The sequence below is a fragment of the Advenella sp. FME57 genome, assembly GCF_014897675.1.
Lineage (GTDB): Bacteria > Pseudomonadota > Gammaproteobacteria > Burkholderiales > Burkholderiaceae_B > Advenella.
The window spans coordinates 57,672-113,463 of record NZ_JABUXU010000016.1 but is presented as its reverse complement, the minus strand read 5'-3'; the positions used below and the strand labels follow the sequence as shown (position 1 = coordinate 113,463).

The 55,792-nt window shown below is 54.7% G+C and carries 57 protein-coding genes and 4 pseudogenes (1 of these 61 running past the window's edge); 26 read left to right on the top strand and 35 right to left on the bottom strand.

Annotation, left to right across the window (positions count from 1 at the left end; translation table 11 throughout):
* Window positions 1-28 precede the first annotated feature (28 nt).
* Window positions 29-1,009, bottom strand: coding sequence for an NAD-dependent epimerase/dehydratase family protein (locus INT32_RS17365; RefSeq protein WP_193089969.1), 981 nt, complete (start codon window positions 1,007-1,009; stop codon window positions 29-31).
* 455 nt (window positions 1,010-1,464) lie between these two features.
* On the opposite strand from INT32_RS17365, the gene INT32_RS17360 reads away from it, so the two are divergent.
* Window positions 1,465-4,137 carry a cation:proton antiporter gene (locus INT32_RS17360; RefSeq protein WP_193089968.1) on the top strand — a complete coding sequence of 891 codons (2,673 nt, stop codon included), beginning with the start codon at window positions 1,465-1,467 and terminating at the stop codon, window positions 4,135-4,137.
* Window positions 4,138-4,276: 139 nt separating this feature from the next.
* Here INT32_RS17360 and INT32_RS17355 read toward each other — a convergent pair whose 3' ends face one another.
* The 5 genes from INT32_RS17355 to INT32_RS17335 all read right to left on the bottom strand — a co-directional run bounded on the left by INT32_RS17355 (window position 4,277) and on the right by INT32_RS17335 (window position 8,426).
* A complete protein-coding gene (locus INT32_RS17355) occupies window positions 4,277-4,924 on the bottom strand; it encodes an SCO family protein (RefSeq protein ID WP_193089967.1) in 648 nt (215 codons plus the stop codon).
* Between the two features lie 133 nt (window positions 4,925-5,057).
* Complete coding sequence (cyoE, locus tag INT32_RS17350) at window positions 5,058-5,963, bottom strand: heme o synthase (protein WP_193089966.1); 906 nt, start codon at window positions 5,961-5,963, stop codon at window positions 5,058-5,060.
* Window positions 5,960-6,991 (bottom strand): heme A synthase, encoded by a 1,032-nt coding sequence (locus INT32_RS17345; protein ID WP_193089965.1) that lies wholly within the window; start codon window positions 6,989-6,991, stop codon window positions 5,960-5,962. Before INT32_RS17345 ends, cyoE begins: the two co-directional genes overlap by 4 nt.
* The gene (locus INT32_RS17340) at window positions 6,991-7,653 is read right to left on the bottom strand and encodes a hypothetical protein (RefSeq protein WP_193089964.1); all 663 of its coding nucleotides are present in this window, start codon (window positions 7,651-7,653) and stop codon (window positions 6,991-6,993) included. The genes INT32_RS17345 and INT32_RS17340 overlap by 1 nt, the downstream gene beginning before the upstream one ends.
* Entirely contained in the window at window positions 7,650-8,426 is a 777-nt protein-coding gene (locus INT32_RS17335) for an SURF1 family protein (protein WP_304519111.1), read from the bottom strand. The genes INT32_RS17340 and INT32_RS17335 overlap by 4 nt, the downstream gene beginning before the upstream one ends.
* A gap of 35 nt (window positions 8,427-8,461) precedes the next feature.
* Between INT32_RS17335 and INT32_RS17330 the strand changes: the two genes are divergently transcribed.
* The gene (locus tag INT32_RS17330; RefSeq protein ID WP_128393863.1) at window positions 8,462-8,674 is read left to right on the top strand and encodes a twin transmembrane helix small protein; all 213 of its coding nucleotides are present in this window, start codon (window positions 8,462-8,464) and stop codon (window positions 8,672-8,674) included.
* Window positions 8,675-8,916: 242 nt separating this feature from the next.
* Here the strand turns inward: INT32_RS17330 and INT32_RS17325 are convergent, their stop codons facing one another.
* From INT32_RS17325 to coxB, 5 genes and pseudogenes are all read right to left on the bottom strand, one after another.
* The gene (locus INT32_RS17325) at window positions 8,917-9,792 is read right to left on the bottom strand and encodes a cytochrome c oxidase subunit 3 (RefSeq protein ID WP_193089963.1); all 876 of its coding nucleotides are present in this window, start codon (window positions 9,790-9,792) and stop codon (window positions 8,917-8,919) included.
* Window positions 9,793-9,823: 31 nt separating this feature from the next.
* Entirely contained in the window at window positions 9,824-10,048 is a 225-nt protein-coding gene (locus tag INT32_RS17320) for a DUF2970 domain-containing protein (protein ID WP_193089962.1), read from the bottom strand.
* Between the two features lie 29 nt (window positions 10,049-10,077).
* The gene (locus INT32_RS22205; RefSeq protein ID WP_226817222.1) at window positions 10,078-10,188 is read right to left on the bottom strand and encodes a cytochrome oxidase small assembly protein; all 111 of its coding nucleotides are present in this window, start codon (window positions 10,186-10,188) and stop codon (window positions 10,078-10,080) included.
* 9 nt (window positions 10,189-10,197) lie between these two features.
* Entirely contained in the window at window positions 10,198-11,799 is a 1,602-nt protein-coding gene (gene ctaD, locus INT32_RS17315) for a cytochrome c oxidase subunit I (protein ID WP_128393861.1), read from the bottom strand.
* Between the two features lie 88 nt (window positions 11,800-11,887).
* Window positions 11,888-12,700: pseudogene (gene coxB, locus INT32_RS17310) on the bottom strand (cytochrome c oxidase subunit II); the annotation flags it as partial.
* A gap of 249 nt (window positions 12,701-12,949) precedes the next feature.
* On the opposite strand from coxB, the gene INT32_RS17305 reads away from it, so the two are divergent.
* From INT32_RS17305 to INT32_RS17280, 6 genes are all read left to right on the top strand, one after another.
* Window positions 12,950-13,813, top strand: a complete 864-nt coding sequence (locus INT32_RS17305) for an NUDIX hydrolase family protein (RefSeq protein ID WP_193089960.1) — start codon at window positions 12,950-12,952, stop codon at window positions 13,811-13,813.
* Window positions 13,791-14,489: a PhaM family polyhydroxyalkanoate granule multifunctional regulatory protein gene (locus INT32_RS17300; protein ID WP_193089959.1), complete on the top strand. Its 699-nt coding sequence runs from the start codon at window positions 13,791-13,793 to the stop codon at window positions 14,487-14,489. The genes INT32_RS17305 and INT32_RS17300 overlap by 23 nt, the downstream gene beginning before the upstream one ends.
* 94 nt (window positions 14,490-14,583) lie before the next feature.
* A complete protein-coding gene (glmU, locus tag INT32_RS17295) occupies window positions 14,584-15,960 on the top strand; it encodes a bifunctional UDP-N-acetylglucosamine diphosphorylase/glucosamine-1-phosphate N-acetyltransferase GlmU (RefSeq protein ID WP_193089958.1) in 1,377 nt (458 codons plus the stop codon).
* 4 nt (window positions 15,961-15,964) lie between these two features.
* Window positions 15,965-17,377, top strand: coding sequence for an MFS transporter (locus INT32_RS17290; protein ID WP_193089957.1), 1,413 nt, complete (start codon window positions 15,965-15,967; stop codon window positions 17,375-17,377).
* Window positions 17,367-18,170: a glycosyltransferase family 2 protein gene (locus INT32_RS17285; protein WP_193089956.1), complete on the top strand. Its 804-nt coding sequence runs from the start codon at window positions 17,367-17,369 to the stop codon at window positions 18,168-18,170. Before INT32_RS17290 ends, INT32_RS17285 begins: the two co-directional genes overlap by 11 nt.
* A gap of 21 nt (window positions 18,171-18,191) precedes the next feature.
* Complete coding sequence (locus tag INT32_RS17280; protein ID WP_193089955.1) at window positions 18,192-19,259, top strand: glycosyltransferase; 1,068 nt, start codon at window positions 18,192-18,194, stop codon at window positions 19,257-19,259.
* 205 nt (window positions 19,260-19,464) lie between these two features.
* Here INT32_RS17280 and INT32_RS17275 read toward each other — a convergent pair whose 3' ends face one another.
* Window positions 19,465-19,926: an Lrp/AsnC family transcriptional regulator gene (locus INT32_RS17275; protein WP_193089954.1), complete on the bottom strand. Its 462-nt coding sequence runs from the start codon at window positions 19,924-19,926 to the stop codon at window positions 19,465-19,467.
* 248 nt (window positions 19,927-20,174) lie between these two features.
* Between INT32_RS17275 and glmS the strand changes: the two genes are divergently transcribed.
* Entirely contained in the window at window positions 20,175-22,007 is a 1,833-nt protein-coding gene (glmS, locus tag INT32_RS17270) for a glutamine--fructose-6-phosphate transaminase (isomerizing) (protein ID WP_193089953.1), read from the top strand.
* 630 nt (window positions 22,008-22,637) lie between these two features.
* Here glmS and INT32_RS17265 read toward each other — a convergent pair.
* Window positions 22,638-23,465 (bottom strand): alpha/beta fold hydrolase, encoded by an 828-nt coding sequence (locus INT32_RS17265; RefSeq protein WP_193089952.1) that lies wholly within the window; start codon window positions 23,463-23,465, stop codon window positions 22,638-22,640.
* A gap of 262 nt (window positions 23,466-23,727) precedes the next feature.
* On the bottom strand, window positions 23,728-24,420 hold the full coding sequence (locus INT32_RS17260) for a type 1 glutamine amidotransferase domain-containing protein (protein ID WP_193089951.1): 693 nt from the start codon (window positions 24,418-24,420) through the stop codon (window positions 23,728-23,730).
* Window positions 24,421-24,581: 161 nt separating this feature from the next.
* Here INT32_RS17260 and INT32_RS17255 point away from each other — a divergent pair, with 161 nt between their 5' ends.
* Window positions 24,582-25,478 carry a LysR family transcriptional regulator gene (locus INT32_RS17255; protein WP_193089950.1) on the top strand — a complete coding sequence of 299 codons (897 nt, stop codon included), beginning with the start codon at window positions 24,582-24,584 and terminating at the stop codon, window positions 25,476-25,478.
* A gap of 513 nt (window positions 25,479-25,991) precedes the next feature.
* On the opposite strand, the pseudogene INT32_RS17250 reads toward INT32_RS17255, so the two are convergent.
* The 4 genes and pseudogenes from INT32_RS17250 to INT32_RS17235 form a co-directional block, all read right to left on the bottom strand.
* Window positions 25,992-26,180: pseudogene (locus INT32_RS17250) on the bottom strand (thioredoxin-disulfide reductase); the annotation flags it as partial.
* 21 nt (window positions 26,181-26,201) lie between these two features.
* Window positions 26,202-27,188, bottom strand: coding sequence for an MDR family oxidoreductase (locus INT32_RS17245; protein ID WP_193089949.1), 987 nt, complete (start codon window positions 27,186-27,188; stop codon window positions 26,202-26,204).
* 89 nt (window positions 27,189-27,277) lie between these two features.
* Window positions 27,278-28,231: a tripartite tricarboxylate transporter substrate binding protein gene (locus INT32_RS17240; protein ID WP_193089948.1), complete on the bottom strand. Its 954-nt coding sequence runs from the start codon at window positions 28,229-28,231 to the stop codon at window positions 27,278-27,280.
* A gap of 49 nt (window positions 28,232-28,280) precedes the next feature.
* Window positions 28,281-29,489 (bottom strand): CaiB/BaiF CoA-transferase family protein, encoded by a 1,209-nt coding sequence (locus INT32_RS17235; RefSeq protein ID WP_193089947.1) that lies wholly within the window; start codon window positions 29,487-29,489, stop codon window positions 28,281-28,283.
* A gap of 87 nt (window positions 29,490-29,576) precedes the next feature.
* Here INT32_RS17235 and INT32_RS17230 point away from each other — a divergent pair, with 87 nt between their 5' ends.
* From INT32_RS17230 to INT32_RS17220, 3 genes are all read left to right on the top strand, one after another.
* Complete coding sequence (locus INT32_RS17230; RefSeq protein WP_193089946.1) at window positions 29,577-30,551, top strand: LysR family transcriptional regulator; 975 nt, start codon at window positions 29,577-29,579, stop codon at window positions 30,549-30,551.
* Between the two features lie 394 nt (window positions 30,552-30,945).
* Window positions 30,946-31,674, top strand: a complete 729-nt coding sequence (locus INT32_RS17225) for an SDR family oxidoreductase (RefSeq protein ID WP_193089945.1) — start codon at window positions 30,946-30,948, stop codon at window positions 31,672-31,674.
* Between the two features lie 67 nt (window positions 31,675-31,741).
* Window positions 31,742-32,365: a 2-hydroxychromene-2-carboxylate isomerase gene (locus INT32_RS17220; protein WP_193089944.1), complete on the top strand. Its 624-nt coding sequence runs from the start codon at window positions 31,742-31,744 to the stop codon at window positions 32,363-32,365.
* 87 nt (window positions 32,366-32,452) lie between these two features.
* Here INT32_RS17220 and INT32_RS17215 read toward each other — a convergent pair whose 3' ends face one another.
* Window positions 32,453-33,103: a molybdopterin dinucleotide binding domain-containing protein gene (locus INT32_RS17215; protein WP_370540254.1), complete on the bottom strand. Its 651-nt coding sequence runs from the start codon at window positions 33,101-33,103 to the stop codon at window positions 32,453-32,455.
* Between the two features lie 251 nt (window positions 33,104-33,354).
* Here INT32_RS17215 and INT32_RS17210 point away from each other — a divergent pair, with 251 nt between their 5' ends.
* A complete protein-coding gene (locus INT32_RS17210; RefSeq protein WP_193089943.1) occupies window positions 33,355-33,591 on the top strand; it encodes a type II toxin-antitoxin system Phd/YefM family antitoxin in 237 nt (78 codons plus the stop codon).
* 3 nt (window positions 33,592-33,594) lie between these two features.
* On the top strand, window positions 33,595-34,002 hold the full coding sequence (locus INT32_RS17205) for a PIN domain-containing protein (protein ID WP_193089942.1): 408 nt from the start codon (window positions 33,595-33,597) through the stop codon (window positions 34,000-34,002).
* A 57-nt stretch (window positions 34,003-34,059) separates the two neighbouring features.
* Here the strand turns inward: INT32_RS17205 and INT32_RS17200 are convergent, their stop codons facing one another.
* Window positions 34,060-35,034, bottom strand: a complete 975-nt coding sequence (locus INT32_RS17200) for a GlxA family transcriptional regulator (RefSeq protein WP_193089941.1) — start codon at window positions 35,032-35,034, stop codon at window positions 34,060-34,062.
* Window positions 35,035-35,220: 186 nt separating this feature from the next.
* Here INT32_RS17200 and INT32_RS17195 point away from each other — a divergent pair, with 186 nt between their 5' ends.
* Window positions 35,221-36,111 carry an MBL fold metallo-hydrolase gene (locus INT32_RS17195; protein WP_193089940.1) on the top strand — a complete coding sequence of 297 codons (891 nt, stop codon included), beginning with the start codon at window positions 35,221-35,223 and terminating at the stop codon, window positions 36,109-36,111.
* A 247-nt stretch (window positions 36,112-36,358) separates the two neighbouring features.
* Window positions 36,359-36,634, top strand: coding sequence for an antibiotic biosynthesis monooxygenase (locus INT32_RS17190; protein ID WP_193089939.1), 276 nt, complete (start codon window positions 36,359-36,361; stop codon window positions 36,632-36,634).
* A 36-nt stretch (window positions 36,635-36,670) separates the two neighbouring features.
* Here the strand turns inward: INT32_RS17190 and INT32_RS17185 are convergent, their stop codons facing one another.
* Window positions 36,671-37,417 carry an anti-sigma factor gene (locus tag INT32_RS17185; RefSeq protein WP_193089938.1) on the bottom strand — a complete coding sequence of 249 codons (747 nt, stop codon included), beginning with the start codon at window positions 37,415-37,417 and terminating at the stop codon, window positions 36,671-36,673.
* Window positions 37,414-37,947: a sigma-70 family RNA polymerase sigma factor gene (locus tag INT32_RS17180; RefSeq protein ID WP_226817220.1), complete on the bottom strand. Its 534-nt coding sequence runs from the start codon at window positions 37,945-37,947 to the stop codon at window positions 37,414-37,416. The genes INT32_RS17185 and INT32_RS17180 overlap by 4 nt, the downstream gene beginning before the upstream one ends.
* 207 nt (window positions 37,948-38,154) lie before the next feature.
* Between INT32_RS17180 and INT32_RS17175 the strand changes: the two genes are divergently transcribed.
* The 4 genes from INT32_RS17175 (at window position 38,155) to INT32_RS17160 (ending at window position 40,858) form a co-directional block, all read left to right on the top strand.
* Window positions 38,155-39,258 (top strand): catalase family peroxidase, encoded by a 1,104-nt coding sequence (locus INT32_RS17175; protein WP_193089937.1) that lies wholly within the window; start codon window positions 38,155-38,157, stop codon window positions 39,256-39,258.
* The gene (locus INT32_RS17170) at window positions 39,255-39,809 is read left to right on the top strand and encodes a cytochrome b (RefSeq protein ID WP_193089936.1); all 555 of its coding nucleotides are present in this window, start codon (window positions 39,255-39,257) and stop codon (window positions 39,807-39,809) included. Before INT32_RS17175 ends, INT32_RS17170 begins: the two co-directional genes overlap by 4 nt.
* 123 nt (window positions 39,810-39,932) lie before the next feature.
* Window positions 39,933-40,391 carry an antitoxin Xre/MbcA/ParS toxin-binding domain-containing protein gene (locus tag INT32_RS17165; protein WP_226817218.1) on the top strand — a complete coding sequence of 153 codons (459 nt, stop codon included), beginning with the start codon at window positions 39,933-39,935 and terminating at the stop codon, window positions 40,389-40,391.
* Window positions 40,391-40,858, top strand: coding sequence for an RES family NAD+ phosphorylase (locus INT32_RS17160; protein WP_193089935.1), 468 nt, complete (start codon window positions 40,391-40,393; stop codon window positions 40,856-40,858). The genes INT32_RS17165 and INT32_RS17160 overlap by 1 nt, the downstream gene beginning before the upstream one ends.
* A 13-nt stretch (window positions 40,859-40,871) precedes the next feature.
* On the opposite strand, the gene INT32_RS17155 is transcribed toward INT32_RS17160, so the two are convergent.
* From INT32_RS17155 to INT32_RS17120, 8 genes are read right to left on the bottom strand one after another with little or no spacing between them, the layout of a single operon-like run.
* A complete protein-coding gene (locus INT32_RS17155; RefSeq protein ID WP_193089934.1) occupies window positions 40,872-41,714 on the bottom strand; it encodes an amidohydrolase family protein in 843 nt (280 codons plus the stop codon).
* Window positions 41,715-41,725: 11 nt separating this feature from the next.
* The gene (locus INT32_RS17150) at window positions 41,726-42,433 is read right to left on the bottom strand and encodes a fumarate hydratase C-terminal domain-containing protein (protein ID WP_193089933.1); all 708 of its coding nucleotides are present in this window, start codon (window positions 42,431-42,433) and stop codon (window positions 41,726-41,728) included.
* Entirely contained in the window at window positions 42,421-43,362 is a 942-nt protein-coding gene (locus INT32_RS17145; RefSeq protein ID WP_193089932.1) for a fumarate hydratase, read from the bottom strand. Before INT32_RS17145 ends, INT32_RS17150 begins: the two co-directional genes overlap by 13 nt.
* Before the next feature lie 27 nt (window positions 43,363-43,389).
* A complete protein-coding gene (locus INT32_RS17140; RefSeq protein WP_193089931.1) occupies window positions 43,390-45,126 on the bottom strand; it encodes an L-aspartate oxidase in 1,737 nt (578 codons plus the stop codon).
* Window positions 45,123-45,479 (bottom strand): succinate dehydrogenase, encoded by a 357-nt coding sequence (locus tag INT32_RS17135; protein WP_193089930.1) that lies wholly within the window; start codon window positions 45,477-45,479, stop codon window positions 45,123-45,125. The genes INT32_RS17140 and INT32_RS17135 overlap by 4 nt, the downstream gene beginning before the upstream one ends.
* Window positions 45,473-45,808: a succinate dehydrogenase gene (locus INT32_RS17130; RefSeq protein WP_193089929.1), complete on the bottom strand. Its 336-nt coding sequence runs from the start codon at window positions 45,806-45,808 to the stop codon at window positions 45,473-45,475. The genes INT32_RS17135 and INT32_RS17130 overlap by 7 nt, the downstream gene beginning before the upstream one ends.
* A 2-nt stretch (window positions 45,809-45,810) precedes the next feature.
* The gene (locus INT32_RS17125) at window positions 45,811-46,524 is read right to left on the bottom strand and encodes a succinate dehydrogenase/fumarate reductase iron-sulfur subunit (RefSeq protein ID WP_193089928.1); all 714 of its coding nucleotides are present in this window, start codon (window positions 46,522-46,524) and stop codon (window positions 45,811-45,813) included.
* A 44-nt stretch (window positions 46,525-46,568) separates the two neighbouring features.
* The gene (locus tag INT32_RS17120; RefSeq protein ID WP_193089927.1) at window positions 46,569-47,561 is read right to left on the bottom strand and encodes a tripartite tricarboxylate transporter substrate binding protein; all 993 of its coding nucleotides are present in this window, start codon (window positions 47,559-47,561) and stop codon (window positions 46,569-46,571) included.
* Window positions 47,562-47,744: 183 nt separating this feature from the next.
* Between INT32_RS17120 and INT32_RS17115 the strand changes: the two genes are divergently transcribed.
* The gene (locus INT32_RS17115) at window positions 47,745-48,674 is read left to right on the top strand and encodes a LysR family transcriptional regulator (RefSeq protein ID WP_193089926.1); all 930 of its coding nucleotides are present in this window, start codon (window positions 47,745-47,747) and stop codon (window positions 48,672-48,674) included.
* A gap of 79 nt (window positions 48,675-48,753) precedes the next feature.
* On the opposite strand, the gene INT32_RS17110 is transcribed toward INT32_RS17115, so the two are convergent.
* From INT32_RS17110 to INT32_RS17100, 3 genes and pseudogenes are all read right to left on the bottom strand, one after another.
* Window positions 48,754-49,944, bottom strand: coding sequence for a CaiB/BaiF CoA-transferase family protein (locus tag INT32_RS17110; protein ID WP_193089925.1), 1,191 nt, complete (start codon window positions 49,942-49,944; stop codon window positions 48,754-48,756).
* Between the two features lie 84 nt (window positions 49,945-50,028).
* Complete coding sequence (locus INT32_RS17105) at window positions 50,029-50,490, bottom strand: MaoC family dehydratase (protein WP_193089924.1); 462 nt, start codon at window positions 50,488-50,490, stop codon at window positions 50,029-50,031.
* A gap of 33 nt (window positions 50,491-50,523) precedes the next feature.
* A pseudogene (locus INT32_RS17100) lies at window positions 50,524-51,486 on the bottom strand (Bug family tripartite tricarboxylate transporter substrate binding protein).
* Between the two features lie 133 nt (window positions 51,487-51,619).
* Here INT32_RS17100 and INT32_RS17095 point away from each other — a divergent pair.
* On the top strand, window positions 51,620-52,501 hold the full coding sequence (locus tag INT32_RS17095) for a LysR family transcriptional regulator (RefSeq protein WP_193089923.1): 882 nt from the start codon (window positions 51,620-51,622) through the stop codon (window positions 52,499-52,501).
* 53 nt (window positions 52,502-52,554) lie between these two features.
* On the opposite strand, the pseudogene INT32_RS17090 reads toward INT32_RS17095, so the two are convergent.
* Window positions 52,555-52,842: pseudogene (locus INT32_RS17090) on the bottom strand (AAA family ATPase); the annotation flags it as partial.
* On the opposite strand from INT32_RS17090, the gene INT32_RS17085 reads away from it, so the two are divergent.
* Window positions 52,785-53,198: a LysR substrate-binding domain-containing protein gene (locus INT32_RS17085; protein ID WP_370540253.1), complete on the top strand. Its 414-nt coding sequence runs from the start codon at window positions 52,785-52,787 to the stop codon at window positions 53,196-53,198. The pseudogene INT32_RS17090 and the gene INT32_RS17085 overlap by 58 nt on opposite strands.
* A gap of 45 nt (window positions 53,199-53,243) precedes the next feature.
* Here the strand turns inward: INT32_RS17085 and INT32_RS17080 are convergent, their stop codons facing one another.
* The gene (locus INT32_RS17080; protein ID WP_193089921.1) at window positions 53,244-54,002 is read right to left on the bottom strand and encodes an IclR family transcriptional regulator; all 759 of its coding nucleotides are present in this window, start codon (window positions 54,000-54,002) and stop codon (window positions 53,244-53,246) included.
* Between the two features lie 206 nt (window positions 54,003-54,208).
* On the opposite strand from INT32_RS17080, the gene INT32_RS17075 reads away from it, so the two are divergent.
* Both INT32_RS17075 and INT32_RS17070 read left to right on the top strand, forming a co-directional pair.
* Window positions 54,209-55,639 carry an aldehyde dehydrogenase family protein gene (locus INT32_RS17075; RefSeq protein WP_193089920.1) on the top strand — a complete coding sequence of 477 codons (1,431 nt, stop codon included), beginning with the start codon at window positions 54,209-54,211 and terminating at the stop codon, window positions 55,637-55,639.
* Window positions 55,632-55,792, top strand: partial view of an AMP-binding protein gene (locus INT32_RS17070; protein ID WP_193089919.1) — the beginning only. 1,366 nt of this gene lie beyond the right edge of the window; the window shows 161 of its 1,527 coding nt (coding positions 1-161); the start codon lies at window positions 55,632-55,634; its stop codon lies beyond the right edge, outside the window. Before INT32_RS17075 ends, INT32_RS17070 begins: the two co-directional genes overlap by 8 nt.

Here is a 55,792-nt window from a genome sequence, read left to right as displayed (position 1 = left end):
GTTTACTGCAATCGTGATCGAGCGCATTTCAGTGAATGTTTGTAAGATAGTTTTTGATGATGTCATCAAACGATCCATCACTGCAAATTCCCAAGTTTGAGGCGACCGTTGACACAAATACGGTGGGCCAGCCATCGATAATTTGTTGCAGATTATTGTCGACTTCGTATCGAATTGTGCCAAGAGTACGTTTGCCGGCCAGTCGAATCGTCGCTACCTCCATTTCAGCCACACTGACCGTCAGTGAAGGAAGATTCATGACTCGCGATTGAGGCAATTGGCTTTCTGGCACATTCTGCAACTGAATCAATGCCCTGGCGACCGCTTGTGCCGAAGCAACAGGTATCCGGGTATCTGCGGTAATACCACAGACAACGTCCCGTCCGGAAAGTGGTTCGCGCACGATGGCCGCAATACGATCCGAGATGGTCGGCGAGCTAGCACCCGGTCTGATCAGGACGATTGGCAAACGTAGCGACCGTGCGTCGATAAACCCTTTTCTGGACGCGTCTGCCAATTTCAGCTCTACGATGGCCTTGTGTGTGCCGTAGGTCGTTTGCGGCATTGCTCGTACTTCATCGGTTACGACGTCTGGGATGTCGCCGCCAAATACGGCGATGGAGCTTGCAAAAATAAAACGAGTTGAGCGAGACGCCTTTGCTATCATTCGGCCGATTGCCTCGACATTCACGAGGTACGCCTGTTCTTCGTGATCTTCCGCGTCGAGTGTCAGCGAGGCAGCGAGATGAAAGATGCACTGCACGTCACCTTCATCCATCAATTCGTCGATAAAGGCTGAATCTGCCAGATCTCCGGTCTTGGTGATGATTGTTATGCCAGCGCACGATTTTAGTCCCAGACCGCTATCTACGGGGACCCTATCAACAAGCACCAATTCGGTAATCGCTTGAGGCTGGTTGTTTTGGTTAGCCAATTGGCCGGCATCCAGCAAGGCCGAGGCCAGCGCATGACCAATGAACCCGGCTGCGCCTGTAATTACGACACGCATGCTATCTCCTGTGCTCTAAGCAGGTGCCAGGCGCGCCTATTGCATGCCGTTGACCCTTGACGCTGACGTAACCGGTTTGAACAGGAATACGTCAATTTGCAAACATACTACTCGGTAGGTTTATTAAAGGCAAGTATTAATTTTTAATTTTCCGGTGCCTTTTTCTTTTTCAGCAGACAAATTCCGAATACGTAACCGTCTGAAATATTCGGGATGAAACTGCCGGAACTTCCCCATGAACTGTTTGACTAATTACTATGATTCGCGCATCCCTGTCCTTGACACATGTTCGGATCCGTCCGTTTCTGCTTCTCCTCTTTCCCCTCCCCTTTGAAACGGATGTTAAGGGTGCTTCTTGATGAGGCACCTTTTTTTTGCCCGCGCCAAAAATATCGGTCTGCACAAAAACATATCCGGGTATAGTTAATTTCCGTCGCACCTGAATATGTTCTCGCATGGAAATCCAATACGTCGTATTTGCACTGGCCGGGCTGCTGACGATCGCCTGTTTTATGCCCTCGCTGGCAAGCCGGCTGGGTTTGCCGCACACCGTCATGCTCGCGATTCTGGGCGGTGCGTTGGGACTGCTCGTTCAGGCCAATGGCATTCACCTGCCCTTTATCGGCGATTTCCTGCATGCCCTGCACGGGTTCTCCATTTCCTCCCAGACTTTTCTGATTGTCTTCCTTCCCATCCTGCTGTTTGAAACATCCATGGCGATGAATGTGCGTCGCATTATGGTCGACATCAGCCCGATACTGACCATGGCCATTGTGGCCGTTCTGGTCTGCACCGTCAGCGTCGGCATGATCATGGCCGAGTTCTCAGGCTATAGCCTGGCGGTGTGCCTGCTGCTTGGCGCCATTGTGGCCACCACCGACCCGGTGGCCGTGGTCGGCATATTCCGCGAAGTGGGCGCGCCCAAGCGCTTGACCACGCTGGTTGAAGGCGAATCCCTACTCAATGACGCTGCGGCCATTGCCCTGTACACCGTTTTCATATCGGTGATTACCCGTGACGCGACGCTCAGTATTGAAACTATCGCCAGTCACTTCCTCTACAGCTTCCTGATCGGCGGCTTCATCGGCTTCATATTCGGCCACATTACCTGCCGGCTTTTTCATTACATGCGCGGCTGGCCCACTGCCGAGATCAGCCTGACCATCTGCACGGCCTATTTGACCTTTTTCATTTCCGAACATTATTTCCATGTTTCCGGCGTCGTGGCTACCGTGGTGGCCGGACTGGTCGTGGGTTCGGCCGGCCGCACACGAATGTCGCCTTCCACCTTCGAGCAACTTGGACACGCATGGGAACAGTTCGGGTTCTGGGCCAATTCGCTGATTTTCATTCTGGCAGCCATGCTTATCCCGCGCCTGGTCGTTGACCTGGATTTCAAGCAGGTGCTGTTGCTCATCCTTTTGTTCATCACCACGCTTGCGGCACGTGCTGCTGTTGTCTTCGGCGTGATTCCCCTGTTGACGATGTTCAAAATGTCCACCTATGTGAGTCGCCCATTTCGCGCGGTCATGTGCTGGGGCGGTTTAAGAGGCGCCATCTCGCTGGCGCTGGCCCTGGCGGTGACGGAGCAAACGGCAATTGCCGCCGACGTACGCCATTTTGTCGCAGCGGCAACCACCTGCTACGTGCTGGCAACATTGCTGATCAACGGCCTTACCCTGCGGCTGCTTATTTCCAAACTGGGACTGGATCAGCTCAGCCCGGTGGAACAGGGGCTGCGCAACCAGGCATTGGTCATTGCCCTGGATGACGTCAAGGAACAGACCGACGAACTGGCCGGCCTGCTGAAAGTGGAGGCCAGCGCCAAACAACAGGTGGATGCCGTATTCGCCAAGGGGATGGCCGATATCCAAAAGGACGAAACCGATTACCTGAGCAAGGGCGATCGGCTCTCGGTCGCGCTGGCCATTATTTCCAACCGGGAAGAAGAGCTGTTTTTTGACTCTTTGAAGAAACAGCTGATTCCCTGGCAGGCGGCACAGACGCTGTTGTCCAACGCCGAGAACCTGGGCGATGCTGCCCGCGCCGGTGGGGCGCGGGCGTACACTCGCGCCCTGCGCCATGACATCCGTTATACCAGTGCGTTCAAGATTGCCCTGCGCATGCAGACCAACTTCAATTTCAGCCCCTGGCTGGCTCACGAACTGTCCCAGCGCATTATCAAACTGATCAGCAAGCACTCGGTGGTCAGCCAGCTGGTACGCTTTTGTCGCGACGACCTGACGCCCTTGCTGGGGCAGGAAATTGCCGGCAAGGCAGAACGTATCCTGGTCGCCAGGCTACACACTATCGATACCGCCTTGAGCGCCCTGAACCTGACCTATCCAGTTTATGCGCACTGGACCCAGGAAGATTATCTGGCGCGGATCGCCCGCTCGCTGGAAGTCACGCGCTACAACGAAATGCTTGAACAGTCGCTGATTACCAAGGAAGTCTATAACAACCTGATTGCCCAGGTTAATTTGCGTTGGGAGCCGCTGTTTCGCCATCCCAGCCTGGACGTGTCGCTCAGCGCCAAGGAACTGGTCAAGCGCGTGCCGCTATTTGAAGAAATGGACGATACCGCCCTGACGCAGTTGAGCAGGCTGCTGCGGCCCCGCCTGATGCTGCCCAATCAAACGGTCCCGCAAATTGACCGATACGGCCATAAATTGATGTTTTTTGTCGCCTCCGGGGCAGTCCTGATCACGCTGCCGGACTCCTCCCGCGTGGAACTGGGCTCAGGTGAAATGCTGGGTGAACTGAGCATGCTCACCGACAAGACTCTGACGCAAAGCGTGCGCTCCATGGGCTACTCCAAGCTGCTGTTCCTGCAGGCACGGGATTTTCATGCCTTGATGAAAAAATTTCCCGATATCAAGGAGAAAATTGACCAGGTGGTCAAACAACGGCTGCGGGCGCTGGAAGTTTGGGAGCAATATGCTACCAAATCGGCAAATGCAACCGACCGCATGGACGAATCGGAAACGGCGGCAGCACCAGGTGGCATCTCGACTCGCTCGGAAGAAGAACTGCAGGACTCGGCCGAGGAAAGCGGGGCTGTACAACCCGACACCAGTGGGTCTGGGCAACCCGACAGTGATAACCGCGTTATTAAACAAAACTGATCCGGCACCGGTCAGGCAATCCGGGGGCGCCAGGGCTGTCTGCCGGCACGACCCCAACGGTAGTCAAGGGAAGACAACACCGGGGCCGGCGCGGTTATAATGCTACCGCTGATGTAATACCGCAGCCGCTTCTGAAATGCTACAGCAGCTTCTGAATATCCGCTGCAATCGCTTCGGGGGCGGTATTGGGTTTGATCAGCAGCCTGGACTCCCCTTCTGTGTCCAGCACATACAAGCCGGAACTGTGCTCCATGGTGTAGCTTTGACCGCTATCGACCTTTTTGTAGTACGCCTTGAAAGACGATGCCACCTTGGCAATTTGTTCATCCGATCCGGTCAGACCCACAAATGAAGGATCAAAAGCGCTCACGTACTGCTTCATGACGGCTGGCGTATCGCGTTGCGGGTCGACGCTGATCATGATGACCTGCACCTGCTCGCGCTGTTCGGGCTCGAGTTTTTCCCTTACCTGTGCCAGTTCTGCCATGGTAGTAGGGCACACGTCAGGACATTGCGTAAAGCCAAAGAAGATCACCATGACCTTGCCGCGATAGGCCTGCTGTAACTGAATGGCGGTGCCATTCTGGTCGACCAGTTCAATATCCTTGCCGAACCCGGTTCCCGTGATGTCACTGCCGGTAAAGCTGCCAGCAGAAGCCGTTGCATTCGCTGAAACCGCATTGCCGGCACTATCGGATGCATTGTTATCACACGCAGCCAGCGCAGTAGCCATAGCCATTGCAAGGACAGTTCGGGTTGCAAATCGCAGGGACAGAAACGACTTCATGATTTACTCCAGGAGACAACAAAAAACCCGTTCATTACAGGCAGGGGCCAAGCGCGAGAAGCCGCTCGCGATGCCTGGCTGACAGCGAGCACAATCATCGTCGCCACGCCGCCGGGCACTGATCGGCTGCCAACTAACCAGCCACGACGCCCGACATCAAAATCCAATGATCGATCAGCAGCGCCATAAACAGCAGGGATAGATAAAGGATCGAATAGCGGAACGTCTTGCGGGCCAGTTCGTCACTGTATGCCTTGTAGAGCCTGTATGCATAACCGATGAAAATGGCGCCCAGTATCAGCGCGCTGGACAGATACATGTAGCCGCTCATGCGAATCACAAATGGCAATATGGTGATGACCAGCAGCATGAAGGTGTACAGCAGGATATGCAGGCGCGTAAAGTCTTTGCCATGCGTGACCGGCAGCATGGGCAGGCCCGCATTGCGATAATCGTGCTCGCGATACAGCGCCAGCGCCCAGAAATGCGGCGGGGTCCAGACAAAAATGATCAGCACCAGCAGCCACGCTTCTGCGGGCACGGCATTGGCCACCGCCGCCCAGCCCAACGCCGGCGGCATGGCGCCGGACAGGCCGCCGATCACGATATTCTGCGATGTACGCGGCTTGAGGATGATGGTATAGATCAGCGCATAACCGATAAAGGTGGCAAAGGTAAGCCACATTGTCAGCGGGTTCACCAGGTGATACAGAACCAGCATGCCGGCTCCGCCGACCACGCCCGATAGCGTGATCACCTGCAAGGGGGTAATCGTCCCCTTGGCCGTCGGCCTGCGAGCCGTACGCAACATGCGCGCATCAATCTCGAACTCGATCAGGCAATTGATGGCAAACGCAGCGGCAGCAAGCAGCCAGATTCCAATTGTCGCAGCAATCAGGATCTGCACCGGAGGCAGGCCTGGCGAGGCCAGGAACATACCGATGACCGCGCAAAACACGGCCAACTGGGTTACGCGCGGCTTGGTCAGGACAAGGTACTGTCGCAACAGCCCGGCATCAGGATGAATAGCAGTTGTCATAGTGGCAGAAACGACCCTTTACCGCCGCGGGACATACGCACCATCAGGGTCACGCAGGCTATGGTAAGCCCGGCAGCACCCCCTGTGTGCAGTACCGCGATAAGCAACGGCCATTGGAAGAAAATGGTTGTCAGGCCGGTCAGTACCTGAACAATAAGCAGCCCGATCAGCAAATGGGCTGGCCCTTTCAGACCGGCTTCCCGACGCGCCACAAAGGCCAGCGCAAACAGGAAAACAAAAACAAAAAAAGCAAAATTGCGATGCGTCCAGTGTATCGCGGTCAGCGCTTCCTGAGAAATAATTTCACCTGTCGGCAACTCGCCCAGCGCCCGTACCAGGGAAAAACCACCCTGATAGTCCATCTCGGGCACCCAGGCCCCATGACAGGTGGGAAAATCCATACAGGCAAGCGCCGCGTAATTGGTGCTGACCCAGCCCCCCAGAAACAACTGCACAACCAGCACAATGAACCCCAAAGCCATCCACGGCCGCCAGGCGCGCGCGCGCGCAGCAATGCCTACATGGGGTTTTTCGCGAGCGGCCAGCCAGGTCATCATGGCCAGCAGCAGCATGCCCAGCACCAGGTGCGTGGTCACGACTAGCGGCATCAGCTTGTGCGTCACGGTCCAGGCTCCGAAGGCGCCCTGCAGACAAACAGCGACCAGGGTGGCGGTGGCCAGCACCGGCGATCTGCCAAGCTCACGGCGATAGCGCCATGCCATGTACACAATCGCAATAATCATCATCCCCAGCAACGTCCCCCAGTAGCGGTGAATCATTTCGATCCAGGCCTTTGACATGGATACCGGGCCAAAAGGCTGCTGCTGCAGCGCATTTGCAATATGTTCAGAAGCGCCCAAAGGGCTTGCCTTGCCGTAACAGCCTGGCCAGTCGGGGCACCCCAGCCCTGAATCGGTCAGGCGCACAAATGCGCCGAACATAATCAGATCCAGCGTAAAAAACCAGGTCAGAAACACCAGCCTGCGATAGCGGCTGCGAATGCGTTCAGTTGCCGTGTTCATATACATCAGCCGATGGTCGAGGCATGCAGCAATTTGGCCAGATCACCGCGAAAACGCACGGGGTCAGACTCATTGCCCGGGTAATGCATAATCAGGTTGCCATTGGGATCAACAATCCACAGGTAAGAATCCATTTTCTTTTCGACCGCAACCGCATCCCCTGTACGATCGGCTTCGTCCAGCAGAAAATCGCTGAGCGCCTTGGGATCGGCCCGCAACATGATCGTGCCTTTGTAGGCTTCCAGCACTTTTTCTGGAATAGGCTGATCATCAGTCACAAACCAGACCCGCTGAATGCGGTTGACATTCTTGCCCTGGCTGGCGTGCCCGTTACGGGTAAAATGCAGTTTCTTTGCGCACGAATCCGGGCAGGCGCCACCATCGGACGTGACCAGCACCCATTTTCCTTTGAGGGTATTCAGATCGAAAGGCTTGCCGTCCAGCGTAGTCAGGCTGAGCGTATCAGACGAAGGCATGGGCCGTTGTGGCTGAACAAAATTGCCGTAATTGGTTGAGCCATCTGGTCTCAGCGAAGGCACGTAGTACAGCAGCGCAGCTGCAATCATGGGCACGATACAGCTCAGAATAATCAGGTACAGGGGCATGTTGGAGCGCTTTGCGCCCGACTGCGTGGGAGTCCCGGATGACGATGGACGGTTGGTATTCATGACGACGACATTTCCTTTGTACTTTTCAGACGCAGCCGGATCAGGCTGATCAACAAGGCCAGGGCGGCAATGGCGGCAAAACAGAACCATTGCAATGCATAGCCGATATTCTTATCCGCATCAATAGAAGGATGCGGCCAATCTCGCACCAGCCCCTGCTCGGAGGAACCGGTTTGCAGCACCACCAGTGGCAGCATATGCAAGCCACTGGCCTTGCCAAATTCGGCCAAATCCAAATTCTGCACCTGAGGCAGCGGTCCGCTGCTTTGGGGAATCTGTTCAGGCAACTGCGCCACGGCCTTGCCCAAACTCCATAGTTCGAACAGGCGCGGCACCCGCAGAGCGATCTCGCCGCTTACCGTCTGCCTGCCTTCAGGCAAGGCAAATTCAGGCATGGCGGACGGCGTCAGCACTTGAGGGAACCAGCCGCGCAATACCAATACCGCATCACGCGAATCATTGTCCAGCAACAGGGGGGTGGCAAGCCAATAGCCCGGGCGACCGTTCTGGTTGCGATTGACCAATACACTGAAGGCGCCTAGCCAATGGCCGGCGACTGTTGCAGGACGCCATGCCACAATATCGGAAGACGGAATATGCTTGTCAATGGTCAGTGGCGGCAGAGCCTGCCCGCTTTCAATCTGCTGCGCAGTCGCGCGGCGCTCGTCGGCGCGATGCAACTGCCATCGACCCAGAGAAACGAAAATCACAGTCAGCAATGCCAGCAGAATCAGCATCGTTACTGTTTTCCAGTTTATTAATTTCCGTTTCATTACTACAATATTCTATTCCAGTCAGGAGTTAACCCATGCGTATCTTTATCGGACTCGCCTTTCTTGCGATCATAGGCAGTCTGGCATCGGCCTTTTTCTACCTTATGCGCGACAAAGGCACAACCAATCGCACAGTCAACGCACTTACCCTGCGTATTGCACTGTCCATTGCGCTGTTTCTGTTCGTCCTGTTTGCCCATTACATGGGATGGATCGACAGCACGGGCATTGACCAGCCTACTCGTTAAAACCGCGTTCCGGAACACGGCCCGGTTACACGCTCAGGGGCTGGTCAGCGCGTTTTTACCCGCGTCAAACCAGCCTGAGCCAGCTTCAATGCAAGCCTGTTGTGGGCACCGCTATGCTATCAACACCACGTTAAACATCATACCGCCAATGACTGCGCTTTGCTGTAACAGCACCCGGTTGCGCTGAAACAGCAAAGGGTCGGTTTTCCGACCCTTTGCCTTTTATCGAACCGCTGGGTAAATCAGAACCAGTAAACGAACAGGTACAGACCCAGCCAGACCACGTCCACAAAGTGCCAGTACCAGGCAGCACCCTCAAAACCGAAGTGATGATCGGCAGTGAAGTGACCACGGATCAGGCGGATCAGAATGACAGTGAGCATGGTTGCACCGAGCAGCACGTGAAAGCCGTGAAAGCCGGTGAGCATATAGAACAGCGAACCGTAAATACCGGAATCAAAACGCAGATTCAGTTCGGAATAGGCGTGAATGTATTCTTCGGCCTGGAAAAACACGAAGGTGAAACCCAGAACAATGGTGACGAACAGCCACAAAATAGCGCTTTTGCGGTGATCGGCACGTAATGCATGGTGAGACAGGGTCAGTGTCAGGCCTGAAGACAACAGCAACAGCGTGTTGATCGTCGGCAGCCAGAAGGGACCTACTGTTTCAAAATGGGCGACGATGCCTGCAGGACCCAGATTGGGCCACTGGCCGGTAAAGCCGGGCCACAGCAGCAACTGATGATCCATGTCGCTCAACCAGGGCGTGGTCACTTCACGCGCATACCAGAGCGAGCCGAAGAACGCGGCAAAAAACATCACTTCAGAGAAGATGAACCAGCCCATACCCCAGCGGTAAGACAAGTCAATGCGCTTGCTGTTCATGCCCGCCTCTGACTCACGGATGGCATCGCCAAACCATTGATAGAGTACGAAAAACAGGGCAAGCAGCCCAAACAGTACGAGATACTGCCCGTAAGGCACTTTGTTAATCCAGGTCACCGCGCCGATCAAAATGATCAGCATTATGGCACTTGTCTTAACTGGATGGGCCGAATCGGCCGGCACGTAATAATACGGTGCTTCTTTTACCTGAACCGAGTGGCTCGCACTCATAATGTTCTCCCTCATGGAACGCTTTGACCAACTAGGTGAGGCTGGTTATCGCCCAGCGCGCCACCATCACCAATAAAATAATAAACAGGACTGTCGCTATGATGCCACCCAGGATCAGATGTACCGGATTCAACCGGGAAATGTCATCCTGATAGCCCGAGCCGCGGCGCACGCCGAACAGCCCCCACAGCACTGCTTTCATGGTCTGAAAGAAGCTGAGCTTTCTTTTGGACAAATCCCGTAAATCTTCACTCATTGCTACATCCTTCCCAAGTGTCAGCGGTGTTACGCCGCTGACAGTACATGACCGAAAATCGCCCACAGGAAGATTGCAACTACCAATCCGGCCAGGATCAAACCAACAATCCTGTTCCTACGTTTTTGCTCTGGTGTCATAACGCGATGTTACTTGACAACAGGCGGCGTTTCAAAGGTATGGAACGGCAGCGGAGATGGCAGTGTCCACTCCAGCCCTTCTGCACCTTCCCATACCTGGGCAGTCGCAGTCTCGCCAGCGCCACGATATGTTTTCAAAATGATGTACAAAAACAGCAATTGCGAGAATCCGAACCAGAAGGCACCGATAGTGGCGATCTGGTGGAAGTCCGTAAACTGCGGTGCGTAATCGACATAACGACGCGGCATGCCGGCCAGTCCCAGGAAGTGCATCGGGAAGAACGTCAAGTTGAAAGACAGCATGGTAGACCAGAAGTGGATTTTGCCCAGTTTCTCGTTATACATACGGCCTGTCCATTTTGGCAGCCAGTAATAGGTACCGGCAAAAAGGGCAAACAGCGATCCGGCTACCAGCACGTAGTGAAAGTGAGCCACAACATAATAGGTATCGTGTACGGCGATATCAATGGGCGCAACGGCCAGAATCAGACCGGTAAAGCCACCAAGGGTGAACACGAAAATAAAACCAACGGAGAACAGCATGGGCGTTTCGAAGGTAAGCGAACCGCGCCACATGGTGGCGACCCAGTTGAACACTTTCACGCCCGTAGGAATGGAAATGAGCATGGTTGCATACATGAAGTACAACTGCCCGGTGACCGGCATACCCGTTGCAAACATATGGTGGGCCCAGACGATGAACGACAGCACGGCAATCGCGGCAGTCGCATACACCATGGACGCATAACCAAACAGGCGCTTGCGTGAGAAGGTAGGAATGATGGCCGACACAATACCGAAGGCCGGCAGAATCATAATATACACTTCAGGGTGGCCGAAGAACCAGAATATGTGCTGATACAGAACCGGATCACCACCGGCAGCGGCGTTGAAAAAGCCTGTGCCAAAGTGACGGTCGGTCAGCAACATGGTGACGGCAGCAGCCAGAACCGGCATCACAGCGATTAGCAGGAATGCAGTGATCAACCATGTCCAGCAGAACAGCGGCATTTTCATCAATGTCATGCCAGGCGCGCGCATATTCAGGATGGTCACGATAATATTGATCGCACCCATAATGGACGAGGCACCCAGGATGTGCACGGCGAAAATGGCCATGTCCATGCCAGGACCCATTTGCAGCGACAACGGTGCGTAAAGTGTCCAGCCGGCAGCAGTGGCGCCGCCAGGAACAAAGAACGAGCCGGTCAGCAAAATGGCGCCGACAGGCAGCAGCCAGAAGCTAAAGTTATTCATCCGCGCAAAAGCCATATCGGACGCGCCGATCTGCAACGGAATCATATAGTTGGCAAATCCAACCAGCGCAGGCATGATCGCACCGAAAATCATAATCAGGCCGTGCATGGTGGTGAACTGGTTGAACAGATCAGGCTGGAAGAACTGTATCCCCGGTTCAAACAGCTCGGTACGAATCAGCAACGCCAGCGCGCCGCCCTCAAGCAGCATGATGAACGAGAATAACAGGTACATCGTACCGATATCCTTGTGATTGGTGGCGAACAGCCAGCGGCGCCAGCCCGTTGGGGCTGCGTGGTGATGGTCATCGTGTCCGTGATGATCAGGAGCGTGACCCACTACTGTACTACTCATTTTTGACTCCTTGCCTGCTGCGTGCCTGGCTTGCAGATATCACAGGCGCAATATTGCGAATATAAAGTTCCGAATGTCATTTTCATTGTGCTGCTACTTTCTGCTGCTCTGCAATCCACTTGTCATAATCCTCTGGAGAAACGACGCGGACTACGATTGGCATGAATGCATGGTTCTGGCCACACAGCTCGGCACACTGGCCGCGATACGTACCCACCTTGTCGGTGCGAAACCAGGCATCACGCAGGAAGCCGGGGATGGCATCCTGTTTCACACCCAGCTCTGGTACAAAAAATGAATGAATGACGTCGTCGGCAGTGATCACGACGCGGACTTTCTTACCTGCGGGAACAACCAACTCGTTATCCACTTCCATCAAGTAAGTATTGGATTTCTCGGCTTTGCCTTCGATCTGGTCGTAAGGCGTGGTCATATTGGAGACGAAATTGATACCCTTGGCCTTGCCATCCAGGTACTCATAACCCCATTTCCACTGATAGCCAGTTGCCTTGACGGTGATGTCAGCGCTGCTGGTATCTTTCATTGCCACCACGGTTTTCGTTGCAGGCAGGGCCATCGCAATCACGATAATGAACGGGACCACTGTCCAGGCCACTTCCACGCCCATGTGCTCATGGAATACGGAAGCCTTGAAACCCTTGGATTTGCGGTGCGCCCAGATTGAGTAGAACATGACGCCGAAGACGGCAATAAAAATGACAGTACAGATTATCAGCATCATGATGTGCAGACTGTACATGCTCTCGGCTATTTCGGTGACACCCTTATGCAGATTGACTTGCAATACCTTAGGACCACCTGGCATATCCTGGACCTGAGCCCACGCCGTACAGGCTGGCAGGAGCGCTCCAAGACCAAGTAAACCTTGCAACTTCTTCATGTTGACCTCATTTTTGTGCGCTTTTCCGTTTTTCGTATGAAACTGATCGGATCGCGCCTGATTATCGTAGCTGACGGCAACCGCATAAAAGCGTACCAATCATAACCCTTTGCGGTACAGGATTATACCCAAGACGCCTTAACCTGTGTCAAAGATAGTTCATTTAACCATATAAAACCTGCAGCGAACCTGCCTGCGAACTTTTTGCGAATACAATCGTTGCATGTTTGACACGACATCGATGCAACCTTGAACCGAATCCCCGCCCTTTACGCCGCCCTGTTGCAATCCATACAGGAAGTGCCGCCTGAATACTCGCTGCCGCTGACCATTGCCGGCAAACTGGCCGGCTTTATTACGCCGCAGGCGCTCAAGGCTATTGGTCATCTGCCGCAAGTGCGCACCACCGAGACCGCAGTACACTTTGCCGATCCTGGCACGCCCCGCTTCGAACTGGAGCCGCTACTGGCTGATATCGCCATTATTTTGCGCGACGCGGGCCTGCTCAAAACCTGGCGGGATGAGCTGCTCACAGTATATGCCGAAGGGGACGATCTTGCAAAAATGGAGCGCGCTGCCATGCGCCCATTGGGCCTGCTGACCCACGCCGTTCATTTGAACGCCTGGACCCCGGACCTGCAACTGTATATAGCAAAGCGCGCCATGACCAAAGCGAGCGATCCGGGCATGTGGGATACGCTGGCCGGCGGCCTGGCCAACGGTTCGGAAGACCTGGAACACGCGCTGTTGCGCGAAACCTTCGAAGAGGCCGGGCTGCAGGAAAACATCCTGACCTGCCGCACGCCACTGCGCACGCTATTGCGCATGCACCGTCGCCTGCCTGAAGGCTACCAGGTCGAGGACATTCTGGTCAGCGACTGCATCCTCCCGCCCCACGCCACACCCCGGAACATGGACGGCGAGGTATCGGAGATTCGCATCGTCAGCCAGCAGCAGGCCGTGCAAATGATTGCCGACAGACAGATCACGCTGGAAGCTGCACTTGTTATACTGGAAGGCATGCTGAGCCGTACATCCGAAACATTGCTCGCGCGGTTTCGCGCGCAGCCGCAAAATCAGGGAGAACCTCATGACAAGCAGCAACCCGTTTGATCGGCCCGGCCTGGGGCCTGACAGCGCCAGCAATCCCATCATGCAAAGCCTGGACATGATGAGCAAGGCCTGGCAGCAGTTTGCACAAGTCCAGCAGGCAAGCAATCCGGCCTTTGCCATGCCCCCTGCCCTGAACCCGGAAGATCTGGACAAGCGCATCCAGGAACTCAAAAGCATAGAAAGCTGGCTGACCATGAACCTGTCCATGCTCTCGGGCACCATTCAAGGACTGGAAATCCAACGTGCCAGCATGCACACCCTGAAAACATTTGTTGACACCCTGCAGACGCAGAACCAGGATCGCTCGCTGGACGACCTGTTCGGCTTGAAAAAATCGGCGCAGCCCGATGCCGCAACGTCCTCCCGCACAACCACCGCTGATCGCAAAGAAAACACTGCAGCTAACGGCAACACCGATTTTGCCAAAGACTCGGTCAACCAGGCATCGCAGGCCTGGTGGGACATGCTGCAGGGGCAGTTTGCTCAATTGGCCCAGGTAGCGACCCAGGCCACCCAGGCAATGCACAAAGAGCCCTCCCCCGTCAAGACGCCGCCCGGTCCCGAACCCGATGAACCGGTAGAGCCGCAGGAGCCGGTCAAGCCGGCGAGCCGAAAACGCGCGGCAGCCAGCCGGCCTGCAGCAAAACGCAGCACTGCAGGACGCCGCAGTTCCTGATACTTACAATAACGAATAACGGGGAAGGCATGATCACTTCCCCATTTTCTATCGTTCCCCTTAACCAGTTTCAAACTTTACGACACCTCTATCTATGTTAAATATTGTCATTCTCGCAGCAGGTATGGGTAAACGCATGCAGTCGGATCTGCCCAAAGTGTTGCATACACTGGCAGGCAAGCCCATGCTGGCCCTGGTCATTGATAGCGCCCGACAATTGTCCCCTGATCGCATTATCGTCGTGGTCGGACATGGCGCCGACGCAGTCAAGAAAGCCTTTGCCGATCAGACCGACATCGAATATGCCCTGCAACTACCCCAGTACGGCACTGGCCACGCAGTCCAGCAAGCCCTGCCGCTGCTGGTTGGTGGCGAACAGGACGCCGATACCACCATCGTACTGTATGGCGACGTGCCCCTGGTGCAACCGGCCACATTAAAGCGCCTGCTGCAAGCGCGCGCCGATGGCATGGCCGTGCTGACCGAAACGCTGCAGGACCCGACCGGGTACGGACGCATCGTGCGCAACGAGAGTGGCCAGGTGCAGCGGATTGTCGAGCATAAGGACGCAACCGAGCAGGAGCATAAAATCCGTGAGGTCAACACCGGCATTCTGGCGGCCCCCACCGCCAAGCTGAAAGACTGGCTGGGTCGCATCAACAACAATAATGCGCAGGGCGAATATTATCTGACTGATACCATTGCGCTGTCGGTCCAGGACAATGTTCCCGTGAGTGCCGCCCAGCCCGATGCCAACTGGGAAACGCTGGGTGTCAACAGCCGCGTGCAGCAGGCACAATTGGAGCGAGCCTGGCAGGCTGAGCAGGCGCAACGCCTGCTGATCCAAGGAGTAACATTGGCCGACCCGGCCCGCTTTGATCTGCGCGGCACGCTCGAATGCGGACGCGATGTGTTTATTGATGTTGGCTGCGTCTTTGAAGGCAAAGTCACCCTGGCCGACGGTGTGCGCGTGGGACCGCACTGCGTTCTGCGCAATGTGACGCTGGGCGCCGGCACGCAGGTAGAGGCATTTAGCCATCTGGAACAGGCCAATGCTGCCGAGAACGTCAAGATTGGTCCTTATGCACGACTGCGCCCGGGCACAGAGCTGGCAGCAGAGTCTCACGTAGGCAATTTTGTCGAACTCAAAAAGACCACACTTGGCAAGGGCAGCAAAGCCAACCACCTGAGTTACCTGGGCGATGCCGATATCGGCGCCCAGGTCAATATTGGCGCGGGTACCATTACCTGCAATTATGACGGCGTAAACAAATTCAAAACCATTATTGAAGATGGCGCGTTCATTGGCTCGGATACGCAACTGGTCGCACCGGTCACCGTCGGCAAAGGAGCAACACTGGGCGCCGGCACCACGCTGACCAAGGACGCGCCTGCCGACAAACTCACGCTATCGCGCACTCGCCAGACAACCGTGGAGAACTGGACACGCCCGGCAAAGAAACAAGATTGATGGCATGAACCAAGCCCCCTCCCGCAATCCCGACAAGCCAGCCCCGGGGCCGGCCCCCAGGAACACCACCGGCCTGCCGGCCCCGGCTCGCCAATGGGCCGCGGGGGCGCTACTGTGCTGCATTGGCGTCACGGTACTGGACGCCAATATCGCCAACATCGCCCTGCCGACGATTTCACGGGAACTGAATGTCGCTGAGGCCGATTCCATCTGGATCGTCAACGCCTATACGATTTCAGTGATGGCCACCTTGCTGCCATTGTCGGCGGTGGCCGAGCGCGTCGGTTTCAAGCTCATGTTCCGACTGGGGCTTGCGCTTTTTACGATTGCCTCCCTGCTATGCGCGTTTTCCGGCAACCTGCATAGCCTGGTGGCCGCCCGCATGCTGCAAGGACTGGGGGCCTCATCCATGATGTGCCTGTTTGGCGGCCTGGTGCGCCACATTTATCCGGCTCACAAGCTGGCGGCGGGCATCAGCATCAACGCCATGACGGTTGGCGTCATGTCCGTGGTTGGCCCCTCGGTTGGCGCTGCCATTTTGTCTGTCGCCTCGTGGCAATGGATCTTCGGCTTTACCGTGCCTATCTGCCTGTTTGCCATGTATGCCGCCGGCTATCTGCCAGAGGCGGCCTCACGCAGCAAAGGTCGCTTCGATTACCTGAGCGCCGTACTGAATATTTTCACCTTTGCGCTGCTGCTGATCGGCCTGGATGCCATCGGCCGCAATCCCGGGCGGGGCCTGTTCATGCTTGGCTTGGCTGTGGTCAGCGGCTATGTGCTGATTCGACGCTCATTGCCGCAGGCAACGCCATTGGTGCCGGTTGATCTGTTCCGCTACCCGATATTCAAATACGCCGTGATCGTCTCTGCGCTCACCTTTACCGCGCAGATGATATCCATGCTGGCGCTGCCGTTTTATTATCAACACAATCTGGGCATGCCGCTGCAACAGGTCGGCCTGCTGTTCGGGGCCTGGCCGGTAGGCAGTGTCGTTATTGCTTCGCTGTCGGCAAAGCTCTGCCGCTATTTCAAGGCATCATTGCTGGCTGGTATTGGCGCCGCCCTGATGGCCATCGGCATCATTGCCCTGATGGCGCTGCCTGCCGATATTTCCCTGTGGTATTACGTTGCGCCCATGTTTGTGGCCGGCATGGGTTTTGGCTTTTTCCAAACGCCCAATAACCGCGCCATGCTGCTGTCCACGCCCTTGAAGCGCAGCGGCGCCACCGGTGGCGTACAGGCAACCACACGTCTGTTCGGCCAGGGTATTGGCGCAGCTTGCGTGGCCATCAGTTTTCACGTCGATCCGGTACGTGGACCCATGTATGTGATGGGCTTTGCCAGCTCGCTGGTTATAATCGCCGTTATCATCAACCTGTTCCGCTATGTAAAAGGTCTCGACACCGATGCCTGCTGAAGCAGCCCATCCCACTCGACGCGTCACACTGGCCGTTGCGCTGATCGTAAAGAACGAAGCGCAAAACCTGGCCGCGTGCCTGGATTCGGTCGCCGGCTGGGTCGATGAAATCGTGATCCTGGACTCGGGCAGCACCGATGCCACCGAACAGATTGCCCGCCGTTACACGCAGGCTTTCTACACCAGCACCGACTGGCCGGGATTCGGTCCGCAACGACAGCGCGCGCAAACGCATGTTACCGCCGACTGGATCTTGTGGCTGGATGCTGACGAACGCGTCACGCCGCAGTTGCGTGCCAGCATTGAAGCCGTGCTGCAGAACCCGGCGCCCAATACCATTTATCAGGTGGCGCGATTGTCCTGGGCGTTTGGCCAATTTATCCGTCATTGCGGCTGGTACCCAGGCCACGTTGAACGACTGCACCCTCGGACCCTGACGCAATACGACAATGCTCTGGTGCATGAGTCGCTCGTACTGCCCCCTGGGGCGCAACTTGCAACGCTGCAGGGTGACCTGTTGCACTTTACCTATGCCACCGTCGATGCGCATTTGCGCAAATCGGCAGGCTACGCCATCGCCTGGGCAGAACAGCGGGCCTGCGCCGGTAAAAAGGGATCGCTGGCAACCGCCACCCTGCATGCCGTCGCGCGTTTTTGCAGAACCTATTTCCTGCGCCTGGGCATACTGGATGGCAGGGCCGGCTTTTTGCTGTCAGTCATGGCTGCCCAATCGGTCTTCAATAAATATGCCTGCCTGTGGTCCCGCACCCGGCAGGCCAAGCCGCCGCGCTGATTGTTCACAAACATAGTCATCATGAAAATCCTGCAAGTAAATTTCGAAAAAGGCTGGCGTGGCGGTGAACGCCAGACGCTCTACTGCATGCGAGCGTTCCGGGATGCTGGCCACCAAGTGAGCCTGCTGGCCCGCGACGGCCAGCCACTGGCGCAGACGGCACAACAGGAACACTTTACGGTTGTGACACGCCAGCGGCCGTTTGAACAGGCATGGTATCTGCTGCGGCATGCCCGTGATTTCGACATTGTCCATGTGCAAACCGCCGGTTCGCTTACCTGGGCCGCCATCACGCGCCGTTTTTTCGGCAAGGCGCGCTTGGTATTTACCCGCCGCACCTCCCTGCCCGTCAACCCACAACGACAATGGCGCACCCTAAGCAAGTGGCGCAAGGCGGATCTGTTTGTGGCCATCAGCCAAATGGCTGCGGCCGAGCCACGCCGGCTGGGGATCAATCCCATCCTGATTTCCAGCGCGATCGAGCCCAGACAGATCAACACAGCGCATGCGCAGCAGGTGCGTGACGAATTTGCCATTGGCAACAAAAAAGTGCTGGCTACCAGCGCCGCGCTGGTTTCCGTCAAGGACCCGCTCACCCTAATTCGCGCCATCGCCCGCCTGCACGCGCTGCGCCAAGACTTTATTTTTCTGCACTTTGGCGCCGAGGGCGATTGCTCTGAGCAGGCCCGGGCGCTGATCCAGGAACACGGCCTGCAACAGGTCTATCACCTGGCGGGCTTTCGCCAGAATATAGAAGACTTATATAGCCTGTTCGATGTTTTTGTCATGGCCAGCCGCGAAGAAGCGCTGGGCAGCAGCGTACTGGACGCTTTCGCATTGCGCATACCCGTGGTATCGACCAACGCCGGCGGGCTGGCCGAACTGCTGGACGATGAACGCGGCTACCTATGCGAGACCGGCAATGATGAGCAAATGGCCGCAGCCCTGCAACAGGCGCTGGCACACCCCATAGAGGCCAGATCACGCGCTGACAAGGCATGGCAATACGTGCAGGACCATCATGATACTGGCCGCATGAGCGCGCGCTATCTGGCGCAGTTCGAGCAACTGACCGGCCAGGCCCGATAGCGTCCCACGGATCGTGCATGGCGGTGTACCCATCGCCTCATTGGGTGCTGAAAATAGGTGCTAATCTCCCTGCCCTTATGGCCGACACAGCCTGCATCATTCAGGCTGCAGCAGCGCCATTGGTCTCCATCGCCATGGAGTCAGATTACGCTTCATTGACGCATAACCATCATTGCTGCACGACGCTCTTGCTGTATATCGCACCTCAATCAATGGCAATCTGCGTTTCAAACTTGCTGCGATGAACCGAGAAGAAACTGCGCACGTTCCGCACATTTTTCTGCGCAGTAAAAAAGCGATGAACCAAGGCATGATAGGCCGGCATATCGCGGACCTGCACAATCAATACGAAATCGGGACCGCTGGATACCCGGTAGGCCTGAAGAATGCTCTGCTCCTGGGTCACGCGCTCTTCAAAATCGCTATAGGCTTCTGCCGTCTGCACATCCAGCGTAATTTCAACAATCGCCGTCAGCGTGGTAGCCACAAGGGCAGGATCTACGATCGCCACTGTTTTCTGGATAATGCCATGCGCGTGCAATTGGCGTACGCGTCGCAAGCAAGTAGGCGCCGAAGCGTGCACCCGCTCGGACAGCGCCTGGTTGGTCAGGCCACTATCCTTCTGCAGTTGCTGCAAAATGCGTTTGTCCAGTTCATCAAGTTCCATTTCTTTCCTTGAAAACACACTTTCGAAGTGCCGACTACCTTATTCAATGTGAGCGGGCAACAACACATTTGTGTCTTATTACAGCTTTGTAATGAAATATAATTTCATACAGCAGTCAAAATGAAATATAACATCGTTTCTATTGATTAATGAATGAATATTTCATATGAACTACAAATTAGAACATTAATTTCTTCACTTGAGGTGCACAATACGCTTTTCCTATTCAGAATAAATGGAGTAAACGCATGTGCGGAATTGTCGGCGCTGTGGCGCAACGTAATATCACACCAGTTCTTGTCGAAGGCCTCAAACGGCTTGAATATCGCGGTTACGATTCTTGTGGTGTTGCGGTGCATATGGACGGCGAACTGCGCCGCACCCGCAGCACTCAACGCGTATCGGAACTCGAAACCCAGATCAGCGAAGATCATATCGCCGGCTTTACCGGCATTGCGCATACCCGCTGGGCCACGCACGGCGTGCCTGCCACGCGCAATGCTCACCCGCATTTTTCTGGTCCTGCCAACGGCAAACCGCGTATCGCACTGGTTCACAACGGCATCATTGAAAATCATGACGAACTGCGTGATGAACTCAAGGGCCACGGCTACGTTTTCGAAAGCCAGACCGATACTGAAGTGATTGCCCACCTGATTGACCATCTGTATAACGGCGACCTGTTCGAAACCGTACAGCAAACCGTTCGCCGCCTGACTGGCGCCTACGCCATTGCCGTATTCTGTCACGATGAACCGCATCGCGTAGTCGGTGCACGCCACGGCTCGCCGTTGATTGTTGGTCGCGGAGAAAACGAAAATTTCCTGGCTTCCGATGCCCTTGCGCTGGCCGGCACCACCGACAAAATCGTCTATTTGGAAGATGGCGACGTGGTTGACCTGCAGTTGCAGAAGGTCTGGATTGTAGACATCAACGGCAAAGCCGTGGAACGCAAGATCAATGTCGTGCACGCTCACACCGCCGCCGCTGAACTGGGCCCCTATCGCCACTATATGCAAAAGGAAATCTTCGAACAGCCTCGCGCCGTGGGCGATACCATTGACGGTATCGAATCCATCGAGCCGGAACTGTTCGGCGATGATGCTGCAAAAATCTTCAAGGAAATAGACAGCATTCTGATCCTGGCTTGCGGCACCAGCTATTACGCCGGCCTGACCGCCAAGTACTGGATCGAGTCCATTGCCAAAATCGCAGTGAACGTAGAAATCGCCAGCGAATATCGCTACCGTGATAGCGTACCCAACCCCAAGTCGTTGGTCATTACCATTTCCCAGTCTGGCGAAACGGCCGATACACTGGCCGCGCTCAAGCATGCGCGCACACTGGGCATGGAAAACACGCTGACCATCTGCAACGTGCAGACCAGCGCCATGGTGCGTGAATGCAAACTCAATTTCCTTACCCGAGCCGGCGTGGAAATTGGTGTTGCCTCGACCAAAGCCTTTACCACCCAGCTGGTTGGCCTGTTCCTGCTGGCGCTGACCATCGCCAAAGTCAAAGGCCGGTTGAACGATGTACAAGAGAACCAGTACATCAAACAACTGCGTCACCTGCCTACCGCGATTGGCGCCGTCCTTGCGCTGGAGCCACAGATCATGGCCTGGGCCGACCGTTTTGCCAGCAAGGAAAACGCCCTGTTCCTGGGACGCGGCATGCATTATCCAATTGCCATGGAAGGCGCGCTCAAGCTCAAGGAAATCAGCTACATCCACGCTGAAGCCTATCCTGCAGGCGAACTGAAACACGGCCCGCTGGCACTGGTGACAGAACAAATGCCGGTGGTCACCATCGCACCGAACGACGAGCTGCTAGAAAAACTCAAATCCAATATACAAGAAGTGAGCGCGCGCGGTGGCGAGCTGTATGTGTTTGCCGACAGCGATTCAAAAATCAAGGCCAGCGAAGGCATGCACCTGATTCACATGCCAGAACACTACGGAAAACTGTCTCCGATTCTGCATACCATCCCGCTGCAACTGCTGTCGTATCACACTGCGGTGGTGCGTGGAACGGATGTGGACAAACCAAGGAATCTGGCCAAGAGTGTGACGGTGGAGTAAGGCGAATTTCACTATTCCGATGTTGAAGTAAAGAATAAAGTCAGTCGATTTTTATTTTCCCTTAAGTTCTTCTAATTTTGAGAAAAAGCCACCTAAATTGCCACAATTTAGATGGCTTTTCGTTTCAACATTCTCAATATTCAGACAGCCTTTCACAACAAAACCGAATGCGCTTCGGACACCAAACCGGAACAAGTCGGCTATTCGCACCTATAAGAGAGAGATGGCTATGGCCTTGCGCTTTCGGAGATCCTAAATTTTTTATTCCAGGATTGGCATGGAACGGGGCGTTAATGTTTATATTCTTATTTGCCGTACTCTGCTTATTCATTCAGCCTTATGGCTGGATTGTTACTCTCTCGTTACTGGTCTTGACCATCATTTATTACGCCACCAAGTCCGACATCATCCCCAGTCAAATAGAAATTAAATTACGTATTCAGATCGACACCGACGAAGCATCAAATGGGGCCAGTGTGCGCTCAACCGGCCATCAGAAATGACCATGTTCCACATGCCGAGCCGTTTATCTTTACGCTGTGCATGTGTTTCTGGGAGATAGCGGCCTGGGCATCAGCGTATGGCCCACCGCAGGGTACTGTGCAGCACACTGTACCCTGCCAGTTGTCCTCAAGCGGTGATGAAGGCGTGAACATCAGCGTTGAAGCGTTCGGCTTCCACCTGTGTTAGCCCGTGACTGCCTCCTTCGTAAATCTTCAGCACTGAGTGCTTAACGATCTTGGCTGCTTTGAGAGCAGAAGCAGCGATTGGCACGATTTGATCGTCGGAACCGTGAACAATGAGTGTCGGCTTATCGATCGCTCTTAAGTCCGCTGTGTAGTCAACCTCGGAAAATTCGTGGATACAATCGTACTGGCCCTTGATGCCGCCGGCGAGACCCTGCAGACGAAAACTTTCCCGGAAGCCATCGTTGATTTGGGATCCTTCACGATTAAAGCCGTAAAAAGGTAGAGTCAGATCGTAGTAGAACTGTGACCGGTTGCTTGCCACGCCCGAGCGGATGCCATCGAAGGCCTCGAGCTGCGTTCCTTCTGAATTGTCATCAGTTTGCAACATCAGTGGAGGAACCGCGCCGACCAGCACCACCTTCGCTACACGCCTGGTGCCATGGCGCCCGATGTAATGAGCAATTTCACCGCCGCCTGTTGAATGGCCAATCAGCACAGCGTTCTTCAAGTCCAGTTTTTCAATCAATTCGGCCAGATCATCCGCATACTGGTCCATATTATTGCCGTCCCAGGGCTGGTCGGACCGCCCATGACCACGGCGGTCATGGGCGATGACCCGAAACCCCAACTTGCCAAAATAGAGAAGTTGAGCGTCCCAGGCATCCGATGACAGAGGCCAACCATGAGCGAAAACAATGGTCTGGCCATCGCGCGGCCCCCAGTCCTTAAAAAAAATGTTGGTGCCATCCTTGGTCGTGATCGTGCTCATGGTGATATCTCCTTTTTTGCAATGATTGCGGAGTAAGCCGCGTTGAATTGGTCAGAGGTGAAGGTTATCTTGAAGGTAGGGTCTAACGAAACACACCTTGGTCGCGCGCTGACGAACTAAGAACAATAGGTACCCAGACGAGCCGATGACTGTAATCGAGCAAGGCTCGTTTAGGCACATGCAGTGGATGGTTCGATACCAGCTCAGCACTCGAAAACACTAATTTAAACATCAGCGAGCGGTGTGAAGAGCCTCAGTTTGATCATTCGTCTTTATTTTTAGCCAGGACGGCGATCAAAGTCTGCGCCGCTTCGACCGATGATCCTGGATTTTGGCCGGTGAGAAGCTGACCGTCGAGCACTGTGTGAGCGCCCCAATCCTTGACCCTGGAAAAGATTGCTCCGAGATTAACGAGCTCATCCTCAACAAGGAATGGCACAACCTGTGCTAGACCAACAGATTCTTCCTCTCGGTTGGTGAAGCCGGTGAGATGCCGGCCTTGAACGAATGGCGATCCGTCAGCGTTTTTAACACGATGCAAGGAGCCCGGCGCATGGCAAACCAAACAAATGGTCTTGCCCGCAGCAATAAAGGATTCGATCAATTTGATCGAATGTGAGTCTTCAGCGAGATCCCACATTGGCCCATGACCGCCTGCATAGAAGACTGTGTCGAAGTCCTTCTGGTCGACGGTTTCCAGTCGGACGGTTTGAGCCAGCTGCGCCTTGGCAGCTTCGTCAGCGCTGAAACGCCGCGTCGACTCAGTCTGAAACGCCGGCTCGTCACTCTTTGGGTCAAGAGGCGGCTGGCCGCCCTTGGGAGACGCAAGGGTGATATCAGCACCAGCCTCTTTGAATACGTAGTAAGGTGCGGCCAGTTCTTCGAGCCAGAAGCCCGTTTTCTTGCCGGTATCGCCGAGAGTGTCGTGTGAGGTGAGTACTAGGAGAACTTTCATCGTTTTGATCCTTATGAGATATATTTGGATAAGCCGTTACTTTCGGAATATATTTTTCATTAAAGCCGTTGTGTTGCTCGACGAGTGAATGATGACACCTCTGCACATATTTCAGAAATTTATTTCTTTTATTTTAGATATTGATTTGTGATAATAACTGCATGAAATACGATTTGAACTTGTTGCCCGTATTCATGGCACTAATGGAAGAGCGAAGCGTAACGAGAGCTGCCGTGCGATTGGGTATTACTCAGCCGGCACTTTCCAATTCTCTAAATCGCCTGCGTGATATGCTTCGAGACCCGCTATTCATTCGAGAACGGTACGGCATAAGGCCTACGCCGCTTGCCGAAGAGATCGCCCCGCAGATGGAAGCGGCGCTCGCTCAATTGGATAATCTGATTGTCAATCAGCAACAATTTCGGCCCGCAGACGCCGACCGGCAATTCACCCTAGCACCTAATAGCTATGCGGAGCTCACGCTGATGCCGGCACTTGTCGCGAAGCTCCGCGATCTAGCGCCTGGTATCAAACTACGCTTTACGAACTTCGGCAACGATCTGTCTGAAACCGGAGCCATCTCCGGCAACACCGCTATGGTTCTCGGACGAATTGTCGATCCACCAGACAATCTCATTGTCCAGCATCTCATGGATGAAAGTCTTTCCTGCGTTGTTCGCGCAGATCATCCAAGCATTGGAACCAGTATTTCTCGGCAGCAATACGAAAGTCTCAAACACGTAAACGTGTTGCCTTCTGGCCGCCTACGAGTGGGCCTTTTTCAGGCTCTGGAGAGGCATAATTTGAAGCGTGAGGTTGCCATTTCAGTTACTCATTTTCTCACCGTACCAGAGATGATTGCGGTCACTGATTACTGCGCAACATTGCCCAGTCTGATTTGTCGCAAGCTAGAGCGAGATCAGAGATTAAAAGTCATCCCCGCCCCGGTTGATCTTGGGACCTTTCCACTAGAAATGGCGTGGCATGTCCGCTATCGCAATGACCCTGCACATCGGTGGCTAAGATCGCTCGTCGCCGAAGTAGCTACATTGCTTTAATAAAGTCGATCGATCTTCGCTCTTCTGAAACAGGGACATCACAAACATACCGAGGCACCTATGCTCTCGATTTCAGTCCACCGTGGCAGCTCAGACCACCAAGCGGTTCTCTTCTTTTTGGACGGGAACTTCCGTCCGTAGGGGGGGATACCATGCTTGCTAATATGTATTCAATCTTTTTTCGCAATGAGCCTTTCAAAAGACTTGGATATGCTGTAAACAAGCCAAAAGCCCCAAGCTTTCTGGGTAATAAGTCTTAACGTCTATACTAACCAAGCACGAAGTACTAATGGGACGCAGACATCTGCCCTATGTGTGAATAAAATTTTCAGATAACGGCAAAAATATGAATAAAATATTGTAACCGTGAACATTTTCCGAGAATTCACTACGACCAATTTGTAGGCAGACATGCCAGCGATCTAAACTTGCTGGCCCCCCGCACCGTCATATAAAAAGTATGCGCATTTGTCAAGACATCGCGACCGCTTCTACTACAGGCTTGACGATCTGTTACTGGCTCTCTAACCAACGCTGCGCATCCAGCGCCACCATGCAGCCGGTCCCTGCACTGGTGATTGCCTGCCGGTACACACTGTCCTGAACATCGCCGGCAGAAAAGACATCCGGTATGGAAGGTTGCGTAACAAAGCCCTGCTGGCCCCCAATCCGGATAAACCCGTTATTCATCGCGAGCTGCCCGTCGACGCCACGCCAGACCATTCAGCGATTCACATCCACCACCACGCGGCCCCGTACTTTTCCAGCTAATAATTCACTGGCCAATGCAACTGTCTGCTCCAGCGATATGATTTTCTGGCCGATCACCGCAAGTTTGGCAGGATCGAGATCGCGAGCAATTGAATCCCAGGCAAACTGGCGATGTTTGCGAGGACAATACACACTGTCAATGCCTGCCAGGGTAATGCCACGCAAAATGAACGGTGCTACAGTGGCCGGAAAATCCATGCCTTGCGCCAAGCCGCAAGCAGCCACGATGCCGCCATATCGCGTGCCCGCGCAGACGTTGACAAGCGTATGACTGCCCACACTATCGACGACGCCCGCCCAGCGCTCCTTGGCCAGCGGTTTGCCGGGCGCGCTCAGTATATTGCGGTCAATAATCTCTGCGGCGCCCAGACGCTTGAGGTAATCCGCCTCTTCGGGCCGGCCGGTAGATGCCACGACACGGTAGCCGAGCGTGCTCAGTAACGCCACCGCCACACTGCCGACACCGCCCGCTGCTCCAGTAACCAGGATGTCGCCGTCGCCGGCCTCAAGGCCATGTTTTTGCAGCGCCATAACGCAAAGCATGGCGGTATAGCCCGCCGTGCCGATAGCCATCGCCTGCTCGGATGTTATGGCATCTGGCCGCCGGATCAACCACTCGCCTTGCACTTTCGCCTTCTGTGCCATCCCGCCCCAATGCGTCTCGCCCACGCCCCATCCATTCATAATGACGGTATCGCCTGCCTTGAAATCGAGATGTCTACTTTCCCGCACGGTGCCGGACAAGTCTATGCCCGGAATCATAGGGAATTGACGGACAACCGGCCCCTTACCGGTGATGGCCAGGGCGTCCTTGTAATTTAACGTGGAATGCTGAACGTCGATCAGGACGTCGCCTTCGGGCAGTTGTGCAGTGTCCAGTCGGGTCTGGACAATTCGATACCCCTTTTCGTCCTTATCTATTACCAATGCGTTAAACATTTTCGCTCCTGTGATATTACGATTTAACCTTGTGTCGTTGACCGTCGCCACGCGCTCGGTTTTAAGCTTGTGCCCATGCTGCTGCACTCCTAGTCAACTGTCAAAGCTGCCTGATGCACGCCCTTTCCCCAGCGTTCGTATTCCGCTGCCATGAATCGGCGAAACTCCGGGGTTGGCATCGTGCGCGGCACTGCGCCTAACGCGGCGTACTTGTTGCGCACCGCTTCTGACTGTATTACCTTCATTGCTGCATTGTTCAGCCTGGCCACGCGATCCTGCGGCACGCCCTTAGGCATCATCAGGCCAAGCCATGCACTGAGCCTGAAGTCCTTCACACCCAGTTCGGCGATTGTCGGTATGTCCGGAAAGGCCGGCAACCTTTCAGAGTAAGTCGTCGCCAAAAGCCGTAAATTGCCGGCGCGTATCTGTGTTTGGGTAACGGCTACAGTATCGATGGCTGCCTGAACCCCGCCGCCGACCACGTCTGCCATCGAGCGAGCACTGCCGGAATAGGGTATATGCGCGATTTTCATCCCTGTATGCTGCTTAAGTTCTTCCATTCCCAAATGCGACAGCGTGCCGTTCCCAGACGATGCATAGTTCAGTTTACCCGGGTGGTCTTTCACATAGTTGACCAGTTCCTGATAGGAATGTGCGGGCAATTTGGGATTGACCACCAACAGCATGGGGAGATCCGCCACTAACGCAACAGGTTCGAAATCACTGAGTGTCGCATAGCCCACATTTTTATAAAGATGGGGATTGACCACGAGAGAAGCCAGCGCTGCCAGTACCATGGTGCTACCATCTGGTTCACTGCGTTTGAGCGCCGCCAGGGCCACGCTGCCGCCTTGGCCTGGTCGATTCTCCACGATGAAATTTTCCTGCAGTTCGCGTGACAGTTCCTGCGCAAGCAGGCGTGCAACCTGGTCTGTCGCCTGCCCTGGAGGAAACCCAACAATAATCCTGTTTACCTTATCGCTTTGTGCCTGGGCGATTGAAGCCGCCATCGCCATCAATAGGCAAAAAATCAGCCTTTTCATCACTAGTCTCCTTCAGTTGTTGTTAGACCTGACCTCGTTCTGCTGCCGTCTATATCACGCCCTGATGGCGCATTTCTTCAATTTCCTGATCGTTAAAACCCAACGAGGCATACACGGCCTCGTTATCCTGGCCGATACCAGGCCCCGTGCTGTGAACCTTCCCTGGCGTTTCGGAAAAGCGCGGTACAACACACTGCATACGCACGGGCCCCAGCTCGTCGTCAACTACAGTAACGATGGCTTCGCGTGCCTGAAAATGCGGGTCAGCCATGACATCCGAGGCATCGTAAATTGGCGAAAACCCGACATGTGCGCGATCCAGCCGTTGCTGCAACTGCTGAAGTGTCAGGCTAGCGATGCGCTCGGAAAGCATGCCATCCAGCACCTCTCGATGAATGACACGCGTGGGATTGTCTACGAAGCGGGGATCCTCCAACAAAGCCTGCAGATCCAGGGCATGGCATAGCCGCTCGTAAATGCTTTGGGTGGATGCCGCAATGGACGCCCATTTGCCATCCTGAGTGCGATAAATATTGCCGGGCGCCGCGTACTGACTCAAATTGCCCGAACCGACCCGCGTTGCTCCCAACTGGTCATATTCGATGGCGAGAAAATCCAGGGTCCGTAACATGGCTTCGGTAACGGAGACATCGATTTCCTGCCCATTGCTATCCGGTTGCGCGCGCAGCCGACTGAGTTCAGCCAGGATACCGATCGCGCCAAACAAACCACCCACCGCGTCCGAGACGGGATAGCCCAGATGCATTGGACTGCCCCCCTCTTCGCCGCACATGCGGGTAAAACCGCTCATTGATTCGAAAACGCGCGCGAAACCAGGACGGTTACGATACGGACCTGTCTGCCCAAAGCCTGTTACACGCAAGATGATGAGACGTCGGTTAATACCATGCATCCAGTCCCTGGTGATACCCCAGCGGTCCAGGGTATCAGGCCTGAAGTTTTCGACGATCACATCGAATTCTGGCAAAAGTCGTTCCAGCACGGTTTTCGCGCCCGCCTTGCGCAGATCAAGCGTTATACCGCGCTTGTTGCGATTCGTCACTTTCCACCAAAGGGGAACGCCATTCTTGTGCGGCGCCAAGGCGCGCAGGCCGTCGCCTATGCCGGGCAATTCCACCTTAAGGACTTCTGCCCCCAAGTCTGCCAGCAACGTCGACGCATATGGCCCTGCTATAACCGTCGACAAATCAAGAATACGTAGACCATTTAGCGGGCCGTGAGCGTTGTCAGAAGTCAAAATGCTTGTTCCCTGGAAGTTGTAATCTGTAGACGATTCTAGGGCCTTTCATATATGATGAATGCGTAGTTTCGGGATATCAGATATGTGATTTATGCAATTCTGACCGAAGCCCAAAACAAACAGGAAAAACAGCCCGATATGGCCGATACAGTCGACTCCTCCATCGCAGTTGCAGGCTTGAAAGCCGCTATCCGGGTAGCCAGCCATGGTAGTTTCTTGCGTGCCGCCATTTCGATGGGCGTCTCGCAATCCCAATTGAGCAGACGGGTGGCCGGTCTGGAGAGCCGTTTAGGCCAAAAACTCTTTCATCGCCACGGTCGTGGCGTCGCGTTGACCGATTTTGGGCAACGCATCATGCCGCGCGTTCAATCCCTGATAGCCGAACTGGAAGCTTTTGATGCTCTGGTGTCTGATACCCGGGCTCAATTATCAGGAGACGTCACGGTTGGTGTCATTCCATTGGTGTCGCGCCATTTGGCATCCAGCCTGGTACGCCGTCTGCAATCAACGCATCCGGGCATCCGGTTGCGAATGCTGGAAGCCTATAGCGGGCAGGTCGAGGAATGGCTAAGCTCGGGGCGTGTTGATATTGGCGTGTTCAATCGCTACGGCGGCGCCCGACCGGTTTATGCCGACCCGCTCATGCGTGGACAGGTATCAGTCATAGGCACGCCCGATCACCCCTTGTTTCGGCAGAAGGATATTCCCTTTAATGTTCTGCAGGCAATTCCAATCGCCATGCCAGCTCGCCCCAATAGTCTTACAGACCACATCCTTGGTGCTGCGGCCAATCACGGAATCTCGCTCAATATTGCCTTGGAGGCCGGCACCTCGTCGCTGATTCAGGAAGCCATGCTAGCGTCCGGTCTTCTCACCCTGTCCCCTGCAGGCACCTACGTCAAAGCCATCAGCAACAACCAGTTAACCGCTCGTCACTTGTGCAGCCCAAGCGTGCAGCAAACCACCTGGATCGCTACATCCAGGCAGCATCCATTGACAGCAGCCTCGCGCGCTGTAGAAAAATTCATTAAAGAAATTTTGTATACGTCGACACAGTGACAGACAGGCAACAGATACAGAGAAAATGCCAACGGTGTTTGGTGCACCGCGCCAGCACCCAAGCGCCGAAAATCATACCAATTTTGGCGCTTTTTTTGTGCCGCTTCGCGGCACGACGCATATGCTTTCACCGCAAAAGCACTGTCCTGCTTAAAATCAACATGCCGATTAAGAATTATTAGGCAGCGGCGGTTATGATTAAAGCAAACCATAGATACCATGGCCATGGGAGTAACCTATGCATGGCGCGATCAAGATGATCGAAGGATACAGTGGCGGGTGCGACCTTTCATGCGCCCAGCCCAGACGCACAGGAAATAGATGATGATCGAAATAGGTGCACTGGCGCAACTGCGGCATTGATCAATAACTAAATACCATAGGAGTCAATACAATGAACGAAAAAAAAGCAATCCTCGTCGTGGGTGCCGGAGATGCAACCGGAAGCGCCATCTCCCGGCGTTTTGCGCGTGAAGGCTATATCGCCTGCATGACACGCCGTAATGCCGACAAGCTGGAGCCGCTGGTCAAACAGATCGTCGATGACGGCGGCCAGGCGCATGGCTTTGGCAGTGACGCCCGCAAGGAAGATCAGATGATAGAGTTGGTCCAGCATATCGAAAGCACGATCGCGCCCATCGAAGTAGCGGTGTTCAATATCGGAGCAAACGTTCAATTCAGCATTACCGATACCACTGCCCGAGTCTATTCGAAAGTCTGGGAAATGGCGTGCTTTGCGGGCTTTCTGATGGGGCGCGAAGTGACCAAGGCCATGTTGCCGCGCGAACGCGGCACCATTATTTTCACGGGGGCAACAGCAAGCCTAAGGGGACGGGCCAATTACGCCGCCTTTGCCAGCGCCAAGCACGGCCTGCGGGCGTTGGCGCAAAGCATGGCGCGAGAACTCTGGCCCAAGGGCATTCACGTGGCGCACCCGATTATCGACGGCGCCATCGATACCCAGTTTATTCGCGAAACCTTCCCGCAGCGTTATGCATTAAAAGACCAGGAAGGCATTGTGGACCCCGAAAGCATTGCCGAAACGTATTGGCAGATTCACCAGCAGCCGCGTAATGCCTGGACACACGAAACGCAATTGCGTCCGTGGATGGAAACCTGGTAAATATTGGTCGCACCTTCACGCGCGACATTCTTTCTAAATTGATTATTCCTGAATAAAGGCATTGTCCATGCAAACCCCTTCAATTGATTTTATGTTCGATTTTGGAAGTCCTAACGCTTACTTTTGCCATAAAGTGATTCCCGATATTGAAGCGAGAACAGGAAAGACATTTCATTATGTGCCGATCTTGCTTGGCGGACTGTTCAAACTGACAAATAACCAGTCCCCTGCCAATGCCTTCGCGCATATCGCCAACAAGCGAGCCTATGACGCACTTGAGGTTGAGCGTTTCATCAAAAAACACAAGCTGAGCCAGTATCGCAGAAACCCCTATTGGCCGGTCAATACGCTAAAAATCATGCGTGGGGCCATTGCCGCAGAAAAACTCGGTGTTTTCGACACCTATGTAGACGCTGTTTTTTCCTGCATGTGGGAACAGGAACTGGATATGTCCGACAGCGATACCATCCTGCGCGCACTTGAGCAGGCAGGGATCGATGGCGCAGCAATCATGGAGCTGTCGCAGCAAAGCGATATCAAACAACGCCTGATCGACAACACACAGCAGGCGTGCGATCGCGGTGCTTTTGGTTCGCCGACCTTTTTCGTGGGAGACGATATTTACTTCGGGAAAGACCGATTGGCGCAGGTGGAAGAAAAAATAAATGAACATGCTGTAACTACACGATAAGCAACTGATGCTTCGGCGCCCGCCTTAAAGTTCCCGAACTTATCGCGCTAAGCGTTGAGTCGCAAGCCGGACGTACCTTTATCACTCTTAAGAATCGGCAATAATTGCCGGAGGGACAAACGCCTGCACCTGACCTGGCTGCGGACCCAATCGTTCAATTTCAACCTTCGCCAATTGTCCGCTGCACCCCTGCGACAGGGCAGATGTGGGTAAATCTGTTGTTAACACATTGGGGTTACCATGGCGGCATTCAGGGCGCTCGGCACGCGGGTCGACGGGATCATACCAGGCACCTGTGGGCAACTGCACGACGCCGGGCATGAGGTCTTCCGACAGTCGGGCTGCGGCGTGACAACTGCCATGTTCGTTATAGAGACGTATAAGATCTCCATCCATGATGCCGCGCGCTTTGGCATCAACATGATTGATGGAGCACACTTCACGTCCGCAAATTTTTTGCGAAGCGCTGTATTTTCCATAATCCAGCTGGCTATGCAGCCGGGTACTCGGTTGGTTGGCAATCAACCAAAGGGGAAATTGCCCAGTAGGTATTACCTTCTTGGTTAGCCATGTCGGATGGCGGGTACAGTCTGGATAGTTAAAGCTCGCAATACGGTCTGAGACAATCTCGATCTTGCCGCTGGGTGTTTGCAGGGGATATTGGGTCGGATCCTGGCGAAAGCGTCTTAATATACCGCCGTCATCCGCCGCGAGTATCCTGCATTTTCTGCAGTTCACATATTCAATTTCTCACATTGTGAAGCACACAGTGTCCACGTATGATTGGCGAATTGGAAATAATAACAGTATCGATAAGGGTTTTTTCATTATGAAAAACATGATCAAGGCCTATGATATCAAGGACTTATAATTTTAGCCGGATTTGGACGCACCTCTGACCGCTCACGTGGAATTTAACTATTGCACCTGTTTGACGCTCTCACGGATTTTCTATATTATGACCATATGGTCATTTTTATGGATGCACTATGAAATCCGTTACTATTGTTGAAGCCAAATCACATTTTTCGGCCCTGCTCGCCCGGGTTGAGGCTGGCGAGGAAATCGCCGTCACGCGTCATGGCAAAGTTGTGGCACGCCTGATTCCGGATCACCCAGTCGTTGCGGCAGACGCTTTTCGTGAGTTTTGGATGGATAAAGACGATATTGACCTTTCACCTCCGGAGGATCCCCAGGCGGAACCGGTAACCTCATTGGATGATTAAACCGTGGCCGCGCTTTATCTTTTGGACACTAACATCCTGATCGCTGCCTTGAAAGGACAAGCCGCCGTAAAACAGCGCCTGGAAACCCTGCCGCTTGACAGCATCCGCTTATCGACAGTCGTGCTCGGGGAGTTGGAATTTGGTGCAGAAAAGAGTGCATATCGTGAGCGCAACCGCGCGCGGCTTGTAAGTATGGCCCAGCAATTACAACTGGTCGGTATTGATGCTGCCACCAGTCGCCAATACGGACTGGTGCGGGCGGATTTGGAGCGCCAGGGCACTCCGATCGGGGCCAACGATACATGGATCGCGGCACAGGCTTTGGCAATCAAAGCCATACTGGTAACAGACAATGAGCGGGAATTCTCGCGCGTACCCAACCTGCAGATAGAGAACTGGCTGGTACGATGATGCTGCTACGGCGAAACAAAACTCCCCCGGATATCACCTGGCATCGCTAAAATCCAACTACGCCAGCACCGCCTCGCTCGCGGTTTTGCAAAAATTGCGCCGATAGTTCGATGGCGAGGTGCCCAGTTGGGCGGCAAATTGCTGGCGCAGGGCCAGGGTTGTCCCAAAGCCCGCTTCTGCTGTGATGCGTTCAATAGACAAATCTGTTGTCTCCAGCAAATGCTGTGCCCGGGCAACCCGCTCGGTATTAAGCCACCGGTTGACGGTTGTGCCGGTTGCTTCCCGGAAGCGTCGGGTGAAGGTGCGCCGGCTCATCTTGGCCACGCTGGCAAGCGTATCCAGCGACAACGGCTCCTGCAGATGCTCGCGCGCCCATTCCAGCACGCCAGGCAAACGATTATTGTCGGCAAGTTTTGGGACGGGTCGCTCAATATACTGCGCCTGTCCGCCAGGTCGATGGGGCGGCGTCACCAGCAGCCTGGCGACATGGTTTGTCGCCTCGTACCCTTGATGCTCGCGCAGCAAATGCAGGCAGCAGTCAATGGCGGCAACGGTGCCGGCAGACGTAACAATGTTGTCATCGGCCACATAAAGCACGTCAGGACGAAACAAAGTCTGCGGAAAACGCCGCGCAAACACGTCGCGCGCCACCCAATGCGTGGTCGCCTCTCTGCCATCGAGCAAGCCTGCATCGCCCAGCACAAATGCTCCAAGACACAAACCCACGATCAGCTTGCCGTTGGCGTGTGCTTGGCGCAGTGCAGTGGTGAGTTCCTGGGGCGCAGGCACTTGCGGGTCGCTCCAGGCGGGAACAATAATGATATCGGCCTGCTGCAAAGCCTGCAGACCATCCGGCACCTCGATCATGACCCCCTGATCAGTGCGTATCTGACCAGGCGTCAGAGCAACGTACTGCAGTTTGTATCGAGCCGGACCTGACTCGTTATTGGCGCCCAGGACAAGGCCGGGAACCGAGAGGTGAAAAAGGCTGACGTCATCAAAGGCCAATACGGCCACGCGAATACAGGACATGAGTAAACAACCGATAGGAATGGAGGATTGACCTGATTTTAACCTATATATTGTTTCAGGCCATAAAATTAACCATGCTTTGGCCTGTTTTTATCTATTATTGTCATTCAGGCCACTTTTGCAAAATACCTGCCGACCACACAATAGAGGCTCTTCTTTAATCAAGCGATACATCGGAGTAGCTACATGTCTATGAAAACGATCATCAGTTCCCTGGCGCTGGCCCTGAGCCTGACCACGGGCGCTGCATTTGCCCAAACCAAGGCAACCACTGCCGCCCCCACCACAGAACAAGTGCAGTTGCAGCAGATTCGCAACGCCACGGTAAAAATCACGTACGCCGACACCACTTTTCTAATTGACCCGATGCTGGCCAAAAAAGGCACCTACCCGGGTTTTGAAGGGACCTACCGCAGCAACTTGCGCAACCCGCTGGTCGAACTGCCGATGTCCGAGAAGGATGTCATTGCCGGCGTCGATGCAGTCATCATCACCCACACCCATCTGGATCACTGGGATGAGGCCGCCCAGAAACTGCTGCCCAAAGACATTCCGCTTTTTGCACAGAATCAGGCCGATGCAACAATGATTCGCAAACAAGGCTTTACCAACGTGCGCATCCTGTCCGATAAGGTCGAGTTTGGTGGCGTAACGCTGCGCAAGACCGGCGGACAACATGGCACAGATCAAATGTATGCCGTACCAGAAGTGGCCAAGGCGCTTGGCCCAGCCATGGGCGTCGTTTTCCAGGCGCCTGGTCACAAGACACTGTATCTTGTGGGTGACACTATCTGGCGCGACGAAGTGGACCAGGCGCTGGCTCAGTACGATCCGCAAGTCATCGTAATCAATGCCGGGTATGCCATGATGAGCGACTTTGAAGATTCCATTATCATGGGCAAGGAAGACGTGCTGCGCGCTTCTCGGGTAGCCCCGCAGGCAACGATTGTCGCCACGCATATGGATGCAATCAACCATATGGCCCAGACCCGTAAAGAGTTAAAGGCATATGCGCAGGAAAAGGGCATCCAGGATCGCGTGCAGATCCCCGAAGACGGGGCGACAGTGCAGTTCTGATTACACGCAAGACTGCGCTGGGCGTTACAGGCGAGCTTCACTCGTTGCGTACATTTCAGGATGGCCTGGAGTCCGACTGTAAGCAACGATTGAGCAATAAAAACCTTAGGGTCCGAGACGCCTGTACCGTACCAATGGCTGTAGCCCGCTTACACGGGCCGCTGACCGGCAAAACAAGATAAAATCATCGCTACCCTCAGCCTGCCGGATACGGCGGGCTTCGACCTTGTGCGAAATCGGAGTACGCGTGATCAAACTGAGTGGACAACTAATCTGTAAAACCCTTGAAGAATCCGAATCAGTCCGCCGTTTTCTTCCTGAACACATCCTGTTGACAATAAATGAGCCCGGATGCGTAGCTTTTGAAGTGAAAGAAACTGCTGACCCATTGGTGTGGACGGTTGAGGAATTGTTTGCGGATCAAAAAAGCTTTGAAGCCCATCAGGAACGAACAAAAAAATCCAGCTGGGGCGTTGAAACCGGCTCGATTCAAAGGCAATACGAAATACAGGAAGTCTCATAGGCACGGTATATTTGCGAGCCCCAAAGCGGTCGGCTATCAGCCCGTACCGTTCATGACAATGGAACTGCTGCCGACCAGCGCATAATTGTAGCCACGGTCTGACCAGTAGCGGGTGAGCAGCGGCCCTTCTTGCCTTTGCCCCTCTGCAAGCAGCTTGTTGCCGGGGCCAGGCGGTCGGATATAAAACCCGGTCTGCTGTCCGGTGTCATTCTTGTATATCACGACGGCGGCAGGGCCCTCCTCGGTCACTAACATGCGAGCGAAAACAGGGTGAAAGCCCTTGGCGGTCAGGTCGGGCAAGCGTTGTGCATTTGAAAAATGGGCAGCCACCCATTGCTGCAAATCCGTCTCTGTAGCCAGCGCATCGGCGCGCAAAGCCGGGTTGTCCGCAAAGACACGGTATGCCTCAATTGCATCCTGCATGGGCAACGGGCGAGCTGCCAAATTCAATTGCGAAGCCGGTACGGAACGCAACTGCCATCCCGACAGGCCCCCGATACAAAGCGCGACAAAGACGCTGGCCGCCAGTTGCCAGCGCGTGTTTGTGCGTTCTTTCAAGCGCCTGCGGATAGCCGCCGGGTCCAGCGCAGGATTCAACGGCGGCTCGGCAATTTGCCATGCCGCCTGCAATTGCGCTGCGTCCTTGCGCCAGGAGTCCAGTTCACGCGCCTCTTGCGGGTGGGCCGCAAGATATTGGCTCATCGCTTTTTGCTGTTCTGCGTTCAATCGCCCATCCACGTAGGCGTGCCGCATCATGTCGTCAATGTGTAGATCGTCATTCATTTCAATATCCTCAGATGGCTTGCGGACTCGCCGTCACAGGCATCGCGCAACGCGCCGCGCGCCCTGGACAGGCGGGACATGATGGTTCCCAGCGGCACATCAAACATATCGGCCACAGCCTTGTAGCTGAGCCCATCCACGCTGACCAGCCATAACAGGGTCCGCTGCGCTTCCGGCAACTGTTCGAATGCGTGCAGCGAAGCACGGGCCTGCACATGGCGCTCGGTCGAGGGCGCATCATCGGCTTTGCGAAACCATTCCAATAATCGTGCATAGCGTTTGGCGTGGCGTGTGGTATCAATGAACTGCCGATACAAAATGGAAAACAGCCACGCGCGCAAATCCCCGTCTGGTCTGCGGGTATGCTGGTATTTGAGGGCACGCTCTATGCTTGACTGCACCAGATCGTCTGCTGTGGTCGGGTCTTTGCTCAGCCACAGCGCAAAGCGGTACAGCCGGGGCAACAGCTCGCGCAGCGACGCATCGGACATGTCATCCGAGGCATCACATCTGCATTCAGTGTCCGCCATCAGCGGTAAATCCTCTGCGCGGGGATCATATTGCCTGTCCTCTTGGTTGAAAATTCGGTGCTTGTTCATATGCTGCCCGGGTGATTGCACACAATGCAAGGCTTCTGTATGACGCTTGTGATTCGATATTATTCCATTTGGGAATAAAAAAAATACGCAGTCGTCTATATCCACATGTGCAACAGGCCGCAAGGCCAGGGAAGTACGATGTTGGAAAACAAAGATACCCGCCCGCCCGGAATGACTGCAGGGCAAAAACTGATACGATTCGCCGTGATCGGCGTTGCCGTCCTGGGCCTTGGCGCCGCCTTTGGCTTTACAGGAGGCTGGCTCGCCCCACAACGTCTGACCGTCGATCGCATTGCCAATACCTTCGAACCCGGCGGCAAGAGCCATCCAGGTTTTCGTCGCAATCACGCCAAAGGGATTTGCGTGACGGGTCACTTTGAGAGCAGTGGCCAGGCACAGGCGCTGTCAAGCGCACCGATGTTCTCGCCTGGCTCCACCACCCCATTGGTTGGCCGCCTGGCACTGCCGGGACCCAACCCCTATGCACCCGACTCCAGTGTGCCTATCCGCAGCTTCGCACTGCGTTTGACCATGCCCGATGGCCAGCAGTGGCGCACCGCCATGAATAGTATGCCGGTTTTCCCGGTTGCGACACCGCAAAGCTTCTATGAACAACAGCTAGCGACTGCGCCCGATCCAAAAACCGGCAAACCGGACCCGGCCAGGATCAAGGCCTTTTTTGCCTCTCATCCTGAAACCGCCAATTTCCGCAAATGGGTCAAGACAGCGCGCCCATCGGCCAGTTTTGCCACTGAAGCATACTACAGCCTCAATGCATTTGTGTTTATCAATAGCGAAGGCGCCCGGCAGAACGTGCGCTGGCGCGTCGTACCGCTGGGCAAACCTGCCGCGGTCGATGCTGCGCCGGAACATGATCAGAACTATCTGGATAAGGATCTGAGTCAGCGATTGTCAGAGGGACCGTTGCGCTGGCGATTGATCGTGACGGTTGCCGATCCCGGCGATCCGAGCAACGATGCCACGAAACCGTGGCCCGATTCACGCCGGCAGGTGGATGCAGGCATGATCGTGATTGAAAAAAGCCAGGCCCAGGACCAAGGACCTTGCCGCGACATTAACTTCGATCCGACCGTCCTGCCCCAAGGAATGGCAATCTCGGACGATCCCTTGCTGCCCGCGCGATCCGCCGTTTATGCCGCCTCGGTCGAGCGGCGAACCCGTGAAGGCCTGAGCCGCCCCTCTCCATCCTCTTCTGCCGCCCCATCGGAGCACTCAAAATGAACCATTCTGTTGATAAAACCCAGGGCACGAGTTTCAGTCTGGCCGCCAGAGCGCTGCATTGGTTGATGGCAGCTGGGATTCTGGCGATGCTGTTTATCGGGGTGGGTATGGTCGCCTCAGTTTCCGAGCGACACAACTGGTTGTTAGCCATTCATAAGCCATTGGGCGCCGTGCTTCTGTTGCTCGTGTGCTTACGACTTATTGTGCGCCTGATCAAGGGTACTCCGCCATTGCCGGCTCAATTGCCCGCGTGGCAGAAACGAGCCGCGTTTGCCTCGCATTGGCTGCTGTACCTGCTTATGTTTGCCATGCCGCTCATCGGCTGGGCGATGGTCTCGGCCAGCGGCACGCCTGTCACCCTCATCGGCACCTGGACTATGCCGGCCATTGCACCGGAAAACGCAGACGTGTTTGCAGTATTGCGCGCAGCCCATCGCTATCTGGCCTATTTATTGTTTGCAACGGTATTACTGCACCTGGCCGCCGGGTTGTTCCATGGATTGATCAGGCGCGATGGCGTGTTGGAGTCGATGGTCAGGAATCGCGCTTGAAATAAGGTCAGAAAATTTAGGTGGGCTAACCGGTACAGACAGATGCCAGAGGAACTGACAAAAATCATCCACGGGCGTATAATTCATTTGACACTTTCAATATTTTCAATTGAATAAATTACCATGAAAACTCAGCGTACGCTCAGGGATAACCAACAAACCCCTGCCCCACCGTCCTTCTGGCGTCTGGCACATGACCATGCCCGGATGAGCGAAGGACAACGCATCCAGTCCATCATGACCGGTTTGAGTGTATCTTGGGCCACTGCGGCTAAATTGACCTTCGGCATGTCATCCACAAGCATCGGGCGCTTGCTCAATCTGTCATTGTCAACATATGAGCGCCGCAAAAAGGATGAGAAACCTCTGGACTCAGTCGCCTCGGAGCGACTGGACCGGTTAGCTTCGATCGCGATACTGGCCGAAGACGTTTTTGAAGACAAACAAAAAGCAGCGCGCTGGCTGGCGGCGCCTAACGACGCTTTGGGCGGCAACAGCCCCGTGATGCAATGCGAAACAGAGATAGGGGCAAAACAGGTTCGCCGCGTCCTGAACGCGCTCGAATGGGGTGGAGTCGTTTAATGCAGGCTTGGCGTGTCGCAAAAGCAAAACGGGCAACCGATTTGTCCGGCCGCGGCGCGGCGATCGAAGGCGGTCGATGGAACGACATGGACGTACCAGCCGTTTACATGGGCCTGTCGCCGGCCATCTGTGCGCTTGAAACGTTCGTGCATGCCAGCGCCCGTCCAACATTTCCGTTGAAAATCACCTGCTTTGAACTGCCGGACGACGCGAGCTTATATCTGGAGGTCGAACCACAAGCATTACCCGTCGGGTGGGCCTCTTTGCCTGCCGACAGAGCCAGTATGTCGTTTGGAACAAAGTGGCTGAAATCGGCAAGCCAGTTAGGACTTATTGTCCCCTCGGTAGTGCTTCCCTTGGAACGTAATATTGTGCTAAATCCGCTGCATCCAGCCATCGCAAGTATCAAGGTCTTGAATATCTATGATTTTTCCTATGATGAGCAGATGTTAGAGCAACGCGTTTAGGGGGCAATCATCCTCATCTACTCAAGCCCAGCAGCCTGCTTGCATTTTCCCCCATAATTTTCCTGCGATTCTCTTGCCGTATCGGCAGGGTTTCGAACCAGTCCTTATACCCTTTGATCGGACAAAACGGAAAGGAACTGGCGTAGAGCATCCGGTCTGCCAGGAACCCGTCGGCTGCCTTCACATACTCTTCCCAGCCGGCCATCCGGGAGAAATACATATCGGGCGACAGGTACACATTGGTGCGCCGAAAGGCGATATGCAATATCTGCGTCACCCACGGCCAGCCGCCGTGGGCGAGCACGACTTTCAGATTGGGAAAGTCGGCCAGCATACGGTCTGTCGGAATCGGGTCGGAGTAACTCAGGTCGGGGCCTGCCGTGCCGCCCACCATCAGGATGATGGGAATTTGGCGATCTTCGCAATGGGCATAAATGGGGTAAAGGCGTCGATCATCGGCATACATGAGTATCGGATAGGCGCCAGGTTCGATATTGATCAGGCGAAAACCCGCAGCCATGGATTGGTCAATGCTGCGGCATGCTTCGATCCTGTTGGTCGGGTCGATGGAGGCGGCGCCAATAAATCGGTTGCCATGCGCTTGCATCAAGGCCAGGACATCGTCGTTGGAGATGCTGCCCAGCATGCCGGCAAGCCGGCCTACGACAACGCCATGGGTCACCCCCGCTTCATCCATTTCCTCAAGGGTCATCTGCATGGACTGCTGCTGCGCCGCCGGAGACGGCTCAAAGCCAACCGTTCGGGTAAAGCCGTCCCGGCGCTCGCCCTTTGCATACATGAGCGTAGACAAAAACTGCCCAGCCGGTGGCCTTAGCCGAAAATCAATAATACTCATCGTTACCTCTCCTACATTACTTCGTCTTTACGATCATTGGTCTCGCCAAACCGGTGCAGCGCAGGCGGCTTCAAACCGGCGTAAAGCGCATCGATGCGGGCGTTGACCTGCTCGCCGTGCTGATGAAACAGCGAATTGCCGTTGATATCGCTTTCCACGATAAAGGGGCCGAAATCCTCCACTTCAAACAGCCACATGGCCTGCGCGATTCCCAATTCATCCAGCCAGAACACATCGCGAACCTGCTTGATGCCGCGGCCCAGAAGCGCGCCGGTACCGTAGCCGACGGTGGTCAGATAGACAGCCCCATGCGGCACCATGATATTGGCGTAATCGTCGTGTGGCATGCCGCCCTTGCCGATGACAATTTTCGTCCCTGTCAGCTCAAGCCAGTTGGCCATCCACTTGGAGAACCGAAAACTGGCGGTTGCCGTGACAGCGCCCACGTTGTACTGGCCATCTGGCGTAACGGCGGCCGCCGGCGAACAGTGGAAATTAACGTTGGTAAGCGTTTTCAAGTCTACGGGTAGCGCCTGGCCGTCACCCAGGACTTTCTGATAAACGCCTTCCCTGGCTGTGTAGACCACGCCGCTCATGTAGACCACCGAGCCGATTTCCAGGCTGGCGATATCTTCGGGTGTGGCCGGAAGATTGATTCTGAACACCTTCAGATCTTCATCTTTGTTGTTCTCTGTATCCTGGTTGCTTATCGGTTCCATTCGACTGTCTCCCTTCTCATATAAGGCGTAAACCATTCCGGATTGGTACGATATTCAACACGCCCGTCTGCATGAATCCTGGCGGTCGCCCGTCGCGAAGACAGGCAGAAGGTGTGAATACTGACAGGCATGCCGCCCGTATGGGTGTAGCCCACTTCGATATGACAATCGACCACCATGGACGACCCCACAAAGCCCATCGCACCCATGCCGATCGAGTTGCCAAGTTTTTTCAGCTCCATTTCCAGCTCTGCAATTTTCGGATCGGGATTACGGTTGCCCACGGTTCTTAGACACGCCGCCTGTTTGCCCAATTGCATACAGGTATCCTTGGAGCCGCCAATACCGATGCCAACGATCGCCGGTTGGCAGGCCAGCCCGCGTTTGCCGAATGCAATCAGCCCGTCCAGGACAAAGCGCTTGATGCCGTCAATCCCGTCACCCGGAAACAGCATGCGATAGTCGGTACCGAACAGCCCGCCTTTATGTACTGTGGTGATATCCACCCAGTCTGCGTCGGGCTCGAATGACCACTCGATCTCCGGCGCATTGATCCCGACGTTGTTGTTGTGTTCGGTGCGCCACAACGGATGCACCCTGTTTGGCCTCAAGGGAATCGCCACCGTGGCGTCTGCGGTTGCCTTGCGCAATGCCCGCTCGATGCCGATGAACCCCGATTGCACACTGGCGTTGTTGCCCATTTTCACGTAATAGCGCGGCACCCCGGTATCGGCGCACATGGGGCGACGGTCCTTGGTGGCCGCATCCCAATTGTCCACCATAGCGTGCAGCACGAAGCGGGGCAGCTTGCCCGTCTCCGTTTGCTGCATCGCCTTGATCCCTTCGCTGTAATCTTCGGGAATATCGATGGCCGCGCGCTTCATGATTTCCAGCGCTGCCTGCTCGATCGTATTTATGTCAATTGCCATTATCTGTCTCCTGATATCCGTTTGCGTTCACGCACATTTTTCTGCCTCTTCGCGAATCAAGGTATTGCCTGGGGAGACGATATCGAACTTGACCGGAACCATCTGCAGTTCAAGGTTGTCATCACGGCCGCTGACACTGGTGTAGGCCGTGGTGTCCAGATCGCCGGTTTCCGGATAATCTTCCCTGAAATGCGCGCCCCTGCTATCGCTCCTGGCCAGCGCCGCCGTTGCAATCACTTTTGAAATTGTCGTCAGGCTCTCCAGGTTAAGCCAGTCATGCCAGCTCAGATTGAACCTGCGCTGCCCGTCGGCCACGCCAATCGAACGCAATGCGTCATGATGGCTGGCGATGCTGGCAATGCCCTTCTCTATGCCTTCTTTCGTTCGCAAAATACCCACATCGTTCCACATGGTTTTTGACAAGGCATCGCGCAGCGGCAGCGTCATTTCGGCCTTTCTCGAAAACGGAAATTCGGCACGGGCGATACCGGCTTCGATCACAGATTGATCGGGCTGCCTCCAGCTTCCCTCCTTGCGGACGTATTCGGCCATCGAGTCGCCGGCGATGCCGCCGAACACCGTTGAATTGGCTACACCGTTGCCGCCCAGGCGGTTGGCGCCATGCACGCCACCACAATCTTCTCCAGCGGCAAATAGGCCGGGAGAGGCGGTTGAGCAGTCCACTTCAAACTCCACGCCGCCCATCAAATAATGCGCCGTAGGCACCACCTCAACCTGCCCGCCGGCCAGATCGAAGCCGCAATCGCCGCAACGCTGCACCATGCCCGGGAACGACTTGCGTACGTGCTCCACGCCCAGATGCGACATCTGGATGTACACGCCACCCATGGGGCTGGTTCGCCCGGCGCGCATTTCTGCATAAATCCCGCGACTGACCACATCACGCGTGGCGCGTTCGCCCCGTTCGTGATAATTGCTCATGAAGCGTTCTCCTGCGCCATTGATCAAATAACCACCGGCGCCGCGCAGGCCTTCCTCAAGCACCGTACCGGTCATGCGCGTATCGGGCCCGCCCAGCAGGCCTGTCGGATGAAACTGCACCATTTCCATATCGCGCAATTTCAGGCCATAGCGCAGCGCCATGGCCAGGCCGTCACAGGTTTTCTCGCCTGACGGCGTGTGATACAGATACATGGTCGGCCCCGCGCCCGTGCTCAGCAGCACAGCCTTGGCCTGCACAAAGCGGTATCCGCCGCTGCGCATATCAATAAACAACACACCTGAAATACCGGAGCCGTCAGCAGCGGGGATCAACTCGATCGCCCGATGCTCTTCAAGACGATTGACATCCAGCGCCCTGACCTTTTCCATCAGGCGATTGATAATTTCAATGCCGGTCAGGTCTGACTTATGCACCGTCCGGTCAAACGTCTGTCCGGCAAATGCTTTCTGATGCAGCGTGCCATCTGGGTTGCGATCAAAAAAGCAGCCGATTTCATTTTCCAGCTCCTGTACCCGCTCCACTGCGCCGGTTACCAGGCGCCAGGCCAGATCCTGGCGAGGCAACCATTTGCCGCCTTCGATGGTGTCCATGAAATGGCGCTCCACCGAGTCGCCTTCGGCCAGGGCAACGTTATAGCCCCCCTGCACCATCCGCGTACAGCCGCTTTTTCCGATCAGACCCTTGACCGCGATCGTGACATCCAGATTCGGATTGGCCTGCTTTGCATGCAGCGCAGCAAACAGACCCGCGCCGCCACTGCCAAGGATAAGAATATCCGTTTTCAAATTTTCCACGTTCATGACCCGAATACCCCTGCAAGAAACACTGCGCCAATGACGACGCTGAACACCACACCCCAACTGATCCAGTTCAACCGTATTGACCCTGGCGTTGGCCACTGCACAAACTCAATAACCAATATCCGCAGTCCGAAACTCAGATGAATGGCCAGCAACAGCACCAGACCCCATTCGGCAACCTTAACGCCCGGCAATTCGGAAAACTTCAGAAACCGGTCAAATTTATCGGTCTGCTCCAGCGCCAGCCCCAGTACATAAAAATGAATGGGAAGAAAGATGCCCAGCAGCAGACCGGAAATCCTGTGCCCCAAAAAGGCAAAATAGGCTTTGTGTTTATGAACGCTCCTTACCATGCCAGCCCTCCTACCGCGACCACGGCCCGCAAGCCGAGCACAAGAAACAGCAGGCCCAGCGCCAATGCCAGCAGATTGAGCACGGAATACGACAAGCCGGCCCACTCCTTGAGCACTTTGCGAATACCAATGGGTGCATGGATAGAGGCGCTGATCACGAACAAAGTGTAAAAGGCAATCCACCACCCGTTGCCCTGGGTACGTCCCAGAATTTCCTCGGCACTCAGGCCGCCACGCACCGCATAGATGATCACGCCGATATGCACAAAAATAAACGGCACCATGATCATGGCCGTCAGTCGCTGCAATAGAAAAAGTTTCATTTCCATGGCTATTTCCCGCCAAGAAACTCGAACAGCGAGCGCTTTTTCAAGCCGGCGATACTGCCTGTGGGGCTTAAGCCAACGGGGCAATGCTTCATGCAGCTGCCCTGGGTATGACAGGAATTGCAGCCGCCATCGGCCATCGACTTTTCAAGCACCCCTTTGGGGTCCGCATGACGCTCGTCATTGACCAGGCTCCAGGCGCGATTGAGCGCGGCAGGGCCAACATAGTCCTTATCCCACTCAACCACATCACAGGCGGCATAACAGACCGCACAGTTGATGCACTCGATGGCGGCGTCAGCCTGTTTTCTGGCCTTGCTGGCAGGATCCACAAGCGCAGGCCTTTGGTGGCGTGTCCGGGTGCCGATGAACTCGCCGCCGGCCTTTTTCCATTTATCAAAGAATTCCGTCATATCGACGACCAGATCCTTGATACGCGGCATATTGCGCAGCGGTTCAAGCACAATCGTGTTATTTTTCACGACATTTTTCACATGGCTTCTGCACGTCCATCTTGGCTTGCCATTGACGGTCATCGCACAGCTGCCACAGACGCCAACCCGACAGGAGAAGCGGTAAGCCAGCGTAGGGTCCACCTGCCGCTGAATCTCTGTCACCACGTCCAGTACAGTCTGGTTCTCCCTGGACGGAATATGATAAGTGACATACTCTCCGCTCTCTTCGCCGCGCCAGATTTTTACCGCCAGCATCTTTTCCATAACATCCCACTCAGATACAAATAAATATTGGTTTTTCTAAATCATTATTTCGATTCGATTTTCTGCTCTGCAATAATCTTCTTCCAGAAGACTGACTCCTTTTTGACCCTGCCATTCATGTACGCCGCGCCTATTTCAGCCTGCTCCAGGCCCAGCTCCGCAAACTTTTGCATCATGCGGCTGGAGGCGATCGCCGTTTTGATGCCCTCTTCAATCCGTGCCACAACCTTTTCCGGTGTATTTTTGGGCACGACAATGCCGAACCACCCCACCACATCAAAGTCTGTGCCCAGTTGCTCCTGCATGCTTGGCACATCGGGCAGGCTCTTGGAGCGCTTATCACCGGTAACGGCCAGGGCCTTGATGTCGCCCGAGCGCACGAATGGCAGCGTCGCAGAAAGATTGGCGGTAATCACCTGGATCTGCCCGGCCACCAGATCGGTCAGCGCTGCAGATTCGCCTCCATAAGGAATGTGGGTCATGGTCGCGTCCGTGGCGTTCATGATGGCTTCGGACGCCATATGGCCCTGGCTGCCCACCCCCGCCGAGCCGAAATTGGTTGCGGCCCCATTCTTTTTGGCATAGTCCAAAAATGTCTTCAGGTTGCTGGCCGGCACGTTCTTATTGACCGCCAGAAGCAGCGGCCCGGTGGTAACGATGCTGACCGGCTGAAAATCCGCGACACTGTAGGGCAGTTTTTTGTACAAATAAGGGTTGACGGTGAACATGCTGCCCGAGATCATCAGCATGGTGTGGCCATCGGGCTTGGCGCGCGCCACTTGCGAGGCGCCCACCGCACCGCCTGCGCCTACCTTGTTCTCTACCACGACGGTCTGCTTCCAGGTATCGCCCAGCTCCTGGGCCAGTACGCGGGAAATAATATCGGTGGCGCCACCCGCCGCAAACGGCACGACCAGGCGTACCGGCTGTTGTGGCCATTCGCTGGCAAATGCCGGAGCGGCCAGGCTACAGGCGATGGCGACACCGGCAACGCTTCCGAAAAAACTGCCTACTGCACGATTCAGTATGGTCTTCATTTTTGTCTCTTCCTTATTGGCTGGCTTCATGCTCGAAGCCAGGGTTGGCAGAATAAAGTCGTTTTTTTGTATCTACTGTCATGAACACGACATGCAGTTTTATTATTTCATTGATTATTGTTTAAATTTAATTTAAAGTAAAACCATTAATTTTTTAATTATTTAAAATTAAATTTTAAATTTATGATTACTTTAAGAACCTTCAACGTGTTTGTCGCGGTCGCTGAATGCGGTTCCTATACCGGCGCCGGCAGGAAAATTGGCCTGACCTCTGCCGCCGTCGGCCAGCAGATCAAAATGATGGAAAACACGCTGGAAGCGCCACTGTTCCATAAGAACGGGCATCAGCTTGTGCTGAACCACTATGGCGAAGCACTGCTTAAGGACGTTCAGGAACTGTTGGTTAAATATGAAGAAATCATCAAAAGCGGGGATGGCCGACATGGCCAGCTTACCGGCACGGTGCACATCGGCGCGCTGATCTCCAGCCTGATGGGGTCTTTCTCGGATGCGCTGTGGTCAATCCGCAAGAACAATCCAGAGCTGGATGTCAAAGTGTTCGCGGGGCAGTCCGGCGATTTCGCCCACAAGATCACCAGCGGTCAGCTGGATGCAGCCATTGCCACCGAGCCGCCGGAATATGCATACAAGGAGCTGATCTGGACGCCGCTTTACGCAGAACCCATGATTCTGATCATTCCCCGCAAGCCGTTTTTTACTTTGGCGGATCAGAGCAGTGATCCGTCAATAGACATTCTGAACCATGCGCCATTCATTCATTTTGACCAGATGACCTGGACCGGCATTCTGATCAGGCAGACGCTCAAAAAGCTGGCCGTCAGTGTGGATATCCAAATGGAAATGAACTCGATCGAGGCCATTATCGAACTGGTGCGCCAGGGATATGGCGTTTCCATTGTCCCAAAACTGGCCAACCTCAATTGGGAACAGGATGAAAAACTGTTGTTCGTAGACCTGTCACCGACCCGAATCTACCGTCGCATCGGCATTCTGGAACGCAAATTTCATCACCGCAGCAATTTCACAAATGCGATCAGGGATCATTTTGGGCAATCCGGCCCGGCGCTCAAAGAGCGCGCCGCACTGCGGTGAGGGCGAAGGCAGGCACGGCCGGTACCCAATGAGCAAGCATCCCGCAAGATCAGACGTAGATGACGCCAGCCTTGACGGTTCAAACACAGCCGACAACGCCTTTTTCGATCAGGCGCACTATTGCATCTGTCGAATAGCCGATCTCTTCCAGGATCTCCGAGCTATGCTCCCCCAGCAACGGCGGCGTTCGGCTCACGCCTCGAGGTTCATTATTGAAGGTGACCGGATAGGCGATATGTTGCAAGTCTCCCAATGTCGGATGCTTGCTTTGAACCACAATATTCCTTGCCTTGACCTGTTCGTGCGACAGTGCCTGATCAAGCGTATGCAACGGCGCGACAGGAACACCGGCGCGACGCAGCCGTGATAGCCAGGATTGCGTCGTATCTTGGTCCAGTACTGCCTGGACCAGCGCGCAGGTTTGCTCAAAGCGATTCACCCGCTGCGCATTCGTACTGAAATCAGGATCGTCGGCATAATGTGCCAAGCCCGCCTCCTGACAAAAGCGCTGCCAAAGCCGATCGTTGCCAACACCGAGCATCAATTCCCCATCTTTGGTACGAAACGCCTGATAAGGACATAGTGACGGATGCGCAGTGCCCATTCTGGACGGCGCAACGCCTGAAAACCAATAGTTATGAGACATATATCCCATAAACCCCATGGCGGTATCCAGCAAGGACACTTCTATATAGCCTCCCTGCCCCGTATTTTTTTTGTGCAGTACTGCTGCCAGAATACCGGAGACAGCGTGCAACCCTGTTCCCAGATCCACCGGAGAGAAGCTAACGCGCGCCTGGGGGCCGTCTTTCTGACCAATAGTGCTGATCATGCCACTGAACGCCTGCAACATGACATCGTATCCAGGCTCGTCGTCCCAGGGGCCATCGCGCCCGTATCCTGATATTTCGCAATAAATAAGGTTGGAGTTGATGTCGCGCAAGCTCTGGTAGTCAACGCCAAGTCGCTGCGCCGTACCGGCGCCAAACCCCTGTATGACCACGTCAGCGCGCGTCACCAATTCGCGAACGATTTGTTTGCCTTCCGGAGACTTCAAATCCAGAGCAAGGCCCCGCTTGTTATGGTTGACCGCCATAAACGAAGCCGATTCCCCGTCTTTTTGGGGTAACCAACCGCGCGTTTCATCGCCGGAGCCGGGCGGCTCGACTTTAATGACATCGGCGCCAAGATCGCCAAGGTACTGTCCGCATAACGGGCCGGCAAGAACTTTGCTAAGGTCTAATATTTGTATTCCTTGAAGCGGACGCATCTGTTTTTCCAATATCGTGATTGCTTATGCTTTATCTATACGCTGCCCGAAGCACTGCACCAGGCGCGAATGTATGCGGATCAATTACACTTGTCTTTTACGAAGCAGATATTTTTGTGTGCCTTCCAGTACGACAATTTCATTCTGATTGATAATGGTCGATTGCATCACCAGCACACCGGTTGTACGCCCGGGAATCAGTTCAGAGACCACCAAAGAGCAATAGAGCGTATCGCCTACAAAAACCGGATTAAGAAATTTGCTGCTTTGTTCGATAAAGGCTTTCAGGGACTCTTCCACACAGTGTGGAAATAGACCGGCACCGGCCGCTGTCTGAATGAGCACCTGGAACCCATGCGCCAGCATATGCGGCATGCCGTGAGCCCGACAGTACTCCACGTCATAGTGCACCGGATGATTATCGCCGCTGGCCAGTTGGAAGGCCGCAAACAACGCATCGGTCATGGTCCTTGAAGGTATATTGAACCTTTCTCCGATTTCAAAATCTTCGAAGTATTTTTGTGCACACAGTGAATGCGAAATCATATTTTTTCCAGTATTTACGTTGCCGTGTCCGGCTCAATTGGTTGTCGTGTCTGAAGCTTTGACGACGCCGCTCCATTTTTTCTGTTCGGCAGTAATGAAATTGTTTAGGGCTTGTGGATCGGGCTTACTTTCAAGCAACAAGCCCATCTGATCAGCTTTTTGCATTAAGCCCTCGTCGTTCAGTGCCGCTTGCAGACTGGAACGCAAGGCTTCAATCACGTCCTTATCTGTTTTGACAGGCACCTGCATTGCGTTCCATGTATACGCTTCGTAGCCTGGCAATGCTTCGGCAATGGCCGGAATATCCGGCGTCTGGGGTAGTCGCTCACTCATGCTCGTGCCGATCAGACGGACTGTTTTTGCCCGCGCCTGTGCCAGCGCCGTTGGGGCGCTATCGACCATGAACTGAACATGACCACCGATCAAGTCTGCCATCGCGGGTGCGCTACCCTTATAAGGTATATGTCTGGCATTAAATTTCCCCACATAGTTCAGCAGTGCACCGCCCAGGTGAGGTGCACTGGCGATACCGGCGGAACTGTAATCGGTCTTATTCGAATTCTGTTTCAAGTATTCAAGAAACTCAGCCAGGTTTTTAACCGGAAGATCATTGTTTACGACAAGCGCCAGCGGAGCGCGTGCCGCCAGTCCGACAGGCGCAAAATCATCGTCCGAATAGGACAGCTTGCTGTGGAGCGTGGGATTGACCGCATGCGCAACCGTGGACATCAACACGGTATAACCATCGGGAGCCGCCTTGGAGACAAACTCAGTGCCGACAATGGTGCCCGCGCCTGCCTTATTTTCAACAATCATCGTTGTGCCCAGTTTTTTTCCTCAAACATCAGCCAGTGCCCGTGCAAATGTATCGGTCGGACCACCGGCTGCATAAGGCACCACCAGCCGGACTGGTTTTTCAGGATAGGCAGCGTGGGCAGCGATAGATACAAGGCCCAGCGAAAGGGCTGCAATAGTTCGTTTGGTAAGTGATTTCATTTGTCGCCTCTGTTCATTTATAGTCGTTCAACTATATCTATCCCTCCTGAAGCGCGTCCATTTGAAATTGTTTCCATAGTGTTAGAGAAAATCTAATAAACTATCGTTTTATTCCAGACAGCCCAGTCCAACCATGCGATATGAACTTACCGATATTCGTGTTTTTATGGCCATTTCCGATGCAAAGAACCTTAGCATCGGGGCGATGAATATGCATATGACCGCTCCATCGGCCAGTTACCGATTAAAAAACCTCGAAAATGCATTGGGTGTATCGCTATTTGAACGGACAGCCAGGGGCATGGTCCTGACCTCAGCCGGGGAATCGGTATATCGCTACGGCGAGGCCATGCTTTCAAGCGCAGATCAATTGCGGACCGAGATGACCCGCTATAACGCCGGCGTTACCGGACATATCAAGGTTTTTGCCAATAGCAGCACCTTGAGTCCGTTACCGGTACCGCTCAGTCGTTTTCTGGCCAGCCACCCAACCATCAATATTGAACTGGAAGAGCACCTAAGCGAAGAAAGCGTCAGGGCGGTGCACGATGGCCTTGCCGACATCGGATTGGTTGCCAGCGTTGTCCATTTGCGAGGATTGGAGGCCATCGAATATGGTCATGACGAGCTCGTTTTTGTAACGCCTCGCGGCCATCCGCTCACCACCGCTGATCGCGTCACGGTGGATATGGCTTTGGAGCATGAACTGGTATCGGTAGGCAAACGCAGCAGCAACTTTCTTTACTTGCAGCAAATTTCCCATAAGCTCAACAGAAATATGAATGTGCGCGTACACCTGCCTGATTTCGAGGCTGCGTTGCACTGCGTGCAGGAAGGCGTGGGCATTTCCCTGGTGCCACTGTCGGTTGCCAGGCGATCTGCCAAAAGAAAACTGGTCGACATTGTGCATTTGAGCGAGCCCTGGGCCAAGCGCAATCAACTAATCGTCATGCGATCGCTTTCCGCGCTGCCCAAATATACGCAGGAATTTATTCAGACTCTTGCTGATGGGTGAGCCTGGCTATGCCGGTTGATGTGTCTTGATCTTGGGGCGTGCGCCCGTCTGCTTTACTCACTCATCAGAATATCAAGCATGCGTCGGGGATTTGCCAGAAAATTTCGTGTGATATTGAAGTGGTCCGTATCTTCGTACGCGATCGTGCTGATGCCGGATTTATCAAACTGGTAGATATCTGCATCAGGATAGGCCATCAGAATCGGCGAGTGTGTAGCGATCAGAAACTGCGAACCTCCCTGCACCAATTCATGCATGCGAGCCAGGGCCGCAAGTTGCCGCTGTGGCGAGAGCGCCGACTCGGGCTCATCAAAAATATACAAGCCCCTTTCAGAGAACCGATGCTACAACAGATTCATCCGTTCCCGGCATCGTCTTCGCTGGCTCGCAAGCGAAGACATGGAATCTGGATGATGGTCGTCTGGCTTTGGAACCCATCCCAACGCTAAGGTTATCCTCGTTCCTGATGATCCGTGACGCCGCTATTGCCGGCGGTGGTGGTGTCCTGCTTCCACAATCAATCGTCTGGAACCAGCTTGCCAGCGGCCAATTAGTTCAATGGGGCACCGTGTCCGGGCTAGAGGTTGCGTTGTGGGTATGGCACACCTCGCGGCGGCTTACCGCGCCGAATGTCCGGGCCTTTGTTCAATTCATGTGCTTACGATATCCGGACGTTTCTCTGGTGCTCAAGGAATAATGAATCCAAGCGCCGTTCCCGGACTGGATCGCGTCCGGTCGGCGTCTACAAGAACGTCTGCGCAATTTCCTCTGCTGTGCGATGTAGTTGCGACATCAGTTCCATCAGCTGATCAAAGCTCTTTTCCTCTTCAAATGCCTGCACGGCGACTGCAGCGCAGATCCGGTTCTTGCCCAGCGAAACCGGAACCGCGATTGCGTTCATGCCTTCCACATGCTCGTGGCGGCTGATACCGTAGCGTCGCTTTCTGGTTCGCGCAAGTTCAGCCTCCAGTTGATCGGGCTGCGTAATGCTTTGCGAGGTTCGTGCACGCAACGGTAAAGTGTGTAGCAGTCGGTCGCGACGCTGCTTGGGCAACAAGCTCAATAACAATTTTCCGCTGGCCGAGCAATGCATCGGTACGTGCGAGCCGGGTTTAAGGCCCAGCTTGATGGCCGCAGGATGTTGTGCCCGATCCAGATAAATAATTTCGTGACCACTGATCGCCGTCAGATTGCAATTTAACTGCACCCGCTCGACCAGCTCGCTCAGTAAAGCATGCCGGGCAACGGCCAGGCTGCCCGAGCTCATGAGCACCTTCACCGAAAAGTTGCGTATCCGCGCCGAGCATTCATATTTTTTACTGTCCGACACCTGCACGATCAGCCAGGCTGCCTCCAGCAGCTTGACGATACGATGCACCGTCTGTTTTGGCAGATTGATCTGCTCGACGATTTCGCTCAATTGCATGGGTCGGCCAGCCACGGCCAGAATTTCCAGCACACGAAACGACCTGATGGCGGCCGCGTTTTCCGTTGCGCTCATATCCTTGCTTCCTCCTCTGTTACGGGCTCTGGGGCCTCTTCTTTTTCCTCTTCACTATAGATTCTTTGTCCCGAAAATCAACAAAAAGCATTTCTTGTGCTCTGCGACAAATGCGAAATGTCGATTATCGGGACTTTTGACCGTTGAGCATACCCTATATTTTCAGAAATATTACAAATTCGATTTCATTAGCCCAGGGAGCAACAATGGATACCATCAACAGAAGCAGTCCGGAATATGTCACGCAAACGGTCTTACAACTGGTGCAGCGGGCCCGTACTGCCCAATGCCTGTTTTCCACATTCGACCAGCCACGCATTGACGAGGCCGTGCTGGCAGTGGGCTGGGCGATCATGGAGCCCGAACGGAACCGCCAGCTGGCAGAGCAAGCGGTTGCCGACACCGGCCTGGGCAATGTGCCCGACAAAATTCGCAAGAATCATCGCAAAACATTGGGCCTGCTGCGCGATCTGGATGGTGTCAAATCTACAGGAATCATTCGCCACGACGCCGATAGCGGCATTACGGAAATTGCCCGTGCCGCCGGCGTTGTCGCAGCCATCACGCCCTCGACCAACCCCGGCGCGACGCCGGCCAACAAAATCATGAATGCCATCAAATGCGGCAACGCCATTATCGTGGCCCCGTCGCCCAAAGGGGCCGGCACCAGCAAGCTGCTACTGCAGTTCATTCACGCCGAATTTGACCGCATCGGTGCACCCCGAGACCTTGTGCAAATGCTGCCTGAGCCCATCAGCAAGGCCGCAACTGCCGCCCTGATGCAGCACGCCGATCTGGTTGTCGCAACCGGATCGCAGGCCAATGTACGGATGGCCCATACCAGCGGCACACCGGCTTTCGGCGTTGGCGCAGGCAATGTCACTGTGATCGTGGATGAATCGGCCGACCTGCAGTCCGCAGCCAGTCTGATTCGCCAGTCCAAGACCTTTGACAACGCCACAAGCTGCTCTTCTGAAAACAGCGTCATTATCGACGCATTGGTTTATGACGCCATGCTGGCTGCACTGGCCGCTGAAGGCGGCGTCATGCTCGATGACCATGACAAGCAACGCCTGCAGGATCTCATGTGGCATGACGGCAAGTTAAGCGCTGTCTTCTCCGGCAAGGATGCCGCGCAGATTATGCAAGTGGCGCAAATCGGTGACACGCAAACGGCTGCCGCCCCTCGCTTTCTGATGGTCGAAGAAGCCGGCTTCGGGCGTGAACATCCGTTTTCCGGCGAGAAACTGGCGCCAGTGCTCACCGTCTATAAAGCCTCTGACTTTGCTCATGCAAAGCGCATTGCCAGCAGCATTTACGGCTATATGGGCGCAGGTCACTCCGTCGGACTGCATACGACCCGAACCGAACGCGCAAAGGACCTGGGCATGATACTGCCGGCATCCCGGGTGATCGTCAATCAGGCGCATTGCTTTGCCACTGGCGGCAATTTTGACAACGGCCTGCCGTTTTCCCTGTCCATGGGTTGCGGCACTTGGGGCGGCAACAGTTTTTCCGACAACATGAATTATCGCCACTATATGAATATCACACGCGTGGTTCAGACAATCGCCGCCAGAGAGCCTCAGGCTGACACGATCTTTGCCGACTACCTGGAGAAATTTCATCATGCCTGAAACCACAACAACCATTACCGGTCTGCTTGATCGAAATGCAGCAACATGGGAGTCCGATCCGTATCTGGTCGACGCCATCAACGGGCAGGCTATGGCCTATGGCGATATTACAAGTGAATGCAAAGGCTTCGCCAGGCAGCTGACAGCGCTGGG

Coding starts and splice junctions, on each gene's coding strand:
- INT32_RS17365 (WP_193089969.1), bottom strand. CDS start 1,009: ATGCGTGTCGTAATTACAGGCGCAGCCGGGTTCATTGGTCATGCGCTG.
- INT32_RS17360 (WP_193089968.1), top strand. CDS start 1,465: ATGGAAATCCAATACGTCGTATTTGCACTGGCCGGGCTGCTGACGATC.
- INT32_RS17355 (WP_193089967.1), bottom strand. CDS start 4,924: ATGAAGTCGTTTCTGTCCCTGCGATTTGCAACCCGAACTGTCCTTGCA.
- cyoE (WP_193089966.1), bottom strand. CDS start 5,963: ATGACAACTGCTATTCATCCTGATGCCGGGCTGTTGCGACAGTACCTT.
- INT32_RS17345 (WP_193089965.1), bottom strand. CDS start 6,991: ATGTATATGAACACGGCAACTGAACGCATTCGCAGCCGCTATCGCAGG.
- INT32_RS17340 (WP_193089964.1), bottom strand. CDS start 7,653: ATGAATACCAACCGTCCATCGTCATCCGGGACTCCCACGCAGTCGGGC.
- INT32_RS17335 (WP_304519111.1), bottom strand. CDS start 8,426: ATGAAACGGAAATTAATAAACTGGAAAACAGTAACGATGCTGATTCTG.
- INT32_RS17330 (WP_128393863.1), top strand. CDS start 8,462: ATGCGTATCTTTATCGGACTCGCCTTTCTTGCGATCATAGGCAGTCTG.
- INT32_RS17325 (WP_193089963.1), bottom strand. CDS start 9,792: ATGAGTGCGAGCCACTCGGTTCAGGTAAAAGAAGCACCGTATTATTAC.
- INT32_RS17320 (WP_193089962.1), bottom strand. CDS start 10,048: ATGAGTGAAGATTTACGGGATTTGTCCAAAAGAAAGCTCAGCTTCTTT.
- INT32_RS22205 (WP_226817222.1), bottom strand. CDS start 10,188: ATGACACCAGAGCAAAAACGTAGGAACAGGATTGTTGGTTTGATCCTG.
- ctaD (WP_128393861.1), bottom strand. CDS start 11,799: ATGAGTAGTACAGTAGTGGGTCACGCTCCTGATCATCACGGACACGAT.
- INT32_RS17300 (WP_193089959.1), top strand. CDS start 13,791: ATGACAAGCAGCAACCCGTTTGATCGGCCCGGCCTGGGGCCTGACAGC.
- glmU (WP_193089958.1), top strand. CDS start 14,584: ATGTTAAATATTGTCATTCTCGCAGCAGGTATGGGTAAACGCATGCAG.
- INT32_RS17290 (WP_193089957.1), top strand. CDS start 15,965: ATGAACCAAGCCCCCTCCCGCAATCCCGACAAGCCAGCCCCGGGGCCG.
- INT32_RS17285 (WP_193089956.1), top strand. CDS start 17,367: ATGCCTGCTGAAGCAGCCCATCCCACTCGACGCGTCACACTGGCCGTT.
- INT32_RS17280 (WP_193089955.1), top strand. CDS start 18,192: ATGAAAATCCTGCAAGTAAATTTCGAAAAAGGCTGGCGTGGCGGTGAA.
- INT32_RS17275 (WP_193089954.1), bottom strand. CDS start 19,926: ATGGAACTTGATGAACTGGACAAACGCATTTTGCAGCAACTGCAGAAG.
- glmS (WP_193089953.1), top strand. CDS start 20,175: ATGTGCGGAATTGTCGGCGCTGTGGCGCAACGTAATATCACACCAGTT.
- INT32_RS17265 (WP_193089952.1), bottom strand. CDS start 23,465: ATGAGCACGATCACGACCAAGGATGGCACCAACATTTTTTTTAAGGAC.
- INT32_RS17260 (WP_193089951.1), bottom strand. CDS start 24,420: ATGAAAGTTCTCCTAGTACTCACCTCACACGACACTCTCGGCGATACC.
- INT32_RS17255 (WP_193089950.1), top strand. CDS start 24,582: ATGAAATACGATTTGAACTTGTTGCCCGTATTCATGGCACTAATGGAA.
- INT32_RS17245 (WP_193089949.1), bottom strand. CDS start 27,188: ATGTTTAACGCATTGGTAATAGATAAGGACGAAAAGGGGTATCGAATT.
- INT32_RS17240 (WP_193089948.1), bottom strand. CDS start 28,231: ATGAAAAGGCTGATTTTTTGCCTATTGATGGCGATGGCGGCTTCAATC.
- INT32_RS17225 (WP_193089945.1), top strand. CDS start 30,946: ATGAACGAAAAAAAAGCAATCCTCGTCGTGGGTGCCGGAGATGCAACC.
- INT32_RS17220 (WP_193089944.1), top strand. CDS start 31,742: ATGCAAACCCCTTCAATTGATTTTATGTTCGATTTTGGAAGTCCTAAC.
- INT32_RS17210 (WP_193089943.1), top strand. CDS start 33,355: ATGAAATCCGTTACTATTGTTGAAGCCAAATCACATTTTTCGGCCCTG.
- INT32_RS17200 (WP_193089941.1), bottom strand. CDS start 35,034: ATGTCCTGTATTCGCGTGGCCGTATTGGCCTTTGATGACGTCAGCCTT.
- INT32_RS17195 (WP_193089940.1), top strand. CDS start 35,221: ATGTCTATGAAAACGATCATCAGTTCCCTGGCGCTGGCCCTGAGCCTG.
- INT32_RS17185 (WP_193089938.1), bottom strand. CDS start 37,417: ATGAATGACGATCTACACATTGACGACATGATGCGGCACGCCTACGTG.
- INT32_RS17180 (WP_226817220.1), bottom strand. CDS start 37,947: ATGGCGGACACTGAATGCAGATGTGATGCCTCGGATGACATGTCCGAT.
- INT32_RS17175 (WP_193089937.1), top strand. CDS start 38,155: ATGTTGGAAAACAAAGATACCCGCCCGCCCGGAATGACTGCAGGGCAA.
- INT32_RS17170 (WP_193089936.1), top strand. CDS start 39,255: ATGAACCATTCTGTTGATAAAACCCAGGGCACGAGTTTCAGTCTGGCC.
- INT32_RS17165 (WP_226817218.1), top strand. CDS start 39,933: ATGAAAACTCAGCGTACGCTCAGGGATAACCAACAAACCCCTGCCCCA.
- INT32_RS17160 (WP_193089935.1), top strand. CDS start 40,391: ATGCAGGCTTGGCGTGTCGCAAAAGCAAAACGGGCAACCGATTTGTCC.
- INT32_RS17155 (WP_193089934.1), bottom strand. CDS start 41,714: ATGAGTATTATTGATTTTCGGCTAAGGCCACCGGCTGGGCAGTTTTTG.
- INT32_RS17150 (WP_193089933.1), bottom strand. CDS start 42,433: ATGGAACCGATAAGCAACCAGGATACAGAGAACAACAAAGATGAAGAT.
- INT32_RS17145 (WP_193089932.1), bottom strand. CDS start 43,362: ATGGCAATTGACATAAATACGATCGAGCAGGCAGCGCTGGAAATCATG.
- INT32_RS17140 (WP_193089931.1), bottom strand. CDS start 45,126: ATGAACGTGGAAAATTTGAAAACGGATATTCTTATCCTTGGCAGTGGC.
- INT32_RS17135 (WP_193089930.1), bottom strand. CDS start 45,479: ATGGTAAGGAGCGTTCATAAACACAAAGCCTATTTTGCCTTTTTGGGG.
- INT32_RS17130 (WP_193089929.1), bottom strand. CDS start 45,808: ATGGAAATGAAACTTTTTCTATTGCAGCGACTGACGGCCATGATCATG.
- INT32_RS17125 (WP_193089928.1), bottom strand. CDS start 46,524: ATGGAAAAGATGCTGGCGGTAAAAATCTGGCGCGGCGAAGAGAGCGGA.
- INT32_RS17120 (WP_193089927.1), bottom strand. CDS start 47,561: ATGAAGACCATACTGAATCGTGCAGTAGGCAGTTTTTTCGGAAGCGTT.
- INT32_RS17115 (WP_193089926.1), top strand. CDS start 47,745: ATGATTACTTTAAGAACCTTCAACGTGTTTGTCGCGGTCGCTGAATGC.
- INT32_RS17110 (WP_193089925.1), bottom strand. CDS start 49,944: ATGCGTCCGCTTCAAGGAATACAAATATTAGACCTTAGCAAAGTTCTT.
- INT32_RS17105 (WP_193089924.1), bottom strand. CDS start 50,490: ATGATTTCGCATTCACTGTGTGCACAAAAATACTTCGAAGATTTTGAA.
- INT32_RS17095 (WP_193089923.1), top strand. CDS start 51,620: ATGCGATATGAACTTACCGATATTCGTGTTTTTATGGCCATTTCCGAT.
- INT32_RS17080 (WP_193089921.1), bottom strand. CDS start 54,002: ATGAGCGCAACGGAAAACGCGGCCGCCATCAGGTCGTTTCGTGTGCTG.
- INT32_RS17075 (WP_193089920.1), top strand. CDS start 54,209: ATGGATACCATCAACAGAAGCAGTCCGGAATATGTCACGCAAACGGTC.